Source organism: Streptomyces sp. NPDC002754 (assembly GCF_053592315.1).
On record NZ_JBSFVM010000010.1, the window covers coordinates 114,679 to 170,090 of the forward strand.

Annotated in this window: 54 protein-coding genes, 1 tRNA gene, 1 pseudogene and 1 riboswitch (2 of these 57 only partly in view); of the genes and pseudogenes, 26 read left to right on the plus strand and 30 right to left on the minus strand. The window is 69.9% G+C overall.

What is annotated here, in order from left to right; translation table 11 throughout:
* Both ACWD2L_RS21745 and ACWD2L_RS21750 read left to right on the plus strand, forming a co-directional pair.
* A protein-coding gene (locus ACWD2L_RS21745; protein WP_351339029.1) for a tetratricopeptide repeat protein crosses the window boundary here: on the plus strand, window positions 1-40 show its end. The gene continues 1,757 nt to the left of window position 1, outside the view; only the last 40 of its 1,797 coding nucleotides appear in the window; its start codon lies beyond the left edge, outside the window; it ends in the stop codon at window positions 38-40.
* A gap of 207 nt (window positions 41-247) precedes the next feature.
* Window positions 248-321 (plus strand) — tRNA-Met (locus tag ACWD2L_RS21750).
* 69 nt (window positions 322-390) lie between these two features.
* On the opposite strand, the gene ACWD2L_RS21755 is transcribed toward ACWD2L_RS21750, so the two are convergent.
* From ACWD2L_RS21755 to ACWD2L_RS21770, 4 genes are all read right to left on the minus strand, one after another.
* On the minus strand, window positions 391-1,542 hold the full coding sequence (locus ACWD2L_RS21755) for an ABC transporter substrate-binding protein (RefSeq protein ID WP_351339028.1): 1,152 nt from the start codon (window positions 1,540-1,542) through the stop codon (window positions 391-393).
* Window positions 1,543-1,575: 33 nt separating this feature from the next.
* Window positions 1,576-2,442: an ABC transporter permease gene (locus ACWD2L_RS21760; protein WP_351339026.1), complete on the minus strand. Its 867-nt coding sequence runs from the start codon at window positions 2,440-2,442 to the stop codon at window positions 1,576-1,578.
* Window positions 2,439-3,197 (minus strand): ABC transporter ATP-binding protein, encoded by a 759-nt coding sequence (locus tag ACWD2L_RS21765; RefSeq protein ID WP_351339024.1) that lies wholly within the window; start codon window positions 3,195-3,197, stop codon window positions 2,439-2,441. Before ACWD2L_RS21765 ends, ACWD2L_RS21760 begins: the two co-directional genes overlap by 4 nt.
* 180 nt (window positions 3,198-3,377) lie before the next feature.
* Entirely contained in the window at window positions 3,378-3,797 is a 420-nt protein-coding gene (locus tag ACWD2L_RS21770; RefSeq protein ID WP_351339021.1) for a Fur family transcriptional regulator, read from the minus strand.
* Between the two features lie 136 nt (window positions 3,798-3,933).
* Between ACWD2L_RS21770 and katG the strand changes: the two genes are divergently transcribed.
* Window positions 3,934-6,147, plus strand: coding sequence for a catalase/peroxidase HPI (gene katG, locus ACWD2L_RS21775; protein WP_351339019.1), 2,214 nt, complete (start codon window positions 3,934-3,936; stop codon window positions 6,145-6,147).
* 88 nt (window positions 6,148-6,235) lie between these two features.
* Here the strand turns inward: katG and ACWD2L_RS21780 are convergent, their stop codons facing one another.
* Both ACWD2L_RS21780 and hisN read right to left on the minus strand, forming a co-directional pair.
* Window positions 6,236-6,637, minus strand: coding sequence for a CBS domain-containing protein (locus ACWD2L_RS21780; RefSeq protein ID WP_351339017.1), 402 nt, complete (start codon window positions 6,635-6,637; stop codon window positions 6,236-6,238).
* A gap of 174 nt (window positions 6,638-6,811) precedes the next feature.
* Complete coding sequence (gene hisN / locus ACWD2L_RS21785; RefSeq protein WP_351339014.1) at window positions 6,812-7,612, minus strand: histidinol-phosphatase; 801 nt, start codon at window positions 7,610-7,612, stop codon at window positions 6,812-6,814.
* Between the two features lie 154 nt (window positions 7,613-7,766).
* Between hisN and ACWD2L_RS21790 the strand changes: the two genes are divergently transcribed.
* Complete coding sequence (locus tag ACWD2L_RS21790; RefSeq protein WP_351339011.1) at window positions 7,767-8,348, plus strand: TetR/AcrR family transcriptional regulator; 582 nt, start codon at window positions 7,767-7,769, stop codon at window positions 8,346-8,348.
* 9 nt (window positions 8,349-8,357) lie between these two features.
* Here the strand turns inward: ACWD2L_RS21790 and ACWD2L_RS21795 are convergent, their stop codons facing one another.
* The 4 genes from ACWD2L_RS21795 to ACWD2L_RS21810 all read right to left on the minus strand — a co-directional run bounded on the left by ACWD2L_RS21795 (window position 8,358) and on the right by ACWD2L_RS21810 (window position 11,892).
* Complete coding sequence (locus tag ACWD2L_RS21795; protein ID WP_351339008.1) at window positions 8,358-8,681, minus strand: DMT family transporter; 324 nt, start codon at window positions 8,679-8,681, stop codon at window positions 8,358-8,360.
* A 109-nt stretch (window positions 8,682-8,790) separates the two neighbouring features.
* Complete coding sequence (gene rsgA, locus ACWD2L_RS21800; RefSeq protein WP_351339006.1) at window positions 8,791-9,801, minus strand: ribosome small subunit-dependent GTPase A; 1,011 nt, start codon at window positions 9,799-9,801, stop codon at window positions 8,791-8,793.
* 12 nt (window positions 9,802-9,813) lie between these two features.
* Window positions 9,814-11,154 carry a 3-phosphoshikimate 1-carboxyvinyltransferase gene (gene aroA, locus ACWD2L_RS21805; RefSeq protein ID WP_351339004.1) on the minus strand — a complete coding sequence of 447 codons (1,341 nt, stop codon included), beginning with the start codon at window positions 11,152-11,154 and terminating at the stop codon, window positions 9,814-9,816.
* 36 nt (window positions 11,155-11,190) lie between these two features.
* Window positions 11,191-11,892 carry a M50 family metallopeptidase gene (locus tag ACWD2L_RS21810; RefSeq protein WP_351339002.1) on the minus strand — a complete coding sequence of 234 codons (702 nt, stop codon included), beginning with the start codon at window positions 11,890-11,892 and terminating at the stop codon, window positions 11,191-11,193.
* Window positions 11,893-11,952: 60 nt separating this feature from the next.
* Between ACWD2L_RS21810 and ACWD2L_RS21815 the strand changes: the two genes are divergently transcribed.
* The 10 genes from ACWD2L_RS21815 to ACWD2L_RS21860 all read left to right on the plus strand — a co-directional run bounded on the left by ACWD2L_RS21815 (window position 11,953) and on the right by ACWD2L_RS21860 (window position 22,144).
* Window positions 11,953-12,768: an SOS response-associated peptidase gene (locus tag ACWD2L_RS21815; RefSeq protein ID WP_351338999.1), complete on the plus strand. Its 816-nt coding sequence runs from the start codon at window positions 11,953-11,955 to the stop codon at window positions 12,766-12,768.
* Window positions 12,769-12,859: 91 nt separating this feature from the next.
* Window positions 12,860-13,498: an alpha/beta hydrolase family protein gene (locus ACWD2L_RS21820; protein ID WP_351338997.1), complete on the plus strand. Its 639-nt coding sequence runs from the start codon at window positions 12,860-12,862 to the stop codon at window positions 13,496-13,498.
* Window positions 13,499-13,742: 244 nt separating this feature from the next.
* Entirely contained in the window at window positions 13,743-14,417 is a 675-nt protein-coding gene (sigR, locus tag ACWD2L_RS21825) for an RNA polymerase sigma factor SigR (protein ID WP_351338994.1), read from the plus strand.
* A complete protein-coding gene (gene rsrA, locus ACWD2L_RS21830) occupies window positions 14,414-14,710 on the plus strand; it encodes a mycothiol system anti-sigma-R factor (protein WP_351338991.1) in 297 nt (98 codons plus the stop codon). The genes sigR and rsrA overlap by 4 nt, the downstream gene beginning before the upstream one ends.
* A 132-nt stretch (window positions 14,711-14,842) precedes the next feature.
* Window positions 14,843-16,174, plus strand: coding sequence for an HD-GYP domain-containing protein (locus ACWD2L_RS21835; protein WP_351338988.1), 1,332 nt, complete (start codon window positions 14,843-14,845; stop codon window positions 16,172-16,174).
* 56 nt (window positions 16,175-16,230) lie between these two features.
* Window positions 16,231-17,469: an HD-GYP domain-containing protein gene (locus ACWD2L_RS21840; protein ID WP_351339038.1), complete on the plus strand. Its 1,239-nt coding sequence runs from the start codon at window positions 16,231-16,233 to the stop codon at window positions 17,467-17,469.
* A gap of 141 nt (window positions 17,470-17,610) precedes the next feature.
* Window positions 17,611-18,591, plus strand: a complete 981-nt coding sequence (locus ACWD2L_RS21845) for a tetratricopeptide repeat protein (RefSeq protein WP_351338985.1) — start codon at window positions 17,611-17,613, stop codon at window positions 18,589-18,591.
* A 73-nt stretch (window positions 18,592-18,664) separates the two neighbouring features.
* On the plus strand, window positions 18,665-19,324 hold the full coding sequence (gene def / locus ACWD2L_RS21850; RefSeq protein ID WP_351338982.1) for a peptide deformylase: 660 nt from the start codon (window positions 18,665-18,667) through the stop codon (window positions 19,322-19,324).
* A gap of 292 nt (window positions 19,325-19,616) precedes the next feature.
* Window positions 19,617-20,762, plus strand: a complete 1,146-nt coding sequence (locus tag ACWD2L_RS21855) for a terpene synthase family protein (RefSeq protein ID WP_351338980.1) — start codon at window positions 19,617-19,619, stop codon at window positions 20,760-20,762.
* Window positions 20,759-22,144: a cytochrome P450 gene (locus ACWD2L_RS21860; RefSeq protein ID WP_351338977.1), complete on the plus strand. Its 1,386-nt coding sequence runs from the start codon at window positions 20,759-20,761 to the stop codon at window positions 22,142-22,144. The genes ACWD2L_RS21855 and ACWD2L_RS21860 overlap by 4 nt, the downstream gene beginning before the upstream one ends.
* A gap of 17 nt (window positions 22,145-22,161) precedes the next feature.
* Here ACWD2L_RS21860 and ACWD2L_RS21865 read toward each other — a convergent pair whose 3' ends face one another.
* Window positions 22,162-23,124: a GlxA family transcriptional regulator gene (locus ACWD2L_RS21865; RefSeq protein WP_351338974.1), complete on the minus strand. Its 963-nt coding sequence runs from the start codon at window positions 23,122-23,124 to the stop codon at window positions 22,162-22,164.
* Window positions 23,125-23,218: 94 nt separating this feature from the next.
* Here ACWD2L_RS21865 and ACWD2L_RS21870 point away from each other — a divergent pair, with 94 nt between their 5' ends.
* The gene (locus ACWD2L_RS21870) at window positions 23,219-23,386 is read left to right on the plus strand and encodes a hypothetical protein (RefSeq protein ID WP_351338971.1); all 168 of its coding nucleotides are present in this window, start codon (window positions 23,219-23,221) and stop codon (window positions 23,384-23,386) included.
* Here the strand turns inward: ACWD2L_RS21870 and ACWD2L_RS21875 are convergent.
* The 8 genes from ACWD2L_RS21875 to ACWD2L_RS21910 form a co-directional block, all read right to left on the minus strand.
* On the minus strand, window positions 23,383-24,399 hold the full coding sequence (locus ACWD2L_RS21875) for a ribonucleotide-diphosphate reductase subunit beta (protein ID WP_351338968.1): 1,017 nt from the start codon (window positions 24,397-24,399) through the stop codon (window positions 23,383-23,385). The genes ACWD2L_RS21870 and ACWD2L_RS21875 overlap by 4 nt on opposite strands.
* A complete protein-coding gene (locus ACWD2L_RS21880; protein WP_351338966.1) occupies window positions 24,399-26,756 on the minus strand; it encodes a ribonucleoside-diphosphate reductase subunit alpha in 2,358 nt (785 codons plus the stop codon). The genes ACWD2L_RS21875 and ACWD2L_RS21880 overlap by 1 nt, the downstream gene beginning before the upstream one ends.
* 307 nt (window positions 26,757-27,063) lie before the next feature.
* A riboswitch (cobalamin riboswitch) is annotated at window positions 27,064-27,194 on the minus strand.
* Window positions 27,195-27,245: 51 nt separating this feature from the next.
* Entirely contained in the window at window positions 27,246-27,746 is a 501-nt protein-coding gene (locus ACWD2L_RS21885) for a GNAT family N-acetyltransferase (RefSeq protein ID WP_351338964.1), read from the minus strand.
* A gap of 105 nt (window positions 27,747-27,851) precedes the next feature.
* Window positions 27,852-29,480: a monocarboxylate uptake permease MctP gene (gene mctP / locus ACWD2L_RS21890; RefSeq protein ID WP_351338961.1), complete on the minus strand. Its 1,629-nt coding sequence runs from the start codon at window positions 29,478-29,480 to the stop codon at window positions 27,852-27,854.
* The gene (locus ACWD2L_RS21895) at window positions 29,477-29,752 is read right to left on the minus strand and encodes a DUF3311 domain-containing protein (protein ID WP_351338958.1); all 276 of its coding nucleotides are present in this window, start codon (window positions 29,750-29,752) and stop codon (window positions 29,477-29,479) included. The genes mctP and ACWD2L_RS21895 overlap by 4 nt, the downstream gene beginning before the upstream one ends.
* Before the next feature lie 126 nt (window positions 29,753-29,878).
* The gene (locus ACWD2L_RS21900; RefSeq protein WP_351338955.1) at window positions 29,879-30,082 is read right to left on the minus strand and encodes a YbdD/YjiX family protein; all 204 of its coding nucleotides are present in this window, start codon (window positions 30,080-30,082) and stop codon (window positions 29,879-29,881) included.
* The gene (locus ACWD2L_RS21905; RefSeq protein ID WP_351339035.1) at window positions 30,051-32,192 is read right to left on the minus strand and encodes a carbon starvation CstA family protein; all 2,142 of its coding nucleotides are present in this window, start codon (window positions 32,190-32,192) and stop codon (window positions 30,051-30,053) included. Before ACWD2L_RS21905 ends, ACWD2L_RS21900 begins: the two co-directional genes overlap by 32 nt.
* Before the next feature lie 129 nt (window positions 32,193-32,321).
* Window positions 32,322-33,086 (minus strand): GntR family transcriptional regulator, encoded by a 765-nt coding sequence (locus tag ACWD2L_RS21910; RefSeq protein WP_351338953.1) that lies wholly within the window; start codon window positions 33,084-33,086, stop codon window positions 32,322-32,324.
* A gap of 341 nt (window positions 33,087-33,427) precedes the next feature.
* Between ACWD2L_RS21910 and ACWD2L_RS21915 the strand changes: the two genes are divergently transcribed.
* From ACWD2L_RS21915 to ACWD2L_RS21930, 4 genes are all read left to right on the plus strand, one after another.
* Window positions 33,428-34,732: an extracellular solute-binding protein gene (locus ACWD2L_RS21915; protein ID WP_351338950.1), complete on the plus strand. Its 1,305-nt coding sequence runs from the start codon at window positions 33,428-33,430 to the stop codon at window positions 34,730-34,732.
* An 85-nt stretch (window positions 34,733-34,817) separates the two neighbouring features.
* Window positions 34,818-35,816: a carbohydrate ABC transporter permease gene (locus tag ACWD2L_RS21920; protein ID WP_351338947.1), complete on the plus strand. Its 999-nt coding sequence runs from the start codon at window positions 34,818-34,820 to the stop codon at window positions 35,814-35,816.
* A complete protein-coding gene (locus tag ACWD2L_RS21925; RefSeq protein WP_351338944.1) occupies window positions 35,813-36,700 on the plus strand; it encodes a carbohydrate ABC transporter permease in 888 nt (295 codons plus the stop codon). Before ACWD2L_RS21920 ends, ACWD2L_RS21925 begins: the two co-directional genes overlap by 4 nt.
* 9 nt (window positions 36,701-36,709) lie before the next feature.
* The gene (locus ACWD2L_RS21930) at window positions 36,710-38,200 is read left to right on the plus strand and encodes a glycoside hydrolase family 3 protein (RefSeq protein WP_351338941.1); all 1,491 of its coding nucleotides are present in this window, start codon (window positions 36,710-36,712) and stop codon (window positions 38,198-38,200) included.
* Between the two features lie 109 nt (window positions 38,201-38,309).
* On the opposite strand, the gene nagB is transcribed toward ACWD2L_RS21930, so the two are convergent.
* Entirely contained in the window at window positions 38,310-39,095 is a 786-nt protein-coding gene (gene nagB / locus ACWD2L_RS21935) for a glucosamine-6-phosphate deaminase (RefSeq protein WP_351338938.1), read from the minus strand.
* Between the two features lie 481 nt (window positions 39,096-39,576).
* Here nagB and ACWD2L_RS21940 point away from each other — a divergent pair, with 481 nt between their 5' ends.
* Window positions 39,577-41,043 (plus strand): sensor histidine kinase, encoded by a 1,467-nt coding sequence (locus ACWD2L_RS21940; RefSeq protein ID WP_351339033.1) that lies wholly within the window; start codon window positions 39,577-39,579, stop codon window positions 41,041-41,043.
* Window positions 41,044-41,249: 206 nt separating this feature from the next.
* On the opposite strand, the gene ACWD2L_RS21945 is transcribed toward ACWD2L_RS21940, so the two are convergent.
* Window positions 41,250-41,507, minus strand: coding sequence for a WhiB family transcriptional regulator (locus tag ACWD2L_RS21945; RefSeq protein ID WP_016639615.1), 258 nt, complete (start codon window positions 41,505-41,507; stop codon window positions 41,250-41,252).
* Between the two features lie 319 nt (window positions 41,508-41,826).
* Complete coding sequence (locus ACWD2L_RS21950) at window positions 41,827-42,795, minus strand: diacylglycerol/lipid kinase family protein (protein ID WP_351338935.1); 969 nt, start codon at window positions 42,793-42,795, stop codon at window positions 41,827-41,829.
* Between the two features lie 128 nt (window positions 42,796-42,923).
* Between ACWD2L_RS21950 and ACWD2L_RS21955 the strand changes: the two genes are divergently transcribed.
* Window positions 42,924-43,367, plus strand: coding sequence for a hypothetical protein (locus ACWD2L_RS21955; protein ID WP_351338932.1), 444 nt, complete (start codon window positions 42,924-42,926; stop codon window positions 43,365-43,367).
* 78 nt (window positions 43,368-43,445) lie between these two features.
* On the opposite strand, the gene ACWD2L_RS21960 is transcribed toward ACWD2L_RS21955, so the two are convergent.
* The 3 genes from ACWD2L_RS21960 to ACWD2L_RS21970 form a co-directional block, all read right to left on the minus strand.
* Window positions 43,446-44,489 carry an RNA polymerase sigma factor SigF gene (locus tag ACWD2L_RS21960; RefSeq protein WP_351342181.1) on the minus strand — a complete coding sequence of 348 codons (1,044 nt, stop codon included), beginning with the start codon at window positions 44,487-44,489 and terminating at the stop codon, window positions 43,446-43,448.
* A complete protein-coding gene (locus ACWD2L_RS21965) occupies window positions 44,486-44,899 on the minus strand; it encodes an ATP-binding protein (protein WP_351342180.1) in 414 nt (137 codons plus the stop codon). Before ACWD2L_RS21965 ends, ACWD2L_RS21960 begins: the two co-directional genes overlap by 4 nt.
* 265 nt (window positions 44,900-45,164) lie before the next feature.
* Window positions 45,165-45,425: a UBP-type zinc finger domain-containing protein gene (locus ACWD2L_RS21970; RefSeq protein ID WP_351342178.1), complete on the minus strand. Its 261-nt coding sequence runs from the start codon at window positions 45,423-45,425 to the stop codon at window positions 45,165-45,167.
* A gap of 51 nt (window positions 45,426-45,476) precedes the next feature.
* On the opposite strand from ACWD2L_RS21970, the gene ACWD2L_RS21975 reads away from it, so the two are divergent.
* A complete protein-coding gene (locus tag ACWD2L_RS21975; protein ID WP_351342176.1) occupies window positions 45,477-47,075 on the plus strand; it encodes a Na+/H+ antiporter in 1,599 nt (532 codons plus the stop codon).
* Here the strand turns inward: ACWD2L_RS21975 and ACWD2L_RS21980 are convergent.
* The 3 genes from ACWD2L_RS21980 to ACWD2L_RS21990 all read right to left on the minus strand — a co-directional run bounded on the left by ACWD2L_RS21980 (window position 47,054) and on the right by ACWD2L_RS21990 (window position 49,035).
* Window positions 47,054-47,983, minus strand: coding sequence for a 1-aminocyclopropane-1-carboxylate deaminase/D-cysteine desulfhydrase (locus ACWD2L_RS21980; protein ID WP_351342174.1), 930 nt, complete (start codon window positions 47,981-47,983; stop codon window positions 47,054-47,056). The two genes, ACWD2L_RS21975 and ACWD2L_RS21980, sit on opposite strands and share 22 nt — an antisense overlap.
* Window positions 47,984-48,035: 52 nt before the next feature.
* On the minus strand, window positions 48,036-48,626 hold the full coding sequence (locus tag ACWD2L_RS21985; RefSeq protein WP_351342172.1) for an N-acetylmuramoyl-L-alanine amidase: 591 nt from the start codon (window positions 48,624-48,626) through the stop codon (window positions 48,036-48,038).
* 175 nt (window positions 48,627-48,801) lie between these two features.
* The gene (locus ACWD2L_RS21990; protein ID WP_351342170.1) at window positions 48,802-49,035 is read right to left on the minus strand and encodes a hypothetical protein; all 234 of its coding nucleotides are present in this window, start codon (window positions 49,033-49,035) and stop codon (window positions 48,802-48,804) included.
* A 220-nt stretch (window positions 49,036-49,255) separates the two neighbouring features.
* Here ACWD2L_RS21990 and ACWD2L_RS21995 point away from each other — a divergent pair, with 220 nt between their 5' ends.
* From ACWD2L_RS21995 to ACWD2L_RS22005, 3 genes are all read left to right on the plus strand, one after another.
* Complete coding sequence (locus tag ACWD2L_RS21995; RefSeq protein ID WP_351342168.1) at window positions 49,256-50,662, plus strand: family 2B encapsulin nanocompartment shell protein; 1,407 nt, start codon at window positions 49,256-49,258, stop codon at window positions 50,660-50,662.
* Between the two features lie 112 nt (window positions 50,663-50,774).
* Entirely contained in the window at window positions 50,775-51,893 is a 1,119-nt protein-coding gene (locus ACWD2L_RS22000) for a family 2 encapsulin nanocompartment cargo protein polyprenyl transferase (RefSeq protein ID WP_451190598.1), read from the plus strand.
* 260 nt (window positions 51,894-52,153) lie between these two features.
* Window positions 52,154-52,753 (plus strand): GNAT family N-acetyltransferase, encoded by a 600-nt coding sequence (locus tag ACWD2L_RS22005; protein ID WP_351342166.1) that lies wholly within the window; start codon window positions 52,154-52,156, stop codon window positions 52,751-52,753.
* A gap of 357 nt (window positions 52,754-53,110) precedes the next feature.
* On the opposite strand, the gene ACWD2L_RS22010 is transcribed toward ACWD2L_RS22005, so the two are convergent.
* Both ACWD2L_RS22010 and ACWD2L_RS22015 read right to left on the minus strand, forming a co-directional pair.
* A complete protein-coding gene (locus tag ACWD2L_RS22010) occupies window positions 53,111-53,995 on the minus strand; it encodes an NAD(P)-dependent oxidoreductase (protein ID WP_351342164.1) in 885 nt (294 codons plus the stop codon).
* Between the two features lie 66 nt (window positions 53,996-54,061).
* Window positions 54,062-54,421: pseudogene (locus ACWD2L_RS22015) on the minus strand (hypothetical protein); the annotation flags it as partial.
* 822 nt (window positions 54,422-55,243) lie between these two features.
* Here ACWD2L_RS22015 and ACWD2L_RS22020 point away from each other — a divergent pair.
* Window positions 55,244-55,412, plus strand: partial view of a hypothetical protein gene (locus ACWD2L_RS22020; RefSeq protein WP_351342162.1) — the start only. The gene runs 620 nt beyond the window's last position; the window shows 169 of its 789 coding nt (coding positions 1-169); the start codon lies at window positions 55,244-55,246; the stop codon falls past the right edge of the window.

The window sequence follows — 55,412 nt, forward strand, 5'->3', positions numbered from 1 at the left end:
GCGGTTGCGGGACGCGCTGCGGCAGGAGCTGTCGGCGTAGCGCCGGACCGTGCCGGGCTTCCGGCTGCGGAGGGGCCGAGGCCGGACGTGTGTGCAGCCTGCACCGGGGCACCGCCTTGCCCACCTTGCCGCCCAAGGCGGCAGATTGCCCAAGGCGGTGGCAGCGCTCCGTGCGGCCTGCGTCCCCGGTCCCCGCGGAGCGGTTTGCGCTGGTCGGGGGCGTACCGTAGAGTTGTGAACACAACGGCGCGGGGTGGAGCAGCTCGGTAGCTCGCTGGGCTCATAACCCAGAGGTCGCAGGTTCAAATCCTGTCCCCGCTACTGAAAGTCCTGAGGCCCGAATTCGTACAGTACGTACGGATTCGGGCCTCAGGCATTTTTGGGGCGTTCTCAGGGCTTGTGGCCGACCGCCTCCTCGTACAGCTTCCTGTTCACCGTCTTCGACTCCGGCAGCGGATCGCCCTCGGAGACGCCGGCCGCCTTGTACGCGGCCTGCAGCCGGTCCGTCGTGCCGGAGCGGATCTCCCAGTCCATCCGGAGGGACGGCGTCTCCTCCAGGACCTTCTTGTCCGTCTTCAGGAGGCGGGCCAGCTCGGCCACGAAGGCGGGGTCCTTCTTGTAGTCGTCCCGGAAGTACGTGTTCACGGTGCGGATGTACGCGCGCAGGAACGCGACGCCCGCGTCCGGGTCCTTGCTGAGGAGGTTCGGCCCGTACAGGAGGCCGCCGAGCGGCTCGCCCTGCGGCTGGCCGCCGAGGAACGCGTAGCGCTTGTCGCCGTCGACCTTGCGCCAGATCGGGTCGAGGAGCCAGGCCGAGTCGACCCCGCCGTTCTGCAGCCCGGTCAACACGTCGGCCGAGCCGAGCTGTTGGAACTGGATCTTGTCGAGGTCGCCGCCGTGCTTCTTCAGGGCGATGTTCATCGGATACGAGGCGACCGAACCCTTGCCGATCAGCGTGCCCATCTTCTTGCCCGCCATCCGGACCTGGGCGGCGCTCTGCCCTTCCTTGAGGCGCACCCACAGTCCGCTCTTGGACTTGGGGTCGGGGGAGAAGTTGCCGGACACCCACTTGATGTCGAAGCCGCCGAGGATGCCGTTCATGACCGCCGCTTCCGGGGCGGCCCACTGCGCGTCGATCTCGCCCTTGGCGAGGAGGGGGAGGGCGTCGGGCGTCGGGAGGACCTTGAGCTTCACATCCAGGCCCTCCTTCTTGAACTCGCCCTTCTTGACGGCCATCTCGAGCGGGGCCACGTACTCCGCGCTCAGCGTGCCCGTCGCGATGGTCAGCTTGCGCGGCTTGGCGAGCTTGACCGGAGCCGGCGCCCCCTTGTCGCAGCGGGCCGGCTTCCGGTCGGGGGAGCGGTCCTTCGGATCGGTCCAGGAGCCCTCTGCGCAGCCGGCGACCGCCTTGATCGCGCGAGGCCCGGCCGCGGAGTCGGACGGGGTGTCGGTCTTGGCGCAGGACGTCGTGCCGAGCAGCAGGGCGCCGACCGTGAGCAGGGTCGTACCCAGGTATGTCGTACCTACGTATCTGGTGCGCATGGGTCCTCCGTACAAGAATGTGGGTGGCAGGAGTCAGGACTGGCCGCGGCCGCGGTCGCGTGGGGCCCAGGGGGTGAGGAACCGGCCTGCCAGGCGCACCAGTTCGGAGAAGAGGACACCGAGGGCGGCGACACAGACGATGCCGACGAACATCACGTCGTTCTGGAAGAGGGCGCGGGCGTCGAAGATCAGATGGCCCAGGCCGTCGTTCGCGGCGATCTGCTCCGAGGCGACGATGACCAGGACCGCGACACCCGCCGCGATGCGGGCGCCGACCAGGACGGCGGGGAGCGAGGCGGGTAGCAGGATGTGCCGGAACATCTGCCAGGGGGACGCGCCGAAGACCTGCCCCGCGTCCCGGTGCCCGGTGGGGACGGAGATGACCGCCGCCATCGTCGAGATCCACACGAAGAAGAAGACCGTTGCCGCGACGAGGGCGATCTGCGGCCCCTCGCCCAGGCCGAACATGTTCAGGAAGACCGGCAGCAGAGCGAGCTTCGGCACTACGTAGAGGGCGTCGAGCAGCGGTTCGAGCGCCGCGCGGACCAGGGAGATCGAGCCCATGAGAAGACCGAGGAGGTAGCCCGACACCGTACCGATGACGTAGCCGGCGAGGACCCGCTTCAGGGTGGCCCAGACGTCCGGCCACAGTTCGCCGTCGGCCGCGCGCTGCCAGCCGTCGGCGAGGATCGTGGACGGGGCCGGGTAGATGCGCTCGTCGATCCAGGACTGGGAGGCCGCGAGCTGCCAGAGCAGGATCAGGACCACGGGGACGGCGATCGCGAGGGAGAGTTCGAGGGCCCGGCGCCGGTGGCGAGCGCGGGTGGGGTGGAGTTCCTCCGGGCCCGGAGCGCGGACCAGCAGGTCGTCCGGGGCCTTCGTCGAGGTGAGCGAGCTCATGCCGGGACCGCCTCCTGGTGCACCTCGCCGCGCAGCAGGTCCCACAACTCGCCCTTCAGGGAGGTGAATTCGGGGGCATCGCGGATGTCGCCGGTGCGGGGGCGCTCGAACGGCGGCCGACGCTCGGCGATCACGCGTCCCGGCCGGGCCGACATCACCAGGACCCGGTCGCCGAGGACGATCGCCTCCTCCAGGCTGTGCGTGATGAAGAGTGTGGTGGTCCGCGTCGTCTGCGTGAGCGCCAGGAGCTCGTCCTGGAGGATCGTGCGGAGCTGGGCGTCGAGGGCCGCGAAGGGCTCGTCCATGAGGAGGATCTCTGGCTCCACTGCCAGCGCCCGCGCGATCGCGACGCGCTGGCGCATGCCGCCGGAGAGGGCGGACGGGTAGGCGTCGGCGAAGTCGGCGAGGCCCATCCGGGCGAGCCAGTCGCGGGCGCGGGCGTTCGCCTCCTTGCGCGGGGTCTTCTGGATGTCGAGGCCGAAGCGGACGTTGGCCAGGACGGTCTTCCAGTCGTAGATCCCGTAGTCCTGGAAGATCATGGCTGCCGGGCGGGGGCTCGTCGTGCGGATCTCCAGGGTGCCGCTGGAGGGGCGGGTGAGGCCTGCGGCTATCCGGAGCAGGGTGGACTTTCCGCAGCCCGAGGGGCCGACGACGCAGACGAACTCGCCGGGGGTGACCGTCAGGTCGAGTGGTCCGAGGGCGTGCGTGGTGCCGAAAGTCCTGGTGAGTGCGCGGGCTTGGAGCTTGGGATGCATGGGCCCTCCGGGGTGCGGCGGATTCTCGTGGGCGACCGCGAGAATATGACGACCCGTCAGATTGCGGAAGGGGGTGCGTGGTTGACGCATGCACTGAAGGGCGCCCGACCGGTGGCCGCACAGCACAAAGGCCCGCACCATACGGTGCGGGCCCAGTGGAGCAGGTGGGGGGGGGCGGAGCTACGCCTTCGCCGCGCAGTTCGGGCACAGTCCCCGGTATGTGACCTCGACGTCCGAGATGGTGAAGCCGAAGCGCTCGTCGGACGGCAGGGCGGTGAGCGGATTGCCCGTCGGGTGCACGTCGCGGATCTGGCCGCACACGTCGCAGACCAGGTGCTGGTGCGGGCGGTGCGCGTTCGGGTCGTAGCGCTTGGCGCGCTTGTCCGTCGCGACCTCGATCACCTCGCCGAGCGAGACCATCTCGCCCAGCGTGTTGTAAACGGTGGCCCGGGAGATCTCGGGGAGCTTCGCCGTCGCGCGGGAGTGCACCTCGTCGGCAGTGAGATGCATGTGGTCCCCATTGAGTACCTCGGCCACGACGCGCCGCTGGGCAGTCATGCGCCAGCCGCGTCCACGCAGTCGTTCCAGCAGGTCACTCATAGGGCCAGCCTAACAGTCAGGGGACCTTGGCCCCGATCGGATGTGACTTTGGAGCTTTCCTTGACTTAGACATTGTCCATTGTAGGATCAGGTTCGGCTATAGCCAAGCGGCAGGACGACTCGGGAAGGGCCCCAAATGTCCGAGAATCACGAAGAATTTGTCACGGACCCCAACGCGGAGGCGGGTGGTTGTCCGGTCGCGCACGGCCGAGCCGCGCATCCGACGCAAGGGGGCGGCAACCGGCAGTGGTGGCCCGAGAGCCTCAATCTGAAGATCCTTGCGAAGAACCCGGCCGTGGCGAACCCGCTGGGTGAGGAGTTCGACTATGCCGAGGCGTTCGGCTCCCTCGACCTCCCGTCGGTGAAGCGCGACATTGCCGAGGTCCTGACCACCTCGAAGGACTGGTGGCCGGCCGACTTCGGGCACTACGGCCCGCTGATGATCCGTATGGCCTGGCACTCGGCCGGTACGTACCGGATCAGCGACGGCCGCGGTGGCGCGGGCGCGGGTCAGCAGCGTTTCGCCCCGCTCAACAGCTGGCCGGACAACGGGAACCTGGACAAGGCCCGCCGGCTGCTGTGGCCCGTGAAGAAGAAGTACGGGCAGAACATTTCCTGGGCCGACCTTCTGATCCTCACCGGCAACGTCGCCCTGGAGACCATGGGCTTCGAGACCTTCGGCTTCGCCGGCGGCCGTCCCGACGTGTGGGAGCCGGACGAGGACGTCTACTGGGGCCCCGAGCAGATCTGGCTCGACGACAAGCGCTACACGGGCGACCGTGACCTCGAGGACCCGCTCGGCGCCGTCCAGATGGGCCTCATCTACGTCAACCCCGAGGGTCCCAACGGGAACCCGGACCCGATCGCCGCGGCCCGCGACATCCGTGAGACGTTCCGCCGCATGGCGATGAACGACGAGGAGACCGTCGCCCTCATCGCCGGTGGCCACACCTTCGGTAAGACGCACGGCGCGGGCGACGCCGACCTGGTCGGCGCCGAGCCCGAGGGCGCGCCCATGCAGCAGATGGGCCTCGGCTGGAAGTCGGGACACGGCTCCGGCAAGGGCCGCGACGCCATCACCTCCGGCCTCGAGGTGACCTGGACCGAGACGCCCACGCAGTGGAGCAACTACTTCTTCAAGAACCTCTTCGAGTACGAGTACGAGCTCACGCAGTCGCCGGCCGGCGCCAACCAGTGGGTGGCGAAGAACGCCGAGGCGATCATCCCGGACCCCGAGGACTCCTCGGTCAAGCGGCTGCCCACGATGCTCACCACGGACCTCTCGCTGAAGTTCGACCCGATCTACGAGCCGATCTCGCGGCGCTTCTACGAGAACCCGGCGGAGTTTGCGGACGCCTTCGCCCGTGCCTGGTACAAGCTGACGCACCGTGACATGGGTCCGGCCGTCCGCTACCTCGGCCCGGAGATCCCCTCCGAGGTGCTGCCCTGGCAGGACCCGCTGCCGGCGCACGAGGGCCTGGTCGTCACCGCCTCCGACATCGCCACGCTCAAGCAGCAGATCCTCGCCTCGGACCTCACGGTCCCGCAGCTGGTGTCCGCGGCCTGGGCCTCGGCCTCCTCCTTCCGCGGCAGCGACAAGCGCGGCGGGGCCAACGGCGCCCGGATCCGCCTCGAGCCGCAGCGCGGCTGGGAGGTCAACAACCCGGAGAGCCTCGCGCAGGTGCTCCGTGTGCTCGAGGGCATCCAGGAGTCCTTCAACGCCACCGGCGACAAGAAGGTCTCCCTGGCCGACCTGATCGTGCTCGCGGGCTCCGCGGCCGTCGAGCAGGCCGCCAAGGACGGCGGCGTCGAGATCGAGGTGCCGTTCACGGCCGGCCGTGTCGACGCCACGCAGGAGCAGACGGACATCGAGTCCTTCTCGGCCCTCGAGCCGAAGGCCGACGGCTTCCGCAACTACGTGGGCAAGGCCAACCGCCTCCCGGCGGAGTTCCTGCTCACGGACAAGGCGAACCTGCTGACCCTCAGTGCGCCCGAGATGACCGTCCTCGTCGGCGGTCTGCGAACCATCGGGATCAACACGGGCGGGTCGAAGCACGGCGTCCTGACCAACCGTCCGGGCACGCTGAGCAACGACTTCTTCGTCAACATCACCGACATCGACACCCAGTGGGAGTCGACGTCGTCCGCGCAGGACGAGTTCGAGGGCCGTGACGGATCGGGGCAGGTCAAGTGGACCGGCACCCGCGCCGACCTGGTCTTCGGCGCCAACTCCGAGCTGCGCGCGGTCGCCGAGGTGTACGCGAGCGACGACGCCAAGGAGAAGTTCGTGAAGGACTTCGTCGCGGCGTGGACCAAGGTCATGGACCTGGACCGGTTCGACGTGCGCTGATCGAAACCCGCTGATCGCGGATCGTTGACAGAGAGGGCCGGTCCCCTTCAAGGGGACCGGCCCTCTCTGTCATGTCCGGGAGCCGTGTCTACGCCGGGAGCGGAGCGGGCTGCCGCCGGGCCGGGGCCCAGCGGCGGATGATGTCGCGGACCGAGACGATGCCGACCGGCTCCTGCCCGTCGAGCACGATGAGGTGACGGAAGCCGCCGTGCGCCATGGCGGCGGCCGCCTCCTCCACGGTCCACGACGGCGCGGCGAAGACGACGTCCGTGGTGGTGTGGGCGCCGGCGGTCTCGAGGTCCGGATCCTGGTTCTGGCCCAGGGCGTTGAGGATGTCGCGCTCGGTCAGGATCCCGACGCCGCAGCCGTCCGGATCGAGGACGACGGCGGCGCCGATGCGGCGCGCGGACATCAGCCGGGCCGCCTGGCGCAGGGTGTGGTCGGGGCCGATGGTGAGGACCATCGTGCTCATGGCGTCACGGACGAGCATGGATGGAGCCACCTTCCTGTGTGAGGTACTTGTTGCACCGGGCCCGTATGGAACGAGAAACGGTTCACAAGTTCACAAGTGGGGGGACTCTCAGAGTTGCAGGTAAAGGGAACGCCAACAAGAGGGCGCGAGAGGTGAGTTCAGGCGCGCGAGCAGCTCAACCCGCGCTCACCCTCACACCGAAGCGCGCAGGTAGCTCAGCAACTGGTCGTGGAGCAGGCCGTTCGACGCCGCCGCGTTGCCGCTGTGCGGGCCGGGGCGTCCGTCGAGCCCGGTGTAGCTGCCGCCCGCCTCGGAGACGATGATCGACGGCGCCGCCATGTCCCACAGGGAGAGCTCCGGTTCGGCGCACAGGTCGACCGAACCCTCGGCGACCATCATGTACGGCCAGAAGTCCCCGTAGCCGCGCGTGCGCCACACGGCCCGCGTCAGGTCGAGGAACCCGTCCAGCCTGCCCTCGTCCTCCCAGCCGGTCAGCGAGGAGTACGCGAACGAGGCGTCCTCCAGGCGGCCCACCTTGGAGGCGTGGATGCGCGACGCGGAGGTCAGGCTGCGGCCCGTGTACGCGCCCGCTCCCTTCGCCGCCCACCAGCGACGCTGCAGCGCCGGGGCGGAGACGACGCCGACGACCGGCTGGTAACCGCCCTCGCCCGCCTCCATCAAGGAGATCAGCGTGGCCCAGACCGGGACGCCCCGCACGTAGTTCTTGGTCCCGTCGATCGGGTCGATGACCCAGCGGCGCGGGCCCGTGCCCTGGATCCCGTACTCCTCGCCCAAGATCGCGTCGCGCGGCCGAGCCCGTTGGAGGTTGCCGCGGATCAACTCCTCGGCGGACTTGTCCGCCTCGCTCACCGGAGTCATGTCCGGCTTGGTCTCCACCTTCAGGTCGAGAGCCTTGAACCGGTCCATCGTCGCGGCATCGGCGACGTCCGCGAGGACGTGGGCGAGCCGCAGATCATCTTGGTAGTCGGGCATGAGTGCACAGTATCGATCGTGGTACGCCGACTGCTACAGGGACCGATCCGACGGCGGGCCCGGTGTGCCCGACGAGGGGCCTTGACACCGCGTACGAGCGCGTCAACTGTGGCCACACAGGCCTTATGGAACCCGGCGAACCGGGGAGGCGACGATGCCTGCAGCGCGGGAATCCCTTCTGGAAGCGGCCTACACGGCGCTCGCTCGGCGACCGTGGGACGCGGTGCGGATGGTCGACGTGGCGGCGGTCGCCGGGGTCTCCCGGCAGACCCTCTACAACGAGTTCGGCAGCAAGGAAGGGCTCGCACGCGCCCTCGTACGCCGGGAGGCCGACGCCTATCTGGCGGGCGTGGACCGGGCGTTGAAGGAGGGCGGGCTCGACGCCGTGGCCGAGTGGACCGTCGCCGGCGCGCGGCGCAACCCGCTCGTGCGGGCCGCGCTCACGGGGTGCTGGAGCGAGCGCCTGCCCTCGCCGACGCTGTCCGCCGTGCCGTCCTCCTCGTCCGTGCCGGCCCAGCGTCGAGCGGACGGGCCGCTGCCTGCGCCCGGTGACTTCGTGGTTGCGGTGCGGGACCGGAGCGTGGCCGCGCTCGGGGTGCCGGGCGCGGCGAAGGGCGAGGCGGAGGCGCTGGCGCGGGACTGCGAGGTGGCGGTGCGGCTCGCGCTGTCCTGCGTACTGGCGCCGCCGGGAGAGGGCGGGGTCGCGCGGATGGTGCGGGAGGTCGTACGCCGGTAGCGCGGTCGCTCAGTGCGCCGAGCCCGACAGCTGGAGGCCGATGACGCCCGCGATCACCAGGCTGATCGAGACGAGCTTGAGGACCGAGACCACGTCGCCGAGGAAGACCATGCCGTAGATCGCCGTGCCGGCCGCGCCGATGCCCGTCCACACCGCGTAGGCGGGACCCACGTCGAGCTTCTTCAGGGAGAGCGTGAGGAGCCCGAAGCTGCCGAGGGCGAACGCGGCGAACGCGATCGTCGGCCACAGCCGCGTGAAGCCGTGGGAGAGCTTCAGGCAGACGGCGAATCCGGTCTCCAGGATCCCCGCGACGACGACCAGCAGCCACGCCATGTCCTTGTGCCTCCCGCGTTCCACTGATCTCTGAATGTCTGTGATCTTGCGTCCGGCTTGGTGCGATTATGCCCTTACCTGTGTGGCGTGGCAGCAAACAAGCGCGAGTTCAGTCGCCCTCCCGGCGCTCCCGTGTCGCGAGGAGGCGGCGAAGCGAGTACAGCCGGGCCGGGTCCGCGTGCCCCTCTTCCACGTAGGCGTCCAGGGCGCAGTCGGGCTCGTCGTGGCTGCACGCGCGCGGGCAGTTCTCCGTGCCCGGCTCCAGGTCCGGGAAGGCGTGGATGACGCGCGACGGGTCCACGTGGTGCAGTCCGAACGACCGCACGCCGGGCGTGTCGACCACCCAGCCCGCGTCCCCCGACAACGGCAGCGCGAGCGCCGACGTCGTCGTGTGCCGGCCACGTCCCGTCACCGCGTTGACATGCCCCGTCGTACGCCGCTGATCGTCCGGCACCAGGGCGTTGACCAGCGTCGTCTTTCCGACACCGGAGTGGCCGACGAACGCCGTGATCTTCCCGTCGAGCTGCGCGCGCACCCGCTCCACGGCCGTGCCGTCCTCCAGCTCCGTGCGGCTCGTGACGACGTACGGGATGTCGAGCGCCCCGTACAGGTCGAGCATCTTGTCCGGCGGGGCCAGGTCCGACTTCGTCAGGACGAGGAGCGGGGTGAGGCCGCCGTCGAACGCCGCCACCAGGCAGCGGTCGATCATGCGCGGGCGCGGCTCGGGGTCGGCGAGCGCCGTGACGATGGCCAGCTGGTCGGCGTTGGCGACGACCACCCGCTCGTACGGGTCGTCGTCGTCCGCCGTGCGGCGCAGCAGGGAGCTGCGGCTCCCGATGCGGACGATGCGCGCGAGCGTGTCCTTCTTGCCGGACAGATCGCCGACCACGGAGACCCGGTCGCCGACGACCGCCGCCTTGCGGCCCAGCTCGCGGGCCTTCATCGCGGTCACGGGGACGTCGTCGATGAGGACGGTGAGGCGGCCGCGGTCGACCGTGAGGACCATGCCCTCGGCCGCGTCGTCGTGCTTGGGACGGATGTTGCTCCGCGGCCGGTTGCCCTTGCGGTTCGGGCGCTGGCGGATGTCGTCCTCGTCGGTGTGCTTGCCGTAGCGGCGCATCGCGGTGTGCCCCTACGCCCGGTCGGTCCCGAGCATCGCGGCCCACATGTCGGGGAAGTCCGGCAGCGTCTTCGCGGTGGTCGCCACGTTCTCGATCTGTACGTCCCTGACCGCGAGGCCGATGATCGCGCCCGCGGTGGCCATGCGGTGGTCGTCGTACGTGTGGAAGATCCCGCCGTGCAGCTTGCGCGGGCGGATGTGCAGACCGTCGGCGGTCTCCGTCACGTCACCGCCCAGCTCGTTGATCTCCTTGGTGAGGGCGGCGAGCCGGTCCGTCTCGTGCAGCCTCAGGTGGGCGACGCCGCGCAGGGTGGACGGGGAGTCGGCCAGGGCGGCCACCGCGGCGATGCCGGGGGTCAGCTCGCCGACCTCGCTCAGATCGACGTCGATGCCGTGCACGCTGCCGGAGCCGGTGAACTCGAGCCCACGCTCGGTCAGTTCACAGCCGCCGCCCATCTGCGTGAAGATGTCGCGCAGCGCGTCGCCGGGCTGCGTCGTGTGCTCCGGCCAGTCGGGGATCGTCACCTTGCCGCCGGTGATCAGGGCCGCGGCCAGGAACGGCTGGGCGTTCGAGAGGTCCGGCTCGATGGTGATGTCCCGGCCGAGCAGGGCGCCGGGCGTGACCCGCCACACGTTCGGCTCGCCGCCCGACTCCGGGGTGTCGACCTGGGCGCCGACCGCACGCAGCATGTCGACCGTCATGCGGATGTGCGGCATGGAGGGCAGCGCCGAGCCGGTGTGCCGGACCTCGACGCCCTGGTTGAAGCGCGGGCCCGACAGCAGCAGGGCGCTCACGAACTGGGAGGACGACGAGGCGTCGATCTCCACCGGGCCGCCATCCAGGGCGCCCCCGCCGTGCACCGTGAGCGGGAGCGCGCCGCGCCCCTCGTCGTCGATGCGTGCGCCGAGCGCGCGCAGCGCGTCGATCACGCCGTGCAGCGGACGCTCGTACGACCGGGGGTCGCCGTCGAAGCGGATCTCCCCGTCGGCGAGCGAGGCGACCGGCGGCAGGAAGCGCATCACCGTGCCCGCGTTGCCGACGTCGACCGTGGCGGGCCCCTGAAGGCCGGACGGGATGACGCGCCACGCCTCACCTGACCCGCCGGCGCCGGAGGAGCTCGACGACACCGTCTCCTCGATGCCCACACCCATCTCGCGCAGCGCGGCCGCCATCAGCAGCGTGTCGCGGGAGCGCAGCGGGCGGCGCAGCCAGCCCGGCTCCGCGGCGAGCGAGGCGAGCACGAGCGCCCGGTTGGTGACGGATTTGGATCCCGGCACCTGAACAGTCGCGTCGACGGCTCCCCTCGCGAGAGGGGCGGGCCAGAGGGCGGTGTGGGCCGGGTTCGAGGTCATGCCCCAACTCTAGTCGGCCCCCGGGAAGGCACCTGCTCACAGCCCCAGCAGCCAGCGGCCACCGCCGAGCAGTGAGCACAGGGAGACGGCGTGGAAGAAGAAGAACCACATGCCCGCGGGGACGTGCGTGAGGCGCGAGAGTTGGTCGGCGTCCGAGTCTCCCGCGCCACCCCTGCGGCGCTTGCGCTGCAGCTCGAAGGCGGGGCGTACGCCGCCGATGAGCAGGAACCAGACGACGGTGTACGCGAAGGCCGCCTGGACCTGCGGCCCCGCGAGCCAGGAGACGAGGACGAAGGCGCCGCCCGTGACCACCACGGTCAGCGCCCCGTACGCGTTCCGGATCATTACCAGCATCACCACGAGCAGCGCCGTCGCCAGCCACAACAGCAGCGTGATGTGTCCCTCGGAGAGCAGCGCCGCGCCACCGAGGCCCAACAGCGGCGGGGCCGTGTACCCGGCGGCCGCGGTCAGGACCATGCCGAGCCCGGTCGGCTTGCCCCGACTGACGGTCAGACCGCTGGTGTCGGAGTGCAGCCGGATGCCGTCCAGCTTGCGGCCCATGAGGAGCGCGATCAGGCCGTGGCCGCCCTCGTGGGCGATCGTGATGGCGTTCCGGGTCAGCCGCCAGACGGCGTGCGGGACGATCGCGGCGAGCGCGACGACGGCCGTGGCGATCGTCACCCACTGATCGGGGTCGGACTGGGTCCCGAAGATCCGGTCCCAGAGGCTGGCGTCCATGTGTTTCGGCTGCTCCCGTTCGGGTTCGGTGGCGGGTCGGCATCTGGCACTGTGGCACGTATGTGCGGACGTTATGCATCGAGTCGCAGGCCCGAGGATCTCGCAGGAATCTTTGAGATCGAGAAGTGGGAGCCGGAGGAGGCCTATGAGGCCGACTTCAATGTGGCTCCCACCAAGGAGGTCTACGCGGTTCTCGACCGCCCTGTGAAGGACGCGGATACCCCCGGTCCGGTTCGCCAGCTGCGCAAGCTCAAGTGGGGGCTCGTGCCGTCGTGGTCCAAGACGCCGGAGGGCGGCGCCCGCATGATCAACGCGCGGGCCGAGACGGTGCACGAGAAGCCCTCGTACCGCCGGGCCTTCACCACGCGGCGCTGCATCCTGCCCGCGGACGGCTATTACGAGTGGGTGACCGCGACGGCCGAGCGCGACCTGGAGGTCGAGGGCAAGAAGAAGCGGCCCCGCAAGCAGCCGTACTTCGTGACGCCCGCGGACGGTTCGGTCTTCGCGATGGCCGGGCTCTACGAGTTCTGGCACGACCGGACGCTCCCGGACGAGCATCCTCTTGCCTGGTGGGTGACGTGCACGGTGATCACTACGGAGGCGGAGAGCGCGCCGCTCGGGGTTGCGCCGGAGGAGGGGCCGAGGTCGCTTGCCGATATTCATCCTCGGATGCCGTTGATGCTGACGCCTGACCGGTGGGACTCGTGGTTGGACCCGGGGCGTACGGATGTGGAGGACCTTCGTGGGCTCCTCGCGCCGCCTCGGGAGGGGTTGATGCGGGCGTATCCCGTGTCCACGGCGGTGAGCAATGTGCGTAACAACGGGGCCGATTTGCTGAAGGAGTTGGAGGGGCCGGAGGAAGGGACGCTGTTCTGAAGCGGTCGTACGGGGTTGACGTCACGGGGCTCTGCCCCGGACCCCGCTGCTCAATCGCCGCAGGGGCTTAATCGTGGGTCACCATGGCAGCGTGACCCGTATAGAGATCGTTTCCACCGAGACCGGCGACGCCCGCATCACCTGGCACGCCGCCAAGAAGCCGAAGCTCGTCCTGGCCGTGAGTCACGGTGCCGGGGGCGGCATCGAGGCGCGGGACCTGCAGGCCATCGCCGCCGCTCTGCCCGCCCACGGAGTGACCGTCGCGCTCGTCGAGCAGCCGTGGCGTGTCGCGGGGAAGAAGCTCGCGCCTGCCCCGAAGACGCTCGACAAGGGGTGGCGGGGGCTGTGGCCCGCGCTGGAGAAGCCCGGGTTGCCGGTGATCGCCGCGGGGCGGAGTGCGGGCGCTCGTGTCGCCTGCCGCACCGCGGGGGAGCTCGGCGCCGCCGCCGTGCTCGCCCTCAGCTTCCCGCTGCACCCGCCGGGCAAGCCGGAGAAGTCCCGCGCCGACGAACTCCTCGGCGCGGGCGTACCCACCCTCGTCGTACAGGGCGGCAACGATCCCTTCGGGAAGCCCGCTGAGTTCCCGGAGGGTGACGGCGCGTATGAACTCGCTGAAGTCCCCTACGGGGACCATGGCTTCGCCGTCCCGAAGCGTGCGGACATCACCCAGGACGAGGCCCTCGCCGTCATCACCGACGCCGTCACGAAGTGGACCGGATCACTCGTCTAGTCGCCGGGAATGTTGAGGGCGGGACGACTGTTGTGGTGACTGTCGGTGCACAGTGATCGTACGAGAGGAAGTCCGCCGCATGGGTTCAGTCGCTTGCCCCAGCCGTGCCACCACTCCTGACCTGGAGTGGAGCGTGCTGAGCGCGGCCAAGACCGCTCCTATTCGGGCGGCGGGCGGACCGGATCGTCGTCTATCCTCCGATTCGAGCGGGGTCTCGTTTGTCCCCGCTACGTCGCTTGAGGAGGTGGGTCCGGTCACAGGGACCGACGCAGGGACCGAGCACGGCCAGGCGGACGAGCGCCCGGAGCCGGCGGAGACTACCGCCGAGCGCAATGCCCGCTTCGAGCGGGACGCGCTGGAATTTCTCGACCAGATGTATTCGGCGGCCCTGCGCATGACGCGCAACCCGGCCGACGCCGAGGACCTGGTGCAGGAGACGTATGCCAAGGCGTACGCGTCCTTCCACCAGTTCCGCGAGGGGACCAACCTCAAGGCGTGGCTGTACCGGATCCTGACGAACACTTTCATCAACTCGTACCGCAAGAAGCAGCGCGAGCCCCAGCGCAGTGCCGCCGAGGAGATCGAGGACTGGCAGCTGGCCCGCGCCGAGTCGCACATGTCGACCGGTCTGCGCTCCGCCGAGTCGCAGGCGCTCGACCACCTGCCCGACTCGGACGTGAAGCGGGCCCTGCAGGCGATCCCCGAGGAATTCCGCATCGCGGTCTATCTCGCGGACGTAGAGGGCTTTGCGTACAAGGAGATCGCGGACATCATGGGAACACCCATCGGTACGGTGATGTCCCGGCTGCACCGTGGCCGTCGCCAGCTGCGCGGCATGCTCGAGGACTATGCCCGTGACCGCGGGCTCGTCCCGGCCGGTGCCGGTCAGGCGAACGAAGCGAAAGGCTCGGGCTCATGAGCTGCGGAGAGCCGCACGAAACGGACTGCAGTGAAGTTCTCGATCATCTCTACGAGTTTCTCGATCATGAGATGCCGGACAGTGACTGCACCAAGTTCGAGGTGCACTTCGAGGAGTGCTCCCCGTGCCTGGAGAAGTACGGCCTGGAGCAGGCCGTGAAGAAGCTGGTGAAGCGGTGCTGCGGTCATGACGACGTGCCCACCGATCTGCGGGCCAAGGTCATGGGGCGGATCGAAGTGATCCGCTCCGGCCAGGCCACGCCCGAAGAGGGCATGGGCAACCCGCTCGCCTGAGCCGAGCTGCTTGTTCACCCGATCGTGCGAATCCGGGGCCCCCGGCCCCGGCAATCCCCGCGATGCCGCGCGAGCGCCCTCCCGCGCGTCCTATCCTCCCTGAACTGAACGCCTTGGGGAGGGAGTTGGGGCATGCGGTCGGTTCCGCCTGTGGCCCGTGCGTATGTGCTCCTGACCGCCGGTTTCGCCGTGGTCTGCGCCGCCCCCGCGTTCTCCGCCGCCACGTCGTGGCCCGGCGTCGCGCTGCTCGCGCTCCTCTACGCGGGGTGTGAGCAGCTCGGCCGCTGCCGGCTGGTCGGGCGGCGCGCGCCCAAGGGGATGGGCACCTTCTTTCCCGTGCTGCTCGCCGGGGCGTTTCTGCTGCCGCCGGCCGCCGCCGCGCTCGTCGCCCTGCCCGGTGCCCTGCTCGCCTCCGTCGAGCGGCGGCCCGCGTGGCTGCGCAAGGTGTGGCGCGCGGCCCAACTCGCCCTCGCCACCTGGGCCGCGGCGCGGGTCTTCGGCGCGCTCGGCGGGCCCGAGGCGGTCGCCGACCCCCGGTTCCCTTACGCGCTCGTGCCCGGAGGCGCCGCCGTCCTCGCGTTCTGCGCCGCGCTCACCGTGCTCGACGGGGGCGTGCTCGCCACCGCGGAGCGGGTTCCGCTGCGCGGCGCCTGGCGCGGGCTCTTCCTGCGGATGCTCGCGCCGGTGGCCGCGCACGGGCTCGCCGGGCTCGTGATGGCGACCATGTGGACCAGTTCGTACGGTCCGCTCGCCGCGCTGCTCGTGCTCCTGCCGATGTACATCTCCTGCTGGGTGTTCGCCCAGTACCAGCGGGAGTGGTCCGCCCACCAGGCGACGATCCGGGCGCTCGTGCAGGCCGTCGACATCAAGGACGGATACACGCGCGGGCACAGCGAGCGGGTCGGGCAGGCCTCGATGATGATCGCCCGCGAACTCGGGATGGTGGGGGAGCGGGTGGAGGCCCTGCGGTTCGCCGGGATCCTGCACGACGTGGGGAAACTCGGCGTGCCCACGCGGTTGTTGCGGAAGGACGGGCCACTGACACCCGAGGAGCGCGAGGTCATCCAGCTGCATCCCGAGTACGGGCACGAGATGGTGCGGGGAATCGCGTTCCTGGGCGAGGCGCGGGCGGCGATCCTGCACCACCATGAGCGGCTCGACGGGAGCGGGTACCCGTACGGGCTCGCGGGGGCGCAGATTCCGGAGTTCGCGCGCGTGGTGGCGGTCGCGGACGCCTTCGACGCGATGACCTCCACGCGTACGTACGCGCGGGCGCGTCCCGTGACGGTCGCGATGGCGGAGCTGGAGCGGTGCGCGGGTTCGCATTTCGATCCGGTGATGGTGGGGGCGTTGGTGCGGGTGCTTCAGCGGGACGGGTGGCATCCCGTGGTCACGGCGGACGAGGCGGTGGTGCCCCCGGCCCGCACGGAAGGCGTTGCCGCGCCGGGGGCGGCCTCCCTGTGACGGGGACGGAGCCGGAGCGCCGCGCCGAAACGGGCGGCGTGCCCAAGGCGGGCCGGATGTCCGGGGTGCTGGTGATGGTGTTCGGGGTCGCCGTGGCGGTCGCCGCCGTGGCGCTCGGGGACACCGTCTGGCACGGCGTCGTCGAGCGGGGGAACGCACTGGCGTTCGGGGTCCTCGTCGCCGTGGGGGAGCTGGCCCGGTGGGGCGGCGCCGAGGACCGGGAGGCCGCGCCGCTCGGGGCCGCGGGGGCGCTCGCGTACGCGTTGCTCGGAGAGGTCGCGGGGCGGCCCACGCACCATGGCGCGCTACAGGTCGTCGCGATCGTCGTCGCGGGCACGCTCGTCGGCTGCATACCGCATGTGGCGCGCGGCAAGGGCGCCTCGCTCGACCACGTGACGCGGCGCGTGCTCACCGTCGCCTTCGCCGCCGTCTGCTTCCAACCGCTCTACAACGAAGGCGTGTTGACGGAGTGGCCAGGGGACGGCGCGTACTACGCGCTGTTGCTCGTCGGGCTGCTTGTGCTCACCGCGCTGTGCGATGCCGTGCTCGCCGCCACCATGGCGCACGCCAGGACGCGCTGGCCGTTCGGCCCGCTGCTGCGCGACGAACTGCGGGCGATGCTCGGGATCGGATCGGCCGTGTGCGCGACCGGGGCCGTCATGGCGCTCGCCGTCGCCGTCGCCGGGCTGTGGGCGCTGCCGCTGATCAGCCTGCCGCTGCTCCTCACCCAGCTGGCGTTCCGCCGGTACTCCGTCGTCAAGGCCACATACCGGCAGACCATCACCTCACTGGCCCGTGCCACCGAGATCGCCGGCTACACCCCGCACGGGCACGCCCGCCGGGTCGCCGCGCTCAGCCGGGCCGTCGGCCGCGACCTGGGGCTCTCGCAGCCGGACCTGTCGGTCCTCGAGTACGCGGCGCTGATGCACGACATCGGGCAGCTCTCGCTCGTCGACCCGGTGACCGAGGGCGCCACCGCCGCGCTGCCGCCCGCCCAGCAGCGCCGGATAGCCCTGCTCGGCGGCGCCGTCGTCCGCCAGACCGGGGTCGACACCCAGGTGGCCGTGGTGGTCGAGCGGCAGGCAGACCCGTACCGCGAGCAGCCGCTCACCGCCCGGATTGTGCGGACAGCGAACGCGTACGACGAGATGGCGAGGGAACAGGGACCTCAGGGGCCGCTCAGGGCCCTGGAAAGCCTCCGTCTGGCCACGGGGCGCGACTACCAGCCGGAGGTCGTCGAAGCGCTGGCCAGGGTGGTCGCGAGCCCCGGTCTGAGCCTAGGGTCGGTTGGGTAACCCATGGGTAATGAGCGGTCGTCCGAACGTACGTGGTTGGATGCGAAGCAACCCAGAAAACGCAGAACAGGCAAGGCACGCGGAACACGCAGAGACTCAGAGTCCGGGGGCCCAGGCCTCGAGTATCGGCAGGCGGGAATCGTGAGGATCTTCGGCAAGGGACGGCACCGGCCCTCCGCCTCCTGGCGGCAGGCCACGGATCGCGCGTTCACGCTGATCGGCGACGGCCGGTACGAGGACGCGGGAGCGCTGCTCACGCGGGCCGCCGACCTGGAGCCCTGGCTGTCCGAATCCTGGTTCAACCTCGCGCTGCTGCACAAGTTCCGGCACGACTGGGAGCAGGCCCGCTCGACCGGCCTGCGGGCCGTCGCCCTGCTCGAGAAGGAGGGCGGGGCACCGGACTGGTGGAACGTGGGCATCGCCGCCACCGCCCTGCAGGACTGGCCGCTCGCGCGCAGGGCCTGGCAGGCGTACGGGCTGAAGGTGCCGGGCGGCGTCGCCGCTGCCGGTGAGCCGACCGGGATGGACCTCGGGAGCGCCGCCGTGCGGCTCTCGCCCGAGGGCGAGGCGGAGGTCGTGTGGGGGCGCAGGCTCGACCCCGCGCGCATCGAGCTGCTCTCCATCCCGCTGCCGTCGTCCGGGCGGCGCTGGGGCGAGGTCGTGCTGCACGACGGAGTCCCGCACGGCGAGCGGACCACGGCGTCCGGGAACTCGTACCCGGTCTTCGACGAGATCGAGCTGTGGGCGCCCTCGCCGGTCCCCACCTGGGTGGTCCTCCTTGAGGCCGCCACCGAGGACGACCGGGACGCGCTGGAGCGGCTGGCCGCCGACGCGGGCTACGCCGCCGAGGACTGGTCGTCCTCCGTCCGGCTGCTCTGCCGGACGTGCTCGGAGTCGCGGATGCCGTCCGACGAGGGGGACGGCACGCACGTCGATCCGCACGACCACAGCGAGCCGGGCCATCCGGGGCCGCTGGGGCATCGGACCGACGGGCAGTTGTGGGTGCCGGAGCGGGAGTGCGGGGTGGCCGCGCCCGCCTCGCTGGTGCGGGGGTTGCTCGACGGGTGGGTCGCGGATTCGCCGGACTCGCGTGACTGGCGGGACCTCGAAGAGGTGTGCTGAGCGGCGCGGCCGGGCCCCCGTACCCTGTTAACCAGCATTCTCACCCCGTTTCCCAGGAAGGCTTACGCCCGTCATGGCTCAGCAGGACACCGATCAGCGACACGCAACGGGCGAGGCCGTGCTCCCCGTCGACGACGAGGGATTCGTCGTCGACACCGAGGACTGCGAGGCGCGGGAGGCCGCGTACCGCGAGCGCGGCGCGTCGCGGCCGATCACTGTCGTCGGGAACCCGGTGCTGCACACGGAGTGCAAGGACGTCACCGCGTTCGACGACGAGCTGGCGAAGCTCGTCGACGACATGTTCGCGAGCCAGCACACCGCCGAGGGCGTGGGCCTCGCCGCCAACCAGGTCGGCGTCGACCTGAAGGTCTTCGTGTACGACTGCCCGGACGACGACGGCGTGCGGCACACCGGCGTCGTCTGCAACCCGGTCCTGCGCGAGCTGCCTGCCGAGCAGCGGCGCCTCGACGACTCCAACGAGGGCTGCCTGTCCGTGCCGACGGCGTACGCCGAACTCGCGCGCCCCGACTACGCGGTGGTCGACGGCCAGGACGAGAAGGGCAACCCGATCACCGTGCGCGGCACCGGCTACTTCGCGCGCTGCCTGCAGCACGAGACGGACCACCTGTACGGGTACCTGTACATCGACCGGCTGTCGAAGCGGGAGCGCAAGGGCGCGTTGAAGCAGATGGAGGAGGGGACGCCGCGTTACCCGGTGGTCCCCAACGTCTGAGCAACTGTGGTTTCCCCTTGAGGGAGTTGAGGCGTCATGCGGCGCCCGGTACGGAAGTGACCTCCGGCCGGGCGCCGTTCGCATGTGCGGGCAGAGGCATGCGGCCCGGCCGCGTACCGCCCGAATCCGGTCATGGCACGTGAAGAATCAGGAAGTGCGGGGTAGTGAGGGGAGCAAATCTGTTCCCACGGCGGTCAGTTATGGTGCTGAATAGAAAGCGCGGGGTTACACGACGGCGCGCGACCGGCACAGCGGGAGGCGCGCGCTGCAGGCCACAGAGAGGGGTTACTACGTGCCTGCTTTCTCACATACGTCGGTTCCGACGGCTGTGGCACTTCCGGTGGTCGAGGATGGGTTTCCTCGCCGACTGCACCCGTATTGGCCAAAGCTCCAAGGGAGGACCAGGTCCTGGCTCCTCGAAATGGGGCTCATGCCACCCGACAAGGTGGCCAAGTACGCCGACGACCTGTGTTATTCGGACCTCGTCGCGGGCTACTACCTCGGCGCCCCCGACGAACTGCTCGCGACGATCAGCGACTACAGCGCGTGGTTCTTCGCCTGGGACGACCGGCACGACCGCGACGTGATCCACGGTCGCGCGGACAACTGGCGGCGGCTCGTCGCCCAGTTGCACGCGGCGACCGAGGCGCCCGAACTCCACCTGGGCCACAGGGATCCGCTGGTCGCGGGGTTCGCCGACTGCCTCCAGCGGTTCTACGGCTCACTGAGCCACACCTGGAACCTCCGGTTCGCCCGGCATTTCCACCCGGTGATCGACGCGTACGACCAGGAGTTCAGGAACCGGACGACGGGGACCGTGCCCGACGTCGACGCGTACATAGAGTTGCGCAGGCAGACCTTCGCGCACTGGATTTGGATAGACCTGCTCGAGGCGACGGCGCAGTACGAACTCCCCGCGTGGGTGCGCAAAACACCCGCGTTCATGCGTGCGGCGCTTGCCGTCCAGGACTTCTCTGCCTGGTACAACGACCTTTGTTCGCTCCCCAAGGAACTCGCAGGAAAAGAATTACACAACCTCGGGATAAGCCTCATCGAGCACGAGGGACTTTCCGTCGTCCAAGCCGCCGCGGAAGTGCGTAGCCGAGTCCTCGGATGCGTCGACGATTTCCTTGCGGCGGAAATCGAGGTCGGGAACATCGCGGACGGCGTCGAGACGCTCGGAGAAAAAGGAAAAGACCTCTCCGTGGCCATGAGGTCATGTCTGGAGAACATGCGGAACTGGTTCAGTTCCGTCTACTGGTTCCACCACGAATCGGGCCGCTATCAGGTCGACGACTGGGAGGACCGCAGCAACCCGCCGTACGTCAGTGACGAGCCGGTCGGCGCCGACACCGCGCCCGGCGCGGCTCGCGTCCCGAGGCAGGCCCCCCACCGGATCCCCGAGGGGGTCCACGAACAGGCAGGTGAGTGCGCATGACCGTGGAATCCACGCTGCCGCCCCCGGCGCCCGGCCAGGCGGGAGCGTCGCTGCCGCCGCTCGCACCCGGCGGCGCGCCGCTGCTCGGCCACGCCCCCCAGATGCTCCGCGACCCACTGGCGTTCCTCACCCGGCTGCGGGACGGCGGCGACGTGGTCCGGCTGCGGCTCGGCCCCAAGACGGTCTTCGCGGTCTGCGACCCCGTGCTGGTCGAGAAGCTGCTCAAGAGCCCGGACTTCCTCATAGGCGGCGCCATGTGGGACGCGCTCGAGGTGCTCCTCGGCGAGGGCGTGGCGAGCAGCAACGGGCAGAAGCACCGGCGCCAGCGCCGCGCCATCCAGCCTGCGTTCCGGGCCGAGCGGATGGCCGACTACGCGTCGCTGATGGCGGAGGAGGCGCAGGCCGCGGCCGACCGCTGGCAGGACGGGCAGACCGTCGACATCAACGCCGAGATGTTCCGCCTCGCGGCCCGGATCACGGCCCGCGCCATGCTGCACATCGACGCGGAGGACGACCGCTCGGACCGCCTCGGCGAGACCATGGGCACGGTCTTCGCCGGTATGTACCGGCGGATGATCCTCTCCTTCGGGCCGCTGTACCGGCTGCCCCTGCCGGCCAATCGGCGCTTCGAGCGGGCCATGGCCGAATTGCACCGCATGGTCGACGAGATCATCGTCGAGCGAAGGGCCCAGGCGGCCGAAGGAATCGACACAGGGGACCTTCTCGCGGCATTGCTCGACGCACACGACGATGACGGCGAAGCGGTCACCGACCAAGAGATCCACGATCAGGTTCTCGCCCTCCTGTTGGCCGGTGGCGAGAATGTCTCCAAGACGCTGGCATGGACGCTCGGACTCCTCGCCGAACACCCGGACCACGAAAGCCGGTTGTACGAAGAGGTTGAATCGGCTACCGGTGGCGACAGGCAGGTGGCTTTTGGTGACATCGGGAAACTCGCATATATGCGGAACCTTCTCAACGAGTCGATGCGCATTCGCCCCAGCGTGTGGATATTCACGCGCGTTTCGGCGGTCGATACGGTGCTCGGTGGGTATCGCATTCCGGCCGGGACGGACATCGTCTACAGCCCGTACGCGATGCAGCACGACCCGCGCTCGTTCGACGACGTGAACGTCTTTGACCCCGACCGCTGGCTGCCGGAGCGCGTCACGGACGTGGCGAACGTGGCGCACCAGCCGTTCGGCACCGGCAACCGCAAGTGCCCCGGCGATCACTTCAGCATGGTCGAACTCGCCCTGATACTGGGCACATTGGTGTCCCGGTGGCGGTTCGAAGAGGTCCCCGGGACGAACGCGACGGCGAAACTGGGGATCACCATCGGCCCCAAGAACGGGAATCTGCGGGTGAAGGCCCGCGGCTGACCGTCCGTCACCAGGGCCTAGGAGGCGAGCCTCACCCGGAACGTCCTCCGGAAGGCGTTGGGCGTCGTGCCCAGCGCCTTCATGAACTGATGGCGCATCGCCGCCGCGTTGCCGAACCCGGCGCGCGCGGCGATCGCGTCCACCGTCTCGTCCGTACGCTCCAGCAACTCCTGGGCGAACAGCACCCGTTGGCGCAGCAGCCAGCGGTACGGCGTCGTGCCCGTCTCCTGCTGGAAGCGCCGGGCGAAGGTGCGCGGCGACATGTGGGCCCGCGCCGCGAGCTCCTCCACGGTGACCGGCTCGTCCAGGTGCCGCTCCATCCAGGACAGCACCTCGCCCACCGTGTCGCAGCGCGTCGTCGGCAGCGGGCGCTCCACGAACTGGGCCTGCCCGCCGTCCCGGTGCGGCGGTACGACCATGCGGCGGGCGATCGTGTTCGCGACCTCGGCGCCGTGCTCGGTCCGCACGATGTGCAGGCAGGCGTCGATGCCCGCGGCCGTCCCGGCGGAGGTGATGACCGGGCCCTCGTCGACGTACAGCACATCCGGGTCGACGCGGGTGCGCGGGAAGCGGACGGCGAGCTCGCGCTCGTAGCGCCAGTGCACCGCGCAGCGGCGTCCGTCGAGGAGGCCGGCCTCACCGAGCACGAACACGCCCGCGCAGAGGCTGAGCACGCGCGCGCCCCGGTCGACCGCCTCTCGCAGCGCGTCGAGCAGCTCCGGCGGGTACTCGCCGAACCGCCGCCCCGCCGAGGGGATCGTGATGAGGTCGGCCTCCGCGAGCCGTTCGAGGCCGTGCGGGGTGGAGATCGTCATGCCGGGTACGTGCGTGGTGAGCGAGGGGCCCTCGGCGGAGGCGACCGCGAAGTCGTACACGGGCAGCCCGGCGTCGCTCCGGTCGAGGCCGAACACCTCGCAGACGACGCCGAGTTCAAAGGGATGCACGCCGTCCAGCAGCACGGCGGCCACGTTTTTCAGCATGCCTGTCAGTGTGCCGCATACGTGGCAGTTATTCGAGGGTTGCTGGCGGTCCTGCCACTGCCGCGCGAGCGCGGCCCGGCGGAGAGTGGAGGACATGAACACAGCGATGAACTACCTCGCCGTCCTCTTCGTCTTCCTCCTCCTGGCGTCCCCTTCCCTGTACGGCATGGCCCACGACCGCCGCATCGACCGCCAGCTCCGCGAGGCGCGGCGGAACGCCGAACAGCCGCCCCGCCACGCCGAGTTCACCGAAGCGGCCTAGAACTCCTCGTCGAACCCGACCGAGCCCTCGACTGCCACCTGGTACGCCGAGGGGCGGCGCTCGAAGAAGTTGGTCAACTCCTGGACGCCCTGGAGTTCCATGAAGGAGAAGGGGTTCTCCGAGCCGTAGACCGGCGCGAAGCCGAGGCGCTGGAGGCGCTGGTCGGCGACGCACTCCAGGTACTGGCGCATCGACTCGGTGTTCATACCGGGCAGCCCCTCGCCGCAGAGGTCGCGGCCGAACTGCAGCTCGGCGTCGACCGCCTCGCGCAACATGTCGGTGACCTGCTGCTCCAACTCGTCGTCGAAGAGCCCGGGCTCCTCCTTTCGGACCGTGTCGACCACGTCGAACGCGAAGGACATGTGCATCGTTTCGTCTCGAAAGACCCAATTCGTCCCGGTCGCCAGCCCGTGCAGCAGCCCGCGCGAGCGGAACCAGTAGACGTACGCGAACGCCCCGTAGAAGAACAGGCCCTCGATGCACGCCGCGAAGCAGATGAGGTTGAGGAGGAAGCGGCGGCGGTCCGCCTTGGACTCCAGGCGGTCCATCTTCTCGACCGAGTCCATCCAGCGGAAGCAGAATTCCGCCTTCTCGCGGATCGAGGGGATGTTCTCCACCGCCGCGAACGCCGCCGTCCGGTCCTCCGGGTCGGGGAGGTAGGTGTCGAGCAGCGTCAAGTAGAACTGGACGTGCACGGCCTCCTCGAACAGCTGGCGGGACAAGTACAGGCGTGCCTCGGGGGAGTTGATGTGCTTGTAGAGCGTGAGGACGAGGTTGTTCGACACGATCGAGTCACCCGTCGCGAAGAACGCGACCAGGCGGCCGATCATGTGCTGCTCACCGGGCGACAGCTTCGCGAGGTCGGCGACGTCCGAGTGGAGGTCGACCTCCTCCACCGTCCACGTGTTCTTGATGGCGTCGCGGTAGCGCTCGTAGAAGTCCGGGTAGCGCATGGGGCGCAGGGTCAGTTCGAAGCCCGGGTCGAGCAGGTTCTTTTCGGGAGAGGTGGACATCACTGGCAGGCCTCGCAGGACTCGGGGTTTTCCAGGGAGCAGGCGACCGCGTCCGGCTCCGGCGTCGCGGTCTGCGCGGGGACGGTGCTGTTGCCCGCCGCCCGCGCGATGCGCGTCGCGGGGCGCGAGCGCAGGTAGTACGTGGTCTTCAGGCCCGACTTCCAGGCGTACGCGTACATCGAGGAGAGCTTGCCGATGGTCGGCGTCTCCAGGAAGAGGTTGAGGGACTGGGCCTGGTCGAGGTACGGGGTGCGTGCCGCGGCCATGTCGATGAGGCCGCGCTGCGGGATCTCCCAGGCCGTGCGGTAGAGGGCGCGGAGTTCCTCCGGGACCCAGGTGAAGCCCTGCACCGAGCCGTTGGCCTCGCGCAGCGCCTCGCGGGTCCTGGCGTCCCAGACACCGAGCGCCTTCAGTTCCTCGATGAGGTACGAGTTGATCTGGAGGAACTCGCCCGACAGCGTCTCCCGCTTGAAGAGGTTGGAGACCTGCGGCTCGATGCACTCGTAGACGCCGGCGATGGAGGCGATGGTGGCCGTCGGCGCGATGGCGAGGAGGAGGGAGTTGCGCATGCCGACGGAGGCGATGCGCTCGCGCAGTGCCGCCCAGCGCTCCGGCCAGGTGGGCTCGACGCCGTAGTGGTCGGGGTGCAGCACGCCGCGTGCGGTGCGGGTCTTCTCCCAGGCGGGAAGGGGGCCGTTGCGCTCGGCCAGGTCGGCCGACGCCTCGTACGCCGCGAGCATGATGCGTTCCGCGATGCGGGTGGAGAGGGCCTTGGCCTCGGCCGAGTCGAAGGGCAGGCGGAGCTTGAAGAAGACGTCCTGGAGGCCCATCGCGCCCAGGCCCACCGGTCGCCAGCGGGAGTTGGAGCGGCCCGCCTGGTCGGTCGGGTAGAAGTTGATGTCGACGACGCGGTCGAGGAAGGTGACGGCCGTGTGGACGGTGTCGTCGAGGCGCTGCCAGTCGATGTCGCCGGTCTTCGTGTCGACGAAGGAGCCGAGGTTGACCGAGCCCAGGTTGCAGACGGCCGTCTCCCCGTCGTCCGTCACCTCGAGGATCTCCGTGCAGAGGTTGGAGGAGTGGACCGTGTGGCCTGGCTCGGCCGTCTGGTTGGCGGTGCGGTTGGCGGCGTCCTTGAAGGTCAGCCAGCCGTTGCCGGTCTGCGCGAGGGTGCGCATCATGCGGCCGTACAGGTCCCGGGCGGGGATGGTCTTCTGGGCCAGCCCGCGGGTTTCGGCGTCTCGGTACGCGGCGTCGAACTCCTCGCCCCACAGGTCGACGAGCTCGGGCACGTCGGCCGGCGAGAACAGCGACCACGGCTGGTCCGCGTTCACGCGGCGCATGAACTCGTCCGGGATCCAGTGCGCGAGGTTGAGGTTGTGGGTGCGGCGCGCGTCCTCGCCGGTGTTGTCGCGCAGTTCCAGGAACTCCTCGACGTCGGAGTGCCAGGTCTCCAGGTAGACCGCGGCGGCGCCCTTGCGGCGGCCGCCCTGGTTCACGGCGGCGACGGAGGCGTCGAGCGTCTTCAGGAACGGGACGATGCCGTTGGAGTGCCCGTTCGTGCCGCGGATCAGTGAACCGCGGCTGCGGATGCGGGAGTACGAGAGGCCGATGCCGCCTGCGTGCTTCGAGAGGCGGGCGACCTGGTGGTACCGGTCGTAGATCGAGTCGAGCTCGTCGAGCGGGGAGTCGAGGAGGTAGCAGCTCGACATCTGGGGGTGGCGGGTGCCGGAGTTGAAGAGGGTGGGGGAGGAGGGCAGGTAGTCGAGGCGGCTCATGAGGCCGTAGAGGGCGGCCACTTCGTCGAGCGCGCGGGTGGAGTCGTCCTCGGCGAGGCCCGCGGCCACGCGCAGCATGAAGTGCTGCGGCGTCTCGATGACGGAGCGCGTGATCGGGTGGCGCAGCAGGTAGCGGCTGTGCAGGGTGCGCAGGCCGAAGTAGCCGAAGCGGTCGTCGCCCGCGACGTCGATGAGCGCGTCGAGGCGCGCGGCGTGCCCCTGTACGAATGCGGCCGTGCGGTCCGCGATCAGGCCCTCGCGGTGGCCGACGGCGACCGACTCGGTGAAGCTCGTGACGCCCTGTGAGGCGGCCTCCGCGGCGATGGAGCGGGTGAGCAGGCGGGCGGCGAGCCGGGAGTAGGCGGGGTCCTCGGAGATCAGTCCGGCGGCGGCCTCGGTGGCGAGATCGCGCAGCTCCGCTTCATCGGCCCGCGCCGAACGGCCGCGCAGCGCGGCGGCGGCGATCCGGCCGGGGTCGGCGTCGGGGAGGTCGGCGGTCAGCTCGGTCAGGGTGCGCAGGAGTGCGGCACCCGGGCCGTCCTGGGGGGTGGCTGAGACCGGTTCGGCGGGCGCGATGGTCACGTGGAGGCTCTCCCTCGCTCGGGCGGGGCCTTTCGGCACACTCGCGTCGTCGCCCGAAGGGCGGCCCCGCGGTGTCTGGTGCGTGCGATCGCAAGGCGCCGGACGGGCCTCGTAGCGGAGCTACTAGGTCTGTCCGGCAACGCCGCGAGCGTGCGTGCCAGACGCCGCGGGGCAGACGCGAGTGTGCCGAAAGGCCCCGCGGGCCTGCGGGGAGGAGGTGGCAGCGCGGGCCGCGCACGCGCAGGGCGGGCCCTCGTCCACCGGCCCTTTCCGCGAGGCCCGGACGTCTTCGACGCCCGGGCCGGTCGGCTCGGGCGTGCCGTCGACAGGTCATCGGACTCACGCGGGCGTTTTTGTACGCCTACGCACACCGTTGCGGGACAGTTCCGGATTCGCACCGGATTCCCCTGTGGTGACAGCGAGAGTGAGCATACATGTTGTGTCGGGCTTTCGCTTCAGCCCCATATGTTGTGTCGGCCGACCGAACCGTCAGTCTGCCGCCAGCTTCAACTCGTACGCCCGCAGCGTCACTTCCGGGATCGGCGACCAGTCGCGGTCCGGGATCCGGGTGAAGCCGAGGCGCTCGTAGAGGCGGTGGGAGGCGGTGGCGAGCGGCTGCGTGCACAGCACCACCGCCGACTTCCCGGCTGACCGGGCCCGGTCGATCACGGCCCGCACGAGCGCCTCGCCGACGCCCTTCCCGCGCGCCTCCACGTCGACGGCCAGCATCCGGAACTCGGCCTCCGAGGGGCGCGCGAGGTCCGCGTACGGGTGGTCGTGCGTGGGGACGTAGGTGACGCCGCCGAGGACGCGGCCGTCGGGGTCCTCGGCGACGAGCACTTCGGCCTGACCGGCGCGTTTCTCGACGTCGCGCAGTTCTGCGGCGTACCAGTCGTCCTCGCCGAACGCGAGGAGGCCGCTGCCCAGGTAGGCGCGGGCGCTCAACTCGCCCAGTACGGCGTATTCATCGGGGCGCACTGTTCTGATCACGACGCCATGGTTACGCGACCCCGGGCCGTGGCCGCAACGCTTTCCGGAAAATGTGTCGGGCCCCTCCGAAGCGGAGGGGCCCGACACACGTACGGAAGGGCGTGCTTAGTGACCAGCGCCCGCGCCGACCGTCGGCAGGTCGCGCTTGACGCCCTTGTCGCCGGCGTCGGCCGTGTAGTCCTCGGCGGTCGTCTCGTCGACGCCGTCCGGGGCGTTGACCGCCTTGAGGACGAAGGTCAGGACGACGGTGACGACGATGTTGAGGACGAACGCCGTGAAGCCGATGTAGCCGATCTCGCCGATGCCGGGGATCTCCGCCGACGAGCCGCCGAAGTGCTTCTGCGTCGGCGACGCGACACCCCACGCGGCGAGCGTGCCGTAGACCATGCCGACGGCCCAGCCGGCGAGCAGCGCCCAGCGGTGGAACCAGCGCGTGAACAGGCCGCCGACCAGGGCCGGGAAGGTCTGCAGGATCCAGATGCCGCCGAGCAGCTGGAAGTTGATGGCGACCGTCTTGTCCATGGTCAGGACGAAGACGAGCGCGCCGACCTTCACGAGCAGCGAGACCAGCTTGGAGACCTTGGTCTCCTGCGCGGGCGTCGCGTCCGGCTTGATGAAGTCCTTGTAGATGTTGCGCGTGAACAGGTTCGCGGCGGCGATGGACATGATGGCCGCGGGGACCAGCGCGCCGATGCCGATGGCCGCGAACGCGACGCCCGTGAACCAGTCGGGGAACATGTCCTCGAACAGCTGCGGAATCGCCAACTGCCCGTTCTGCACCTTGATTCCGGCCGCGATCGCCATGAACCCGAGCAGCGCGAGCAGGCCCAGCATCAGCGAGTACAGCGGCAGGATCGTGGTGTTGCGACGGATCACGTTGCGGCTCTTGGACGAGAGCGTCGCCGTGATCGAGTGCGGGTACATGAACAGCGCCAGGGCGGACCCGATGGCGAGCGTCGCGTACGTCCAGGTGCCCGAGGAGCCCGGCGCGAGCCCGGCGACCGGTTTGCCCGCCGCGTCGTTCGCGGCGTCGAACTTGTCGTTCGCCGCGGCGAAGATGTGCTCGAAGCCGCCCAGCTTGATCGGGATGTAGATGATGGCGACCGCGATCACGAGGTAGATCAGGCCGTCCTTGACGAACGCGATCAGCGCGGGCGCCCGCAGGCCCGAGGAGTACGTGTACGCGGCCAGCACGCCGAAGGCGATCAGCAGCGGCAGGTCCTTGACGAACCAGTTGGTGCCCTCACCCCCACCGACGCCCATGACGTCGAGAACGGCCTGGATGCCGACCAGTTGGAGTGCGATGTACGGCATCGTGGCGAGGATGCCGGTGACCGCGACCGCGAGCGAGAGGCCCTTGGAGCCGAAGCGTCCGCGCACGAAGTCGGACGTCGTCACGTACCCGTGCTTGTGCGAGACCGACCACAGGCGCGGCAGGAACGTGAAGATCAGCGGGTACACCAGGATCGTGTACGGCACCGCGAAGAAGCCGGAGGCGCCGGCCGCGTAGATCGCCGCGGGCACGGCGACGAAGGTGTACGCGGTGTAGAGGTCGCCGCCGAGCAGGAACCAGGTGACCCAGGTGCCGAACGAGCGGCCGCCCAGGCCCCATTCGTCCAGGGACGCCTCGTTCTCGGCCTTCCGCCAGCGCGCGGCGAGGAAGCCCATGACCGTGACGGCCACGAAGAAGATGATGAAGACGGTGAGCGCGACACCGTTGACGCCGCCGTTCACGCGCCCGCCCCTTCCTGGGAAGCCTGAGAGGTCTCACGGGCGCGCTGATCGCGCTGCCACAGCTTGTACGCGAGCATGGTGAGCGCGGTCGAGATGAGCACCCAGAGCATCTGGTACCAGTAGAAGAACGGGACGCCGATGAGGGTCGGTTCGACCTTGGCGTAGGAGCTGACCCAGAGCATCGCGACGAACGGTGCGACCAGACACAGTGCAATGATCACGCGGACCGGCGTGACCACCGGTTGTTTCACTTCAGGCGGCGCATCGGACATTCGCGGTTCCGTTCCCCTCGCTGATCAGAGATCCCACTTATCTCATGCTTAACGTGCGGGAAATCTAAGCGAGAGTCTTGATCTACGGAACCCCTGTCCGGATAACGGATGGGTACGCGGGCCCGTTCAGCAACAGCGGAACCCCTGTCGTGGATCCGCTTCCTGCCGGTCCGTCCGCATGCGTTCGAAGTCGCGCCGGGACGGCACGGGCGCACCGGGGTGGGTTTCCCCGACGTGCGCCACGTACCGCTCGTACGCGCTCTCGTCCGTCAACTCCCGGACGAACCACCGCACATACCTAGCCACCCGTAGAACTGCCGACGCCGGCATCGCGCGCCTCCGCCTTCTCCTCCTGCGTGGGGACGAGTCCGGCCGGTGCCACCAGCGTGGACTCGACGTACGGCGCCTCGCTCAGCTTGGACGACTGCGGGTTCCGTACGTGCTTCACACATACCCGTAGCGCGTCGAGAACCACCACGACGATGAGGAGGGCGAGCGCGGCGGTGAGGACGCCGTCGACCGTGGAGTTGGTGACCACGGTGTGCATGTCGTCCATGGACTTCGCGGGCGGCAGTACCTTTCCGGCGTCGATGGCGTCCTGGTAGTTGGAGCGCTGCTGGAAGAAGCCGACGCGCGGATCGGACGAGAACACCTTCTGCCAACTGGCGGTCAGCGTCACGACGGTGTCCCAGATCAGCGGGATCCCGGTGATCCAGGCCCACTTGAGCCGCCCCGACTTCACGAGCAGCGTCGTGCAGACGGCGAGGGCGACGGCGGCGAGCAGCTGGTTGGAGATGCCGAAGATCGGGAAGAGCTGGTTGATCCCGCCGAGCGGCTCGTGCACGCCGATCCACAGGAAGTATCCCCACAGGCCGACGACGACGGCGCTGGTGAGCAGGAGCCCCGGCTTCCAACTGATGTTCCTGAACGGCTTGTAGACGTTGCCGAGCATGTCCTGGAGCATGAAGCGGCCCACGCGCGTGCCCGCGTCGAGCGCGGTCAGGATGAACAGCGCCTCGAACATGATCGCGAAGTGGTACCAGAAGGCGCGCAGTCCGCCCCCGGTCACCTGCGAGAAGATCTCCGAGACTCCGACGGCGAGGGTCGGCGCGCCGCCCGTACGGGACAGCAGGCTCGCCTCCTCGACGTTCTTCGCGGCCTGCGCGAGTTCCGCCGGTGAGATCGAGTATCCGAAGCCCGCCACGGCCTGCGACGCGGACTGCACGCTGTCGCCGATGACTCCGGCGGGCGCGTTCATCGCGAAGTACAGGCCCGGGTCGATGATCGAAGCGGCGACGAGCGCCATCACGGCCACGGCCGACTCCATCAGCATGGAGCCGTAGCCGATCATCCGGACCTGCGTCTCCTTCTGGATCATCTTCGGCGTCGTGCCGGAGGAGATCAGCGCGTGGAAGCCGGAGAGCGCGCCGCAGGCGATGGTGATGAAGACGAAGGGGAACAGCGAGCCCGCGAAGACCGGTCCGTCGCCGCGCGAGGCGAAGTCGGTGACCGGGTCCATCTTCAGCGTCGGCAGCGCGACCACGACGCCGATGGCGAGCAGCGCGATGGTGCCGAGCTTCATGAACGTGGAGAGGTAGTCGCGCGGCGCGAGCAGCATCCACACCGGCAGGACCGAGGCGACGAACCCGTAGATCACCATCCAGATCACGAGCGTCGACGGCGCCAGCGTGAAGGTGTCCGCCCACGAGGACTCGGCGACCCAGCGACCGGCGATGAGCGCGATCAACAGCAGCGCGACGCCGATGAGCGACACCTCGGAGACCCGTCCGGGGCGCAGCACGCGCAGGTAGAAGCCCATGAGCAGCGCGATCGGGATGGTCATCGCGATGGAGAAGGTGCCCCAGGGCGACTCGGCGAGCGCGTTCACCACGACCAGGGCGAGCACCCCGAGCAGGATGATCATGATGGCGAAGGCGGCGACCAGGGCGGCGGCCCCGCCGAACGGGCCGATCTCCTCGCGCGCCATCTGCCCGAGCGAACGCCCGTCGCGCCGCGTCGAGAAGAACAGCACGACCATGTCCTGCACGGCGCCCGCGAAGATCACGCCGACGATGATCCAGATGGTGCCCGGCAGATACCCCATCTGCGCCGCGAGCACGGGTCCGACCAGCGGGCCAGCCCCGGCGATGGCGGCGAAGTGATGGCCAAGCAGCACGCGGCGGTCGGTGGGGTGGAAGTCCATGCCGTTGCCAAGGCGCTCGGCGGGCGTGGCCCGCTTCGCGTCGACCTTCAGCACCTTGTTCGCGATGAACTTCGCGTAGAAGCGGTAGGCGATGGCGTACGACCCGAGGGCGGCGGCGACCATCCACGCGGCGGAGACCTCCTCGCCGCGGGAGAGCGCGAGTACGGACCAGCCGGCCGCGCCCGCCAGGGCGACGACGGTCCACAGAATGATGGTTCTAGGAGAAGCGGTACGCACCGGTGTGTCCTCCCCGTCCATGCGACGACGGGAGGACCGTAAGCCAGAGAATGTGAGCTGCGCTACACCGCGTGCGGGAAAGCGTCTACTCCGTTATGGGGCAAGGGAGTTGAGGGCGGGTCGGCGGTGTCAGTCGGTGGGCCGCTTGAGTCGCGCCACGAACTTGTAGCGGTCGCCACGGTAGACCGAGCGGACCCACTCCACCGGCTGTCCCGAGCCGTCGATCGAGTGGCGGGAGAGCATCAGCATCGGCAGGCCCACGTCCGTGCCGAGCAGGCCCGCCTCGCGCGGCGTCGCGAGGGAGGTCTCGATGGTCTCCTCGGCCTCGGCGAGGCGCACGTCGTAGACCTCGGCGAGCGCGGTGTAGAGCGAGGTGTACTTGGCGAGGCTGCGGCGCAGCGCGGGGAAGCGCTTGGCCGACAGGTGCGTGGTCTCGATCGCCATCGGCTCGCCGCTCGCGAGGCGCAGCCGCTCGATGCGCAGGACGCGGCCGCCGGCGGAGATGTCGAGCAGGTGCGCGAGCGAGTCGTCGGCGGTGACGTAGCCGATGTCGAGCAGCTGCGAGGTCGGCTCCAGGCCCTGCGCCCGCATGTCCTCGGTGTACGAGGTGAGTTGGAGCGCCTGGGAGACCTTGGGCTTGGCGACGAAGGTGCCCTTGCCCTGGATCCGCTCGAGCCGGCCCTCGACGACGAGCTCCTGAAGGGCCTGCCGGACGGTCGTGCGGGAGGTGTCGAACTCGGAGGCGAGCGTGCGCTCGGGCGGGACCGGGGTGCCGGGCGGCAGCGTCTCCGTCATGTCGAGCAGATGTTTCTTGAGGCGGTAGTACTTGGGCACGCGTGCGGTGCGGACGGGCGCCCCGCTCTCGTTCTCCGCACTGCTGACGTCGGTGCTCATGCTCCGCCTTCCCGGCTCCGGTGCCGATGCGACTCCGTGACCCCTCCTTATACCGCCCGGTGGCCGTCTGGTCTAGTCCACCCGCCGAGGGTATTCGCAGGTGGCCAACGCCCTTGCCCTGCTTGGCGGATGCGGCCCGGGTGTCGTTCCGATAACGGACGCGGAGACCTCTCTCGGCCACTCTTGACAGCCCTATTGGTCTGGGCCAAGCTCCCCGTACTGGTCTACACCATTAAAGATCAGGTCCCAGTCCCATCAGCCGTATCCGCGTACGAAGGCGTGTTCGCGCCGTATGTCATCGCTGTGGGTGGGGGGTTGCAGGCATCCCTGAGGAGGGTGACATGAAGCGCAAGCTCATAGCGGCTGTTGGTGTCGCGGCCATGATGTCCGCGGTCGCGGCCTGTGGGGGCGGGAGCGACAGCAACGCGGGCAAGGACCCGAAGGACCGCACGGGCGACGTCACGGTCTGGCTGATGGTCGACGCGCAGAGCACCTGGCCCGGTCTGGTCAAGGACGTCAATGCGCAGTTCAAGAAGAAGTACCCGAAGGTCAAGGTCAACGTCTCGTACCAGCAGTGGGCGGACAAGGCCAAGAAGCTCGACACCGCCCTGGGTGGCGACAAGTTCCCGGACGTCGTCGAGCTCGGCAACACCGAGACCATGCAGTACATCCTCAACGGGGCGCTCGCCGAGATCGACCCGAAGAAGTACGACAACAGCGACTCCTGGATCAAGGGCCTCGCGGACACCTGTTCCTTCGAGGGCAAGATGTACTGCGTCCCGTACTACTCCAGCGCGCGCGTCGCCATCTACAACAAGGACATGCTGAAGTCGGCCACCGGCTCCGCCGAGCTGCCCACCGACGAGACCGCGTTCCTCAAGGCGATGGACAAGGAGACGGCGAAGCAGGGCGCCAAGGACAAGCGCTTCTCGTCCCTGTACCTGCCGGGCCGCTACTGGTACGCCGCCATGTCCTACGTCAAGGCGTACGGCGGTCAGATCGCGTCGTACGACGACGGCACCAAGAAGTGGAAGGGCACCCTCTCCGACGCCAAGTCGCAGGAAGGCATCCAGCACTTCATCGACCTGGTGAAGAAGTACAACAAGGGCGACATCACCAAGGACGAGCAGGACCACGCCAATGTGATGGCCAACGAGAAGGCCGGCGTCCTGTACGGCAACGGCTGGGAGGCCGGCTCCGTCATCGACGGCAAGGCCAACGGCAACCCGAAGCTGAAGGACAAGATCGCCGTCGCCTCCATGCCGGGCCCGAACGGCAAGACCCTGCCGTCCTTCGTCGGCGGCTCCGACCTCGCGGTGACGCAGAAGTCGAAGAACGCGGACCTCGCCGAGGACTGGATCTCCATGTTCACGAGCGAGAAGTCCCAGGAGGTCCTCACCTCCAAGAACGTGCTGCCCAGCAACACCAAGCAGCTGCAGCCGCTGAAGGAGAAGGCGGAGACGGAGGCCGCGGCGAACGCGGTGGAGAGCGCCTGGTTCACGCCGATCGCACCGGGCTGGACCGCGATCGAGAAGGAGGAGGTCCTGAAGAACATGCTTCTCGACATCCTCAAGGGCAAGTCCGTGGCCACGGCCGCCAAGACGGCCGACGCCAAGATCGACGAGCTGATCAACAAGGAGTCCTGAGCCTGACGGGCTCCGGGGAGGGCGGGGCCGGCATCGAGCGGCCCCGCCTCACCAACGTTCGCCGAGAACGAGAAAGGTCAGCCACGTGACTGCCGCCGACACCAAGGCCGCCGGGCCGCCGCTCAGCGCAGCGGACACCCCGGAAGGGGGACCACCCGCGCAGCAGCCCCCGGGCGCCGGCCGCCCGAAGCGGAAGAAGGGGGCGACGCTCCCTTATCTCCTGATCCTGCCGGCGATCGTCGCGCTGGCCGCCGTCTATGCGTACCCCCTGGTCAAGACCGTGATCATGTCCTTCCAGGACATGGGGCGCCGCGAGCTGTGGACGGGGGAGAGCCCGCCGTGGGTCGGCTTCGACCAGTTCACCAACATCCTCGGCGACGCGGAGTTCTGGCAGGTCACCGTCCGCACGGTGGTCTTCATGGTGGTCTGCGTCTCGCTCACCATGGCGGTCGGCCTGCTGATCTCGCTGCTGATGATGCGCCTGACGACGTGGGTGCGGCTCACGCTCACCACGGCGCTGATCGCCGCCTGGTCGATGCCGCTGCTCGTCGCCGCGTCGATCTTCCGGTGGCTGGCCGACTCCGACTACGGCCTGATCAACACGCTCATCGCCAAGGTGGCGGGCGACGACTTCCTCGGGCACAACTGGTTCCTCGACCCGATGCAGGGCTTCGCGGTCATCGCCGCGCTCGTCATCTGGGGAGCCGTCCCCTTCGTCGTCATCACCCTGTACGCGGCCCTCACCCAGGTGCCCGCGGAGCTGGAGGAGGCCGCCCAGCTCGACGGCGCCAGCGCGTTCGGCGTCTTCCGCTTCGTCACCTGGCCGGTCGTCAAGCCCGTCTTCATCATGGTCACCACGCTCTCGGTGATCTGGGACTTCAACGTCTTCGGGCAGATCTGGCTGCTGCGCGGCAACAAGCCGGAACCGGACTACGAGACGCTCGGCCTGTACTCCTTCTCCAAGGCGTTCACGTCGACGTCCTTCAGCCAGGGCACCGCGATCGCCCTGGTCACCGTGGTGCTGCTCTCCGGGGTGGCCGTGTACTACCTGCGTCAGCTCATGAAGACAGGAGAGGTCGAATGAGCGCCTCCACAGCTCCGGTCACCCCGGTGAAGCAGGGGCTGCGCCCCGACCTGCGCCCCGACCGCAAGAAGACCAGGCTCGGCTACAACGTCCTCGGGCTCGTCATCGCCGTCGTGATGGCCTTCCCGGTCTACTGGCTGATCATCTCGGCGCTGCGGCCCAACCACGAGATCCGCTCCTACGACCAGACGCTGTGGCCGTCGTCGATCACCTTCGACAACTTCGCCCGCGCGGTGAAGCAGCCGAACTTCGGCACCGCGATCCAGTCCAGCCTCATCATCTCGATCACCGCCGTCGTCGGCGGCATGATCATCGCGACCCTCGCGGCGCTCGCCGTCGGGCGCTTCCGCTTCACCGGCCGGCGCGCACTCCTGATGGTGCTGATCCTCGTCCAGATGCTGCCGCCGACCGCGATGCTCATCCCCATCTACACCCAGCTCAACGCGATGGGCGGACTGAACGAGTACTGGGGCGTCATCGTCGTCTACCTCGTCTCCACGCTGCCCTTCGCCACGGTGATGATCCGCGGCTTCGTGGTCAACATCCCCGTGGAACTGGAGGAGTCGGCGATGGTCGACGGCTGTACGCGGATGGGCGCGTTCCGCCGCGTCGTCTTCCCGCTGCTCGCCCCCGGCCTCGCGGCCTCCTCGATCTTCGCCCTGGTCAACGCGTGGAACGAGTACCTGTTCGCGTACATCCTGATGAACGAGGACTCGAAGTACACACTCAACGTGTGGCTGATGACGTTCACGACCGAACGAGGCACCGACTACGGCGCGTTGATGGCCGCGTCCACGATGATCGCTCTGCCGGTGGTGGTCTTCTTCATGTTCATTCAGAAGAAGATGGCCACAGGTCTCACTTCCGGCGCCGTGAAGGGATAACGCCGCACGATGACGACACTGACACGTGGAACCGACACCCTCACACGGGACGCCCTCACGGTGCTGCAACCCGGCTTCACCGGGACGACGGCCCCCGACTGGCTGTTGCGACGCCTCGACGAGGGGCTCGCCTCGGTGGGTCTCTTCGGCCGCAACATCGAGGGCCCCGAGCAACTGGCCGCCCTCACCGCCCAGTTGCGCGCCGAGCGCGGCGACGTCCTGGTCGCCATCGACGAGGAGGGCGGCGACGTCACCCGCCTCGAGGTCCGCACCGGCTCCTCCTTCCCCGGCAACCACGCGCTCGGCGCGGTCGACGACGCGGCGCTGACCCGCTCGGTCGCCGCCGAGCTGGGCCGCCGCCTCGCCGAGTGCGGGGTCAACCTCAACTGGGCGCCGTCCGCGGACGTCAACGCCAACCCGGACAACCCGGTGATCGGCGTGCGTTCCTTCGGCGCCGACACCACGCTGGTGGCCCGGCACACCGCCGCGTACGTCGAGGGCCTGCAGTCCGCCGGCGTCGCCGCCTGCACGAAGCACTTCCCGGGACACGGCGACACGGCGGTCGACTCGCACCACGACGTGCCGCGCATCGACGTCGACCTGGACGTGCTGCACGCCCGGGACCTCGCGCCGTTCCGGGCGGCGATCGCGGCGGGCTCGCGGGCCGTGATGAGCGCGCACATCCTGGTGCCCGCGCTCGACCCGGAGTACCCGGCAACGTTGTCGCGTCGCATCCTCACGGGTCTGCTCCGCGAGGAGTTCGGCTACGAGGGCCTGATCGTCACGGACGGCATGGAGATGAAGGCGATCTCCGGTACGTACGGCATCGAGCGCGGCAGCGTCCTCGCCATCGCGGCCGGCGCCGACGCCATCTGCGTGGGCGGCGGGCTCGCCGACGACGACACGGTGCTGCGGCTGCGCGACGCCCTCGTGGGGGCGGTGCGCGCCGGCGAACTTCCGGAGGAGCGGCTCGCGGACGCGGCAGCGCGGGTGCGGGCGCTGTCGAAGTGGACGGCGGCGTCGGGCCGCGGCGGTGCGGGAGCGGTGGCGCGGGACCCGGAGGTCGGCCTGGTGGCGGCGCGACGCGCGGTCACGGTGACGCGCGGGGAGCACGCGACCCCGGTGACGGGCCCCGTGCACGTGGCCGCCTTCTCGGCCGTCGCCAACATCGCGGTCGGCGACGAGACGCCCTGGGGTGTCGCCGCCGAGCTCGAACGCCTGCTGCCCGGAACCACCACGGGTTCGTACACCGGGCCGGACGCGGGCTCCGCCGTGCTGGCTGCCGCGGAGGAGCGGCGAGTGGTGGCGGTGGTCCGTGACGAGCATCGGCATCCGTGGATGGGCCGGGCCCTGGACGAGCTGCTGCGCGCGCGTCCTGACACGGTGGTCGTGGAGATGGGGGTGCCACAGGCGGCGCCGCGTGGGGCGTTGCACGTGGCCACGTATGGGGCGGCGCGGGTGTGTGGGGTCGCTGCGGCGGAGGCGATCACGGGGGTGTGAGCCCACCCGGGGGCGGGGCCACGGGGCTCCGCCCCGGACCCCGCTGGCTCTCGTCACAAGAGCGGGGCTTAAAAGACCTGCTCAAACGCCGCAGGGGCTTGATGGGGGCCTACAGTCCCTGCCACTCCGGCTTGTTGGTGTAGGTGTGGCGGAAGTAGTCCGCGAGTTTCAGCTTTGAGGCGGCGGCCTCGTCGACCACGATGGTCGCGTGCGGGTGCAGTTGCAGCGCGGAGGCCGGCACCACGGAGGCGACGGGGCCCTCGACGGTCGCCGCCACGGCGTCGGCCTTGCCCTCGCCGGTGGCGAGCAGCACCACGTGCCGCGCCTCCAGGATCGTCCCGATGCCCTGCGTGATCACGTGCCGCGGGACCTGGCTCAGATCGCCGTCGAAGAACCGCGCGTTGTCCGCGATGGTCTGCTCGGTCAGCGTCTTGATCCGGGTCCGCGAGGCGATCGAGGAGCACGGCTCGTTGAACCCGATGTGCCCGTCCGTCCCGATCCCGAGCAGTTGCAGATCCACGCCCCCGGCCTCGACCAGCGCGCTGTCGTACGCCTCGCACGCGGCCTGCACGTCCGCCGCGCTGCCGTCCGGCCCCATGAACGCCGCCTCGCCGAGACCGAGCGGCTCGACGACCTGCCGCAGCACCGTCGCCCGGTACGACTCCGGGTGTCCGGTCGGCAGCCCCACGTACTCGTCGAGCTGGGCGATCCGCGCCTTCGACGCGTCGACCGCACCGGCGCGCACCTGGGCCGCCAGCGCCTCATAGATGGGCAGCGGAGTCGATCCGGTGGCCACACCGAGCAGCGCGTCGGGCTTGCGCCGCAGCAACTGCGCCATGGCCTCGGCGATCAGCTCGCCGCCTGCCTTGGCGTCCGGGACGATCACAACTTCCACGCTGGGCCTGCCGTTCTGGTCAGAGGGGACGGGAAAACGCGCCGTGTGGTTTAGACCAATCTAGCAAAGCGAACCCCGGTCGGTCAGGCCCTTCCGGGCTCCTTTCGTACATGCTCGGCGCTGCGCCGGGCCTCGGCACGTCGAGGCGGCGAAATGAACCATCCCGCTCCGGCGCTCGTGCAGAGGTACATACGAGAAGTAACCTCTGCCGACACATAGACAGGGGAGAATGGTCTAGTCCACAATGCGTAACTGAGGCTTCCGCCCTCCCCGCACAGGAGGACGGACAGAGGAACCGACGCTCTCTGCCCTGACCGCGTCGGATCCTCGATCGGCAGCCGGGACCGCACACCTGGAAGCCGATGCACCTGAAGGGCTGCGGTGCCAGGGAAAGGGCTGAGGGTCCCGACCCCCGGCGCCGCGGCCCGTCGGTCTTTTCGGGGCGGCGCCACCCGCCGGTTAAGCTCGGCTCGTGCCCTCCATGAACGATCTCGTCCGCCAGCACACCGCCCTCGGTGACTCCGATCTCGAGTGGCTCCATCTGCTGGTCTCGGAGTGGCAGTTGCTCTCCGACCTCTCCTTCGCCGACCTCGTCCTGTGGGTTCCCACCCACGACGGCACGCGATACGTCTCCGTGGCCCAGATGCGGCCCAACACGGGACCGACGTCCTACCAGGACGACATGGTCGGCCACCTCGTCCCGCGCGGCCGCCGCCCGATGCTGGACGTCGCGCTCGACGAGGGCCGCATCGTGCGCGAGGGCGACCCCGAGTGGCGCGAGGAGGTCCCGGTGCGGGTGGAGTCCATCCCCGTACGCAGGGAGGGCCGGGTCCTCGGCGTGATCGCGCGCAACACCAACCTGCTGACCGTCCGGACGCCCTCGCGCCTGGAGCTGACCTATCTGCAGTCGGCCTCCGACCTCGCGCAGATGATCGCGGCCGGCACCTTCCCGTTCCCGGACCAGCAGGTCGACATGGACGCCTCCCCGCGCGCGGGCGACGGCCTGATCCGGCTCGACGCGGACGGAGTGGTCCAGTACGCCTCGCCCAACGCCCTGTCCGCGTACCACCGGTTGGGCTTCCAGGCCGATCTGGTCGGCCACCACCTCGGTACGACGACGGCCGAACTCGCCCCGTCGCGCGGCCCGGTGGACGAGGCGCTCGCCAAGGTGGCCAGCGGCTGGGCGCCGCGCGAGTTCGAGATCGAGGGCGAGGAGGGCTCGATCCAGCTGCGCGCGATCCCGCTCAAGCCCAAGGGCGCGCGCATCGGCTCGTTGGTCCTGCTGCGCGACGTCACCGAACTGCGCCGCCGTGAACGCGAGTTGATCACCAAGGACGCGACCATCCGGGAGATCCACCACCGGGTGAAGAACAACCTGCAGACGGTCGCCGCCCTGCTCCGCCTCCAGGCCCGCCGCATCGGCTCCGACCGGGGACGCGAGGCCTTGGAAGAGGCGGTCCGCCGCGTCGGCTCCATCGCGATCGTGCACGAGACGCTCTCCCAGAACCTGGACGAGCGCGTGGAGTTCGACGAGATCGCCGACCGGGTGCTCGCCATGGTGGCGGAGATCTCACCGGGCCAGGTGGCGGGCCGGCGCACCGGCCACTTCGGCATCCTGGACGCCGAAGTGGCGACCCCGCTGTCCATGGTCCTCACCGAGGTGCTGCAGAACGCGCTGGAGCACGGCTTCCGGCAGGGCGACACCGGCACGGTCGAGGTCTCGGCCGTGCGCGGCGGCACCAGCAAGGAGGCCCGGCTCCTGGTCACCGTCCAGGACGACGGCGTCGGTCTGCCCGAGGGCTTCGACCCGAAGCGCGCGGGGAACCTGGGTCTGCAGATCGTACGTACGTTGGTGGAGGGCGAGTTGGGCGGAACGTTCGACATGGTGCCCGCACCGGAGCGCGGCACACAGGTCATCCTCGACATTCCCGTACGCAGCAGCAAATAGCCGTACGAGGCGCGAACGGCAGTGCGCGAACAGCAGTGAGCCCCGGACCATTGAACGGTCCGGGGCTCACTGTTCGTCTCGTTGCCCGGGCTGTGTCCCGGGCTGAGCCTGGGGAGCATCGGGGGTACTGCGCGCTGCGGCTCGGGGGCGGGAGATGCGTACTCGATGTACGCGCCGCCGGGCTCAGGCTCGAACGGGGTGGAAAATCAGGCGGAGGCCTGACGGGCCCGGTTGCGAGCGGCGCGGCGCTTCATTGCGCGGCGCTCGTCCTCGCTGAGGCCACCCCAGACGCCGGAGTCCTGGCCGGACTCGAGCGCCCACTGCAGGCACTGCTCCATGACGGGGCAGCGGCGGCAGACGGCCTTGGCTTCCTCGATCTGCAGCAGCGCAGGACCGGTGTTGCCGATGGGGAAGAAGAGCTCGGGGTCTTCCTCGCGGCAAACGGCGTTGTGACGCCAGTCCATGGCTGCTACCTCTCCTTGGTATTACGTGCAAGTTGCTTGTGAATGTGAACGCTTTCACGAATCCCCCGACAAGTGAAGGGCCGAACGTCACATATGCGACGATGGTCCGTTGCTTTGAGGAGGGGTTTCGGGCTCTCTGTGGGGCCGATGTTCCGGGCCGTCCCGAGCGCCATGTAGAGATTCGCAAACCTCGGCGGCGGATACAACCCCTTCCGGAAAGTTTTTTTTGATTCCTCGGTGTCGGCTAGGTCACAGCCGTACTTCCATGGGGTGGATGCTGGCCCAAACGTTCGAGATGAAGGACTTTAGTCTCTTCCACTCACACAATCACACGCAGTGCACGGCGTACGCCTGTGAACGTCACGCTGGTTCGCAGTCCCAGGTGGTCACCGTCCATCTGAAGGGGCAGCGGAGCCTTGGAATGCAAGGTGAAGTCGGTCAGGTCATGGAGCGTGACCGCGTTCTTGCCGTGCGGACCGCGCTCGGGCGACGAGGCGAGCAGCTGGGAGCCGTAACGGGCCACCGCGGGAGTGGAGAGTTTCTTGAGTCCCAGCACGTCAAGGCCGGTGTCGAAGGACGCCTGGGGCGTCGGATACAGCGGCCTGTTGCCCAGGAAGGACCACGGCGACGTGTTGCTGACTATGGAGACGACGAGATCGGTGACCGAATCCTCGCCCGGCCGTTCGAGCGTGATCGTGCCGTGCCGGCGGTCGGCCTCGCCGAGGAACTGGCGCACCACCTGTCGCACGTACAGGGCATGTGTCGAACGCTTGCCGCGCTCCCGCTGCTGCTCCACCCGGCCCACCACGCCCGCGTCGAAGCCGAGGCCCGAGGCGAACGTGAACCAGCGGGACGGCACGCCCTCGTCCTCCGTGCCCGCGGTGCCCGAGGCGAGGCCGAGGCCCACCGTGCGCTGCCGGCCCTCGCGCAGGGCGTCCAGGAGCTGCCCTGTGGCCTCCACGGGGTGGTTCGGCAGGCCGAGGGCGCGCGCGAAGACGTTCGTGGAGCCGCCGGGGACGACGGCGAGGCCGGGCAGCCGGTCGAGGTCGGGGCCGTGGTACAGCAGGCCGTTCACGACCTCGTTGACCGTGCCGTCGCCGCCGAGGGCGACGACCATCTCGATGTCCTTGCTCTCCGCGGCCTGCCGGGCGAGGTCGCGCGCGTGGCCCCGGTACTCGGTGGTGACGGCCTCGAGCTTCATCTCGCTCGCCAAGGCGTGGATCAGCACATCACGCGTGCGCGCGCTGGTGGTGGTTGCCGCCGGATTGATGACGAGAAGTGCACGCATGCAAGGCAGCGTACCCAGCGCCCTTGATCGGGCCCAGGCCGAGGTGGGCATCGGGTAAGGGTTCGCACGCATTCCGCCCGCGGGGTCCGGGCTTCGGGGCGGCGTCGGCAGGCGGTTACTCTGCAAAGGTGACCTCAGAGCAGAACCCCGCCCCCGAACCCGCCGAAGAAAACGGCCCGCGACCCGGCCGGCTGACCGCCGCCGCGGCCCTGGCCGGACTCGAAGGGCTCGCGCTCGTCGTGGGCGGTGCCTACATGCTGGTCGCCGGCCTGGCCGGGCACCCCGACAACCCGGAGCAGGCCGCCACCGGTGGTGTCACGCTCATCGTCCTCGCGCTGCTGCCGCTGTTCGCCGCGCGCGGACTGCTCGCCCTCAAGCGCTGGAGCCGCGGCCCCGCGATCATCACGCAGATCATGGCGCTGCCGGTCGCCTACACGCTGCTGCAGGCCGACAGCATGGCCATCGGGGGCGGCATCGCGCTCGCCGCCGTGTCGATCGCCTCGCTGGTGCTGCTCGTCAACCAAGAGACCACGCGCGCGCTGGGCATCCGTACGCCGGGTTCCTCGCAGTAGCCCGCAAGCCGCAAGCCCGTAACGGGAAGGCGCCCTACGCGGATCCGCGTAGGGCGCCTTCCCGTGTGCGTACGTGGGTCACTCCTCGACGAGGAGCCTGTCCCGGAGCTGGGCCAGCGTGCGGGCCAGCAGACGGGAGACGTGCATCTGGGAGATGCCGACCTCCTGGGCGATCTGCGACTGCGTCATGTTCCCGAAGAACCGCAGCAGCAGGATGCGCTTCTCGCGCGGCGGCAGGTCCTCCAGGAGCGGCTTGAGGGACTCGCGGTACTCGACGCCCTCCAGCGCCTCGTCCTCGGAGCCCAGCGTGTCCGCGACCGCCGGGGACTCGTCGTCCGTGTCCGGGACGTCCAGGGACAGCGTGGAGTACGCGTTGGCCGACTCCAGGCCCTCCAGGACCTCCTCCTCGGAGATGCCCAGCTTCTCGGCCAGCTCGTGGACCGTGGGGGAGCGGCCGTTCAGCTGGGACAGCTCGGCGGTCGCCGTCGTCAGGGCCAGACGCAGCTCCTGGAGACGGCGCGGTACGCGCACGGCCCAGCCCTTGTCGCGGAAGTGCCGCTTGATCTCGCCGACGACCGTCGGCGTCGCGTACGTGGAGAACTCCACGCCCCGCTCGGGGTCGAAGCGGTCGACCGACTTGATGAGGCCGATCGTCGCGACCTGGGTGAGGTCGTCCAGCGGCTCGCCGCGATTGCGGAAGCGGCGCGCCAGGTGCTCGACCAGTGGCAGATGCATGCGCACGAGCTGATTGCGCAGCTCGGCGTACTCCGGGCTGTCGGCATGCATGGTGCGCAGCTCGATGAACATCGCCCGCGCAGCGCTGCGGTCCCGTGGATCGTGTCGGTCGTGCCGATCACCGTGTCGCTCGTGGTCGCTCATCAATCCCGCCCGTCGCGCGTCCGATCTCCCTGAGCCCCCGCGAAGTCCGGCTCCCGAGGTCGGCGCTGCCTCCTGTGCCGCGCCGGCCGTCGGGTCCGCCGTGTCCACGGGGTCCTCCGGGTGCGGCAGGGCCTGCTGCTCGGGGATGCCGGTGGTCGGCCGCTGCATCCCGCCCGTGCCGTCGGCCGGGAGATCCCGTGTGCCGCGCTTGTCGTCCCGCACCGGATCGTCCCCGTTCCTCACGTCGGGCCGGGGCCCGCGCCGCGCTTCTTGTAGAGGCTGATGGAGACGGTCTTGTCCTCGGCCACTGTGGAGTCGACCTGGCCCGCGAGGGCCGACAACACCGTCCACGCGAAGGTGTCGCGCTCAGGGGCCCGGCCGTCGGTCGTCGGCGCGGAGACCGTCACCTCCAAGGAGTCGTCGACCAACCGGAACACACAGCTGAGCACGGAGCCCGCGACGGCCTGCTGAAGCAGGATCGCGCAGGCCTCGTCGACAGCGATGCGAAGGTCCTCGATCTCGTCGAGGGTGAAGTCCAAACGCGCTGCGAGGCCGGCCGTCGCCGTACGCAGCACCGACAGGTAGGCACCCGCAGCCGGCAGCCGGACTTCCACGAAGTCCTGATTCCCGGGCTCGCCTGCGATCTGGGACACCCTCACCTCCAAGGTGGTACAAGCACTTTCGGGCTCCGGAGGTGTCGTCCCCCGGGTGATGCGCCACATATATCTGCGGTGACGCTACCGCGCGCCCGACTTTCCTGTCCCGGGGACCCCCGGCCCAGTGCTGTCACTCATAGTAAGCCTACGGGTACGGACAGTGGCTAGAGGGTGTGCGGGCTCAATTGGAAAGAGCGGGCGCCGGTTTGACGTACCCAGGCGCCAGTGGATCGAACCCCGGAAGGGCCCGGGATCCGCCGGGTCAGACGAGAATCGAGTCGACAAAGCACCAACGCCAGCTCTCACCAGGCTCGAAGGTGCGCATCACCGGATGTCCCGTCTCGGTGTGGTGAGCCGTCGCATGCCTGTACGGCGACGAGTCGCAGCAGCCGACGTGACCGCAGACCAGACACAGCCGTAGTTGCACAGGGTGACTGCCGACGGCCAGGCACTCCAAGCAGGTCTCGCTCAGAGGTGCGGGCTCGGGGTGCGGCAACGCGGCGACGTGCGAGCACTCGTTCATGATGGCCAGGTTACGACGGGTGGGGCGGAGCAGGGCGGTGGAAGGCGGGTCATGGACGTATTGCCTCTGGTGGGTCTGGTCGCCGCGAGTGCGGCTGTGGCGGGGGCGGCGCGCAGGACGCGCGTGCCCGCACCGCTCCTCCTGGTCGCCATCGGCCTGATGGCGTCCTACGTGCCGTGGGTCCCGGAGTACGTGCTCGACCCACATGTGGTGCTGCCGCTGATCCTGCCTCCGCTGCTGCACACCGCCGCCCTGGAGAGCTCCTACCTCGACCTGAGGGCGAACATCCGGCCCGTCGCGCTGCTCTCCGTGGGCTACGTCCTGTTCGCCACGCTCGCGGTGGGCTGGCTCGCGTACGAGCTGATCCCGGACCTGCCGCTGACGGCCGCGCTCGTCCTCGGGGCGGTGATCGCGCCGCCGGACGCGGTGGCCGCCACGGCGATCGCCCGGCGGGTGGGGTTGCCCTCCCGGATCACCACGATCCTGCAGGGCGAGTCCCTCGTGAACGACGCGACTGCGATCACCGCCTACAAGGTGGCGCTCGCCGCGGCGGTGGGTGAGGGCGCAAGCTGGGCGGGCGGCATCCAGGAGTTCCTGGTGGCGGCCGTCGGCGGGGTCGGTGTGGGGCTGCTGCTGATGGTGCCGCTGCACTGGTTGCGCACGCACCTCAAGGAAGCGCTGCTGCAGAACACGCTCTCCCTGCTGATCCCCTTCGTCGCGTACGCGGTCGCGGAACAGGTGGGCGCTTCCGGGGTGCTCGCCGTCGTGACGGTGGCGCTCTACCTGGGGCACCGCTCCTGGCAGGTCGATTTCGAGACACGGCTTCAGGAGGCCGCGGTGTGGAAGGTCGTCGCGTTCATCCTGGAGTCGTCGGTCTTCGCGCTCATCGGCCTCCAACTGCGCTTCGTCCTCGAAGGGCTCGGCGAGTACAGCGTGTGGCAGGCCGTCTGGTACGCGGTCGGGGTGTTCGTCTTCGTGGTCGTCATCCGCTTCGTCTGGTCGTATCCGGCCACCTATCTGCCGTTGTGCATGTCGTCGCGCATCCGCGCGCGCGAGAGCGACACGGACTGGAAGCGGCCGCTGGTCGTGAGCTGGGCCGGCATGCGGGGCGTGGTGTCGCTGGCCATCGCGTTCTCCATCCCGCTGGTCACGGAGGACGGCGAGCCGTTCCCCTCGCGCAACCTGGTGCTCTTCCTGACCTTCACGACGGTCATCGGGACGCTCGTCGTCCAGGGGCTCACGCTGCCGCCGCTCATCAAGCTCCTCAAGCTGCCCGGCCGGGACACGCAGGCCGAGACGCTCGCCGAGGCGCAGGCGCAGAACGCCGCCTCCGTGGCCGCGGAGGAGCGCGTGGAGGAGTTGATGCGCGACGAGCGCAACACGCTGCCCACCCCCCTCCAGGACCGTCTGCGCACCGTTCTGGAGCGCCGCCGCAACTCGGTGTGGGAGCGGCTCGGGCAGTCCAACCCGGTGACCGGGGAGTCCGCCGACGACACGTACCGCCGACTCGCGCGGGAGGCGATCGCGGCCGAGCGCGAGGTCTTCGTACGGATGCGGGACGAGCGGCGGATCGACGACGAGATGCTGCGGACGATGTTGCGCAAGCTGGACCTGGAGGAGGCCGCCGCCTATCGCGAGGTCGACGACTGAGCGCCTTCGAAGGGGGCGCCGGTGATCACCGCCGCGAGCGTCGTGCCGCGGGGGAACGCGCCCTCCTGCGTGAGAGCGACAAGTGCGTACAGCGCTTTGGCGACATAGAGGTGCTCCACTGGCACCCCGTGGCGGGCCTCGAAGTCCTCGGCGAACGCCGCGAGTTCCTCGGGCACGCGCGCGTAGCCGCCGAAATGGAACCGGTCCTCCACCCGCCACGAGCCCCGCGGGCCGCCGAAAGCCGCCTCCTGCAGAGCGCGGACGTCGGCCTTGAGGAATCCGCCCTTGAGGACGGCGACGCCCACGGCGCGCTGGCCGGGGGCGAGTCCGGCGGCGAGCCCCGCGAGAGTGCCGCCCGTGCCGCAGGCGAGCGCGACGACATCCGCGTGGTCGCGCAGCTCCAGGCCGAGGTCCGTACAGCCTTGAACGGCAAGGGAGTTGCTGCCGCCCTCGGGCACCACGTACGCGTCCCCGGCGTCGGCGGCGTCGAGGAGCCCGTCCAGCACGTCGGGATCGGTCTTGCGTCGGTACGTCGACCTGTCGACGAAGTGCAGGCGCATCCCGTCGGCCACGCAGCGGGACAGGGACGGGTTGAGCGGGCGGTCGGCGAGTTCCTGGCCGCGGACGACGCCGATGGTGGGCAGGCCGAGGAGCCGGCCCGCCGCGGCCGTGGCCCGCAGATGGTTCGAGTACGCGCCTCCGAAGGTGACGAGTCCGCGGCCCTGGGCCGCCGCCGCGTCGAGGTTCCGGGCGAGCTTGCGCCACTTGTTGCCGATCAGGTCCGGGTGGATCAGGTCGTCCCGCTTGAGCAGCAGCCGCACGCCGTGGCGCGCGAAGCGCTCGTCCCCGGCCTCCACGAGGGGAGACGGGAGACGCGGACGAAGGCCGGGGCCGATGGGGCGGGACACCCGGCCATTGTCGGACACCCGGCCGGGTCCCCGCCCGCGCGGCGGTCGGCGGCTACTTGAGCCGGTCCCCGATGCGCTTGCGCATCGACGCCATCGTGAACCCCTTGGGGTCGATCTTCCCCGGCTGCCACTCCAGGTGACCGATGACCGAGCGCTCGGTCCAGTCGTGGTGGCGGCAGATCGCCGCGGCCGCCTTCTCGATGGCCTCCAACTGGGCGGCGGGCCACGGGTCGTCCCCGTCGCCGAGGTTCTCGCACTCGAAGCCGTAGAAGCGGCTGTTGCCGTCCGTGTTCGCCTCGTTGTCGTGCGGCAGGGCCTTCTCCGCGATCACCGCGCGCAGCACGTCGTCGTCGCCCAGGCCCGCGTGGTTCGCCCGGCCGTAGCCGACCAGGTGGACGCGGCCGTCCTTCGTGATGACCCCGTGGCACAGCGGCCCCGGCAGGTTCGCATGGCCCTCGCGGCAGACGCGCACGGTGCCGGCGCTGCCGGAGGTGGCGGTGTGGTGGATCATCACCCCGTTCAACGGGCCCCAGTCGCCGATGTGATTGCGGTTGTGATGCCGCCAGTCGCCGACTTCGACCACCGTCAGACCCTCGTCCTTGAGAGCCTTGATGAAGCTGCTTGCGGACATGGGTGGGGCCACGGCCGCCTCCTTTACGGGAGCGACGGCCGCCGACTGCGCACCGTCTCGTACGGTTCGCTTTTACCCGGAACTGCCGTGCAGCGACCTACTGTTCGCATAACGTGCACAAGGTTCGCGGCGTCGGCGGCCGGGGCTCGCGGCTCCGGCGGGATCCGTCAGAAGCACCCTCGGGCACTCAGCCGCGCAGAACCCCGTCCCCGTTCGCCGCGATGTGCGATTCGAGGGCCTGCAGCGCCTGCTGCGTGGCCTGCGGGCTGCCGGTGCCCTTGCGCTCCGCGTAGTACGCCGAGCCCAGTCGCTTGAGCAGATCCGCGCCCGCACGCTGCGCCTGCACGTCGTCCAGCTTCTGCTTGCCCTGCGTCAGGCCGCGCTGCGCCTGCTCCTTGGCCCGATCCATGAATCCCGCCATGCTGATCACCCTTCTCGTCTTTACCGTTTCCTGACCAACGTGCGCCGGGAACTTCGAGTTCCGGCCGTCGGCGGAGCATGAGCCGGGAGAGTGCGAAAGTGCCCGCCCAATGCCCCACCCGCCCGCCATCCATTCCCCCTCATTTGTGTAATGGTGCGATCGCTCTCCGTGCTGAAGGCTTGTCCGCGCAGGTCAGTTCATGATCGGGAGGGCATTGCACATGTCGGTAGGCGAAGAGGTCCGCGAGCAGACCCCCGGACCGCAGAAGAGTCTGGGTACGTCCGCGGCGCGGAACCTGGCCACGACCACCAAATCCGCACCGCAGATGCAGGAGATCAGCTCCCGCTGGCTGCTGCGGTCACTGCCCTGGGTGGATGTGAAGGGTGGTGCGTACCGGGTCAACCGACGGTTGAGCTACTCGGTCGGAGACGGACGCGTCACGTTCGTGAAGACGGGGGACGATGTCAGGGTCATCCCCGCCGAGTTGGGGGAGCTCCCCGCGCTGCGGGGCTTCGAGGACGAGGGCGTGCTTGCCGAGCTCGCCCAGCGCTGCACCCAGCGGGAGTTCGCGGCCGGCGAGCTGCTCGCCTCGTTCGGCAGCCGGGCCGACGAGGTGTTCCTGCTCGCACACGGCCGCGTCGAGAAGGTCGGCACAGGGCCCTACGGGGACGACGCGGTGCTCGGAGTGCTGGCCGACGGCGCGTACTTCGGCGACCAGGCGCTGCTCGACCCGGAGGGCATCTGGGAGTACACGGCGCGAGCGGCCACCGCGTGCACCGTCCTCACGCTGCCGCGCGGCGACTTCGAGCAGATCGCCGAGCGCGCCGGGTCGCTGCGCGACCACCTCCAGCGGTTGCGCTCGCTCCCCGAGCAGCGGGCCAACGCGTACGGCGAGAAGCAGATCGACCTCGCGGCCGGTCACGTCGGGGAGGCGGTCCTGCCCGGGACCTTCGTCGACTACGAATCCGCGCCGCGCGAGTACGAACTGAGCGTCGCCCAGACCGTGCTGCGCATCCACTCGCGCGTGGCCGATCTCTACAACCAGCCCATGAACCAGACGGAGCACCAGCTCCGGCTCACGGTCGAGGCGTTGAAGGAGCGCCAAGAGCACGAACTCGTCAACAACCGGGAGTTCGGCCTGCTCAGCAACTGCGAGTACGAACAGCGCCTGCAGCCGCACGACGGCGCGCCGGGCCCCGACGACATGGACGAACTGCTCAGCAGGCGGCGCGGCTCCAAGCTGTTCCTCGCGCACCCGAAGGCGATCGCCGCGTTCGGCCGCGAGCTCAACAAGCGGGGCCTGGTCCCCGAGAGCATCGACGTCGGCGGGAGCCGAATCCCGACCTGGCGCGGTGTGCCGATCTATCCGTGCGACAAGATCCCGGTCTCCGACGCGCGGACCACGTCCATCATCTGCATGCGTACGGGAGAGGAGGACCAGGGCGTCATCGGGCTGCGCCAGTCCGGCATCCCGGACGAGATCGAACCGAGCCTGTCCGTGCGGTTCATGGGTATCAGCGAGCAGGCGATCATCTCGTACCTGGTGACGACGTACTACTCGGCGGCGGTCCTGGTGCCCGATGCGCTAGGGGTGCTGGAGAACGTCGAGGTCGGCAGGTGGCGGTGACGGGCCGCGCCCTTCTCGCCGTGTCCCCGCCCGACCGGGCGGGTACACCGAGGAGGTACGCGCCCACCCGCAGCGGAACCGCCACCGTCCGCGCCCTGTCAGGGGTGAGTCCATGACACAGCCGGCCGTGAGAGAGCAGACGCGCGTGGCAGCAGAGGCGACCGGGGCGGCCGCGGCGCAGGGGTACGAGGCGCGGGGGCCCGAGGGGCAGGAGGCACCGGCGATCCTCGCGCAGGCCAGGGTCGCGGTCGACCCCGAGCTGCGGCGGGCGGTGGAGGCCCTGCCGGGATCGATGCGCCGCGTCGCCCGCTACCACTTCGGTTGGGAGCAAGCCGACGGCACGCCCGCCACGGGGAGCGCCGGGAAGGCCGTGCGGCCCGCCCTCGTGCTGGCCGCGGCGCGGGCCCTCGGCGGGCGGCCCGAGCGGGCGGTTCGGGCGGCGGCCGCCGTGGAGCTGACCCACAACTTCACGCTGCTGCACGACGACGTGATGGACCGGGACGCCACCCGCAGGCACCGGGCCACCGCGTGGACGGTGTTCGGGGACGCCGCCGCGATCCTCACGGGCGACGCGATACAGGCCCAGGCACAGCGCCTGCTCGCCGACGAGGGGAATCCGGCGGCCTCGGCGGCGGCCGCCCGGCTCGCGGCCTGTGTGGTGGAGCTGTGCGAGGGCCAGGCCGTCGACGTCGCACTGGAGGGGCGGGACCCGGCGGACGTGTCCCTGCCGGAGACGCTGGCCATGGCGGAGGCCAAGACCGGCGCGCTGCTCGGTTGCGCCTGCGCGGTGGGCGGGCTGTACGCGGGGGCCGGTGAGGAGGAGGTCGAGGCGCTCGACGCGTTCGGGCGCTGTGCGGGCCTCGCGTTCCAGCTGATCGACGACGTGATCGGGATCTGGGGCGACCCGGCCCGCACGGGCAAGCCGGCCTGTGCGGACCTGGCCGTACGCAAGAAGTCCCTGCCGGTGGTCGCCGCGCTCGCCTCCGGCGGTGTGGCGGCGGACGAACTGGCGGCGTTGTACGGGCCGCCGGGACGGAAGAAGGAAGGAGTGGCGGAACTGGAGGCGATCGCGCTGGCCGTGGAGCGGGCCGGTGGCCGGGACTGGGCGCAGACGCAGGCCGCGGACCACATGTCCCGCGCGGTGGACCGGCTGTCGCAGGCGGTCCCGGTGCCGGAGGCGGCGGACGGCCTGCTGTCCCTGGCGGAGTTCGTCACGCGCCGCGGGTACTGAGGCCTGTCGGCCGGGGTGCCGCGATCGGTTGCGGTGCCCCGGCTTGAGGGGGGGGCGGCGGGGTGGGGCTGGGGGAGAGCGCTGCCCGCACCGGGGTGCCGCCTTGCCCACCCTGCCGCCCGATGGGGTCTCCCCTGCTCGAGCTTGTTCGAGAGCTTGGGGAAGGCAGATTGCCCAAGGCGGGCCGGTGCGGGGGTTGGTTGATCGCTTAGAGTTCAACGGCTGTGCAGGGCAGGCTGGTTGAGCGAAGGGCAGGACGGATGGGAGTGGGCATCAGGCGTGCGGGGGACGCGGACCGGGAGCTCGTGGTGCGGCTGCTGGACGAGGCGTTCATGGACGACCCGGTCAGTGGCTGGGTGTTCCCCGGTGAGGAGCACAGGCGGGAGCGGCACGCCGGGCTCATGAAGGCGTTCGCGGATGCGACGTTCGAGGACGGATATGTGGATCTCGCCGAGGACGGTTCGGCCGTCGCGCTGTGGATCGACATGCCGGCCGGGCCGCAGGACGAGGGCGACGAGGACGTGCCCGCGCACGTGCGGGCGACCGTCGACCCCGACAACGTACGGGTGGAGCAGATAGCCCGGTGGACGATGCGGGCGCATCCCGTGGGCCGGGCGCACGCCTATCTGTGGATGATCGGCGTCGTGCCCGGGCGGCAGGGCCAGGGCCTGGGAACCGCGCTGATGGCGCCGGTGCTCGAGCGCTGCGACCGCGAGGGGCTGCCCGCCTACCTGGAGGCCAGCAACCCGCGCAGCCGGGAGCTGTACGAGCGCCTCGGGTTCGTCTTCACCGGCACGGCGATCGACCTGCCGGGCGGACCGGCGATCTGGCCCATGTGGCGGGAACCGACCACCGGTTGAGACCGCCGCGAGCGGGCTGCTGTGAGACAGGCGCCGTGAGACAGGCTCCGTGAGTGGGGCGTCGTGGGCAGGGCATCGCGAGCGGGCTGCCGTGGGCAGGGTGCCGCGAGCGGGCCGCTGTGAGTGGTCGGCTGTGAGTGGGCTGCCGTGGGCAGGGCACCGCGAGCAGGCCCCCGTGCTCAGGCCGCCGTGAGTGGTCCGCCGTGAGACAGGCGCCGTGGGCAGGACGCCGTGCTCAGGCCCCGGCGAGCGGGCTGCCGTGAGACAGGCGCCGTGAGCAGGGCACCGTCTCAGGCCACCGCGAGCAGGCCGCCATGAACGGGCCGCCATGAACAGGCCGTCATAAGTGGCCGTCCGTTAGGCGTCCGGGAAGCTCGCGAAGTAGGTGGCGGCCATGTCCTCGTCCCCGTGTCCCTGCTCGGACGCGCGCTGGAAGCGGTCGCGGGCGGCCGCCACCGCGTCCACGCGGATGCCCGCGCGCTCGGCCGCGGCAAGCACCAGGCCCGCGTCCTTCGCCGCGTTGTCCACGGAGAAGCTCGGGGTGAGGTCGCCGCTGCGGATCGCCGCGGTCTTGTTCTGGAAGTACGCGTTGTCCAGCGGCCCGCCGGTGATGGCCTCCACCAGGTCGTCCGCGTCCACGCCGAGTCCGCGGGCCAGCGCGAGGGCCTCGCCGACGCCCGTGGTCAGCGCGATCACCCAGGAGTTGAGGGCGAGCTTGAGGCGGCTGGCGGCGCCCGGCCCGCCGTCGCCGACCCACAGCGTGCGGGAGCCGATGGCGTCGAAGAGCGGCTGGACGCTTTCGCGCGTGGTCGCGGCGCCGGCCGCGAGCACGGTCAGCGTGCCCTGCTCGGCGGGCTGCCGGGTCCCCAGAACGGGCGCGTCGACCAGCAGGAGACCGGCACGGACCGCGTACTCGGCGAGCTCGTCGATGCCCTCGCCCACGGTCCCGGACTGCACCCACACGGTGCCGGGCTTCGGCGTGGCCTCCCGGACGACGTCCAGGGTGCGCGGCCCGTCGGGCAGGACGGTCACGACGACATCGGCGTCCCGCACCGCGTCGGCCGCGCTGTCCGCGACCGTCACGCCGTCGGCCGCCAGCGGCTCGGCCTTCGCACGGGTCCGGTTCCAGGCCCGCACGGTGAACCCGGCGCGCGCCAGATTCCGGGCCATGGGCGCGCCAATCGTCCCGGTGCCGAGCACGGCGACGATGGGACGGTCGGCGGACGGGGCAGTGCTGCTCATGAGCGGACTCCCTGGGTGAGGTACCCCCTTCATGGGGGTGTCTTCCGTGGCCGTGGTGACTCCGCCTCAGACGCTAGCCCGTACCGAGGCCTCCATCGCGGTCACGAACGCCTCCCGTGTCGCCTCGTCGACCAGGTCGAGCGAGAGGTACGGGTTGAGGTCCTCCAGTTCCACGAGGAGCAGCCCGCCGTCCGGAGCGCGGCAGGCGTCGACGCGCTGGATGCCGTACGGGAGCGTGTTCCACTCGACGAAGGAGCGGGCGAACTCGCGGTCCGCGGCCGTCGGTTCGTACGGGCGCAGCTCCCAGCGGCGCGCCGGATCGGGCGCGTACAGGGCGTACAGCTGCTGGTCGTCGACGAAGTAGAACGAGACCTCGTACTGGAAGTCGATGCGCGGCCGCACCAGCAGGCCGTCCCCGTGCGGAAGCTCGACGTCGGGGTGCGCACAAGCCCAGCGGGTCCGCGTCCGGGGCGCAGGGCCTGGTCGAACGCGGAGCAGCACCGGGACGGGACGTGGATGTCCTCGTCGCATTGACGCCCTCGCCCACGTGGATGTGGACGATTGCGGTCCGTACCGCCACGACTGCGCGGCACCACCTTGGGTTCCTGTTTCATGGGCCACTGCCGACCGGTAAGGGGCGGTCTTACACGGCCTCCGCAGGCCTGACTTCCCGCCCGTCCGGCGGTAGGTCCGGCAACTCCACTGTCGGACAAGGTGACTTTAGCGTGGTTGCGTGCGGCTGCAGCGAGGTTGCCCTACACCTTCACCCTGGAGGGTGGCGAACTGGGCAAAGGTTCGGCCACTGTGGCTCTCCGCGGGATCGGTGGCGTAGTGGACGCGGGGGCGGAGAGATGGCGGGGCTCCTGATGGTGATGCGAATGCGAAGGGGGCCCGTCCGAGCGGCGCTCCCGCTCGGACGGGCCCCCTTCAGGTTCACGGACCCGCGGGGGTGCACCGCCCGCCGGTCGTTGATGTGAACAAGGCCTGGGTCAGGCCCTCTTGGTCTCCTGGTAATGGGCCGGGTCGGTGATCTGCGGGGATCTTACCTGAGGGGTGCTGACCTGGCCTTTTCGTGATTGGTGGCGATGGGGTGCGACGGGCTTTGGCGGGTGTCTTTCGGGCTGTGTGCGGACTGGAGGGTGCTTCAAGAGCAAGCGGAACCGTTACGGCCGTCATACCCAGGTCTGACCCGGCGGTCCAGGCTCTGGTCCGATGCCCTGGAGGGAACGGCCAGGCATCGTCGAAGGCATGACGAACCCGACAGTCCCGACAACCACTTCGGCTGCCGCAATGGGCGCCCGTCTGCGCACGGCCCTGCCGGTGGAGCGGCTGGAGGCGGGTGGCTTCCCTGGGCGCTGGTTGGGCGGCGCAGCCCTGGTGCTCGGCCCGCTCCTGATGCTGACCGGCGCTTTGTTGC

Bases quoted from the DNA above. Each gene is read 5' to 3' on its own strand.
- ACWD2L_RS22000 (WP_451190598.1), top strand. From the start codon at position 50,775: ATGACACAGCCGGCCGTGAGAGAGCAGACGCGCGTGGCAGCAGAGGCG.
- ACWD2L_RS21780 (WP_351339017.1), bottom strand. From the start codon at position 6,637: ATGCTCGTCCGTGACGCCATGAGCACGATGGTCCTCACCATCGGCCCC.
- ACWD2L_RS21835 (WP_351338988.1), top strand. From the start codon at position 14,843: ATGCGGTCGGTTCCGCCTGTGGCCCGTGCGTATGTGCTCCTGACCGCC.
- ACWD2L_RS21900 (WP_351338955.1), bottom strand. From the start codon at position 30,082: ATGCCGGCGTCGGCAGTTCTACGGGTGGCTAGGTATGTGCGGTGGTTC.
- ACWD2L_RS21795 (WP_351339008.1), bottom strand. From the start codon at position 8,681: ATGGCGTGGCTGCTGGTCGTCGTCGCGGGGATCCTGGAGACCGGATTC.
- ACWD2L_RS21910 (WP_351338953.1), bottom strand. From the start codon at position 33,086: ATGAGCACCGACGTCAGCAGTGCGGAGAACGAGAGCGGGGCGCCCGTC.
- ACWD2L_RS21875 (WP_351338968.1), bottom strand. From the start codon at position 24,399: ATGTCCACCTCTCCCGAAAAGAACCTGCTCGACCCGGGCTTCGAACTG.
- ACWD2L_RS21755 (WP_351339028.1), bottom strand. From the start codon at position 1,542: ATGCGCACCAGATACGTAGGTACGACATACCTGGGTACGACCCTGCTC.
- rsrA (WP_351338991.1), top strand. From the start codon at position 14,414: ATGAGCTGCGGAGAGCCGCACGAAACGGACTGCAGTGAAGTTCTCGAT.
- aroA (WP_351339004.1), bottom strand. From the start codon at position 11,154: ATGACCTCGAACCCGGCCCACACCGCCCTCTGGCCCGCCCCTCTCGCG.
- ACWD2L_RS21970 (WP_351342178.1), bottom strand. From the start codon at position 45,425: ATGAACGAGTGCTCGCACGTCGCCGCGTTGCCGCACCCCGAGCCCGCA.
- ACWD2L_RS21760 (WP_351339026.1), bottom strand. From the start codon at position 2,442: ATGAGCTCGCTCACCTCGACGAAGGCCCCGGACGACCTGCTGGTCCGC.
- ACWD2L_RS21895 (WP_351338958.1), bottom strand. From the start codon at position 29,752: ATGTCCGATGCGCCGCCTGAAGTGAAACAACCGGTGGTCACGCCGGTC.
- ACWD2L_RS21815 (WP_351338999.1), top strand. From the start codon at position 11,953: ATGTGCGGACGTTATGCATCGAGTCGCAGGCCCGAGGATCTCGCAGGA.
- ACWD2L_RS21990 (WP_351342170.1), bottom strand. From the start codon at position 49,035: ATGGCGGGATTCATGGATCGGGCCAAGGAGCAGGCGCAGCGCGGCCTG.
- ACWD2L_RS21840 (WP_351339038.1), top strand. From the start codon at position 16,231: ATGTCCGGGGTGCTGGTGATGGTGTTCGGGGTCGCCGTGGCGGTCGCC.
- ACWD2L_RS21995 (WP_351342168.1), top strand. From the start codon at position 49,256: ATGTCGGTAGGCGAAGAGGTCCGCGAGCAGACCCCCGGACCGCAGAAG.
- rsgA (WP_351339006.1), bottom strand. From the start codon at position 9,801: ATGCGCCGCTACGGCAAGCACACCGACGAGGACGACATCCGCCAGCGC.
- ACWD2L_RS21770 (WP_351339021.1), bottom strand. From the start codon at position 3,797: ATGAGTGACCTGCTGGAACGACTGCGTGGACGCGGCTGGCGCATGACT.
- ACWD2L_RS21870 (WP_351338971.1), top strand. From the start codon at position 23,219: ATGAACACAGCGATGAACTACCTCGCCGTCCTCTTCGTCTTCCTCCTC.
- ACWD2L_RS21940 (WP_351339033.1), top strand. From the start codon at position 39,577: ATGAACGATCTCGTCCGCCAGCACACCGCCCTCGGTGACTCCGATCTC.
- ACWD2L_RS21930 (WP_351338941.1), top strand. From the start codon at position 36,710: ATGACGACACTGACACGTGGAACCGACACCCTCACACGGGACGCCCTC.
- ACWD2L_RS21810 (WP_351339002.1), bottom strand. From the start codon at position 11,892: ATGGACGCCAGCCTCTGGGACCGGATCTTCGGGACCCAGTCCGACCCC.
- def (WP_351338982.1), top strand. From the start codon at position 18,665: ATGGCTCAGCAGGACACCGATCAGCGACACGCAACGGGCGAGGCCGTG.
- hisN (WP_351339014.1), bottom strand. From the start codon at position 7,612: ATGCCCGACTACCAAGATGATCTGCGGCTCGCCCACGTCCTCGCGGAC.
- ACWD2L_RS21790 (WP_351339011.1), top strand. From the start codon at position 7,767: ATGCCTGCAGCGCGGGAATCCCTTCTGGAAGCGGCCTACACGGCGCTC.
- ACWD2L_RS21950 (WP_351338935.1), bottom strand. From the start codon at position 42,795: ATGCGTGCACTTCTCGTCATCAATCCGGCGGCAACCACCACCAGCGCG.
- ACWD2L_RS21860 (WP_351338977.1), top strand. From the start codon at position 20,759: ATGACCGTGGAATCCACGCTGCCGCCCCCGGCGCCCGGCCAGGCGGGA.
- ACWD2L_RS21945 (WP_016639615.1), bottom strand. From the start codon at position 41,507: ATGGACTGGCGTCACAACGCCGTTTGCCGCGAGGAAGACCCCGAGCTC.
- ACWD2L_RS21865 (WP_351338974.1), bottom strand. From the start codon at position 23,124: ATGCTGAAAAACGTGGCCGCCGTGCTGCTGGACGGCGTGCATCCCTTT.
- ACWD2L_RS21915 (WP_351338950.1), top strand. From the start codon at position 33,428: ATGAAGCGCAAGCTCATAGCGGCTGTTGGTGTCGCGGCCATGATGTCC.
- ACWD2L_RS21975 (WP_351342176.1), top strand. From the start codon at position 45,477: ATGGACGTATTGCCTCTGGTGGGTCTGGTCGCCGCGAGTGCGGCTGTG.
- ACWD2L_RS22005 (WP_351342166.1), top strand. From the start codon at position 52,154: ATGGGAGTGGGCATCAGGCGTGCGGGGGACGCGGACCGGGAGCTCGTG.
- ACWD2L_RS21765 (WP_351339024.1), bottom strand. From the start codon at position 3,197: ATGCATCCCAAGCTCCAAGCCCGCGCACTCACCAGGACTTTCGGCACC.
- ACWD2L_RS22010 (WP_351342164.1), bottom strand. From the start codon at position 53,995: ATGAGCAGCACTGCCCCGTCCGCCGACCGTCCCATCGTCGCCGTGCTC.
- katG (WP_351339019.1), top strand. From the start codon at position 3,934: ATGTCCGAGAATCACGAAGAATTTGTCACGGACCCCAACGCGGAGGCG.
- ACWD2L_RS21925 (WP_351338944.1), top strand. From the start codon at position 35,813: ATGAGCGCCTCCACAGCTCCGGTCACCCCGGTGAAGCAGGGGCTGCGC.